Source organism: Prescottella equi (genome assembly GCF_020171745.1).
In the GTDB taxonomy this organism is placed as follows: Bacteria; Actinomycetota; Actinomycetes; order Mycobacteriales; family Mycobacteriaceae; genus Prescottella; species Prescottella equi_A.
The window spans coordinates 57672-114117 of sequence record NZ_JAIVAH010000007.1; the positions used below are offsets into that span (position 1 = coordinate 57672).

Below are 56446 nucleotides of genomic sequence, written 5' to 3' on the forward strand. Positions count from 1 at the left end.
CGCCGACGGTCAGGCGTTCCGTGAGCCGTTGGAGGACATCGCAGCAGCCGGCGTGCCGGTGCAGGTCCTCGGGTTCCGCGAGCACGCCAGCTGGGCGGTCTCGTCGGACATCCTGGACTTCGTCGATCTCGAGGACATCCCCGGCGTCTTCCGTGAGCCGCTGCCACGGGTGAGCCTCGAGTCCCTGCCCGACGAGGGTGCTTGGCTGCAGCCGTTCCGTCCACTGTCCGCCCTGCTCGTCGGGCGCTGAGGAGTCCATACGTGTTCGCTCGCTGGGGAGATCTGGTCTACCGAGCCCGTTTCACCGTCATCGCGGTGATGGTGGCCGGGCTGTTGGCGCTGGGCGCCTACGGTTCCGGTCTCGGTGCCCACCTCAGTCAGAGCGGCTGGGACGACCCCGGGTCGGAGTCGGTGGCCGCCGCGAAGCTCGCGGACGGCACGTTCGGCCGCGACACCAACGGCGACGTCGTGGCGATGTACACCGCGCCCGAAGGCAAGACGGTCGACGACCCGGCGTTCGCCGCGCAGGTCTCGGACAGCCTGCAGCAACTGCTGCAGGAACACCCGGATCAGGTCGCGAAGGTGAACGGCAGCTATTTCCAGCTGCCGAACACCCCGCGGCTGCCGGCGATGGCCACCGCGGACAAATCGCACGCGATCGCGAGCATCGCACTGAAGGGCGACAACGACACCGCGATCACGAACAACTTCCGCGAGATCCGGGACGCGTTCGCGATCGACGGCGTCGAGGTCCAGCTCGCCGGCATGCAGCCGGTGGCGAGCGCGATCAACGACACGATGGCCAACGACCTCCACCGGATGGAGATCATCGCGATCCCGGCGGTCGCGGTGCTGTTGTTCTTCGTGTTCGGCGGCGTCATCGCCGCCGCGCTGCCGCTGATCGTCGGCGGCCTGACGATCCTCAGCGCCAACGGCATCGTCCGGGTGATCACGCACTTCACCGAGGTCAACGCGTTCGTCGCGTCGGTGGTGTCGCTGATCGGCCTGGGCCTGGCGATCGACTACGGCCTGTTCATCGTCAGCCGGTTCCGAGAAGAACTCGGCGACGGGTACGACACCCGGACGGCGGTGCGGCGCACCGTCATGACCGCGGGCCGGACGGTGTTGTTCTCCTCGACGATGATCGCGGTGAGCATCGGTGGATTGATCCTCTTCCCGCAGGGCTTCCTCAAATCGGTCGCGTACGGCGCGATCGCGACGGTGCTGCTGGCGGCGTTCACCTCGGTCACGGTGCTGCCCGCGATCCTGAGCATCCTCGGCAGACGCATCGACAAGTTCGGCCTCAAGCGGTTCGGCCAGATCAAGTCGACCGAGGAGATCGAGAACAGCGTCTGGGGCCGGCTCACCCGCTGGGTGATGCGCAACCCGCTCAAGGTGACGATCCCGATCGTCGTCAGCCTGCTGCTGCTCATCATCCCGATGACGGGCATCAAGTTCGGCGGCATCAACGAGGACTACCTGCCGCCGGACAACGCGACCCGCGTCGCGCAGGAGCAGTTCGACGAACTGTTCCCCGGCAACCGCACCGAGCCGGTGAAACTGGTCATCGCCGGCGCCGAGGGCGCCCAGGTCGGCCAGATCATGAAGTCCGCCAGCGAGGCACCCGGACTGGTCGAGAAGTTCTCGATCACCGGCCCCGCGAAGGACGGCGTCCAGGTCCTCAAGGCCGGCCTGGTCGACCGCAACAACTCCGCCGAGACCATCGACTACCTGCGCTCGATGCCCGTTCCGGACGGCGTCCAGGTCCTCGTCGGCGGCACACCCGCGATCGAGCAGGACAGCATCAGCGCGCTGCTCGACAACCTGCCGCTCATGGTCGCGTCGGTCCTGATCATCACGACGCTGCTGATGTTCCTGGCATTCGGCTCGATCGTGCTGCCCATCAAGGCCGTGCTGATGAGCGCCCTGGGCCTGGGCTCGACGCTCGGCATCCTGACCTGGATCTTCATCGACGGCCACGGGTCGAGCGCGCTCGGGTTCACGCCCGGACCGATCACCTCACCGGTCCTCGTGCTGATCGTCGCGATCATCTACGGCCTGTCGATCGACTACGAGGTGTTCCTCCTCTCCCGCATGGTCGAGGCCAGATCGCAGGGAGCCAGCACCACCGAGGCCATCCGGATCGGCACCGCGCACACCGGTCGGATCATCACCGCGGCCGCACTGATCCTCATCGTCGTCACCGGCGCGTTCGGATTCTCCGAACTGGTGATGATGAAGTACATCGCCTACGGCATGATCGCCGCGCTCATCATCGACGCGACGCTGATCCGCATGTTCCTGGTGCCGGCCGTCATGAAGCTCCTCGGCGACGACTGCTGGTGGGCACCGGCCTGGATGAAGCGCATCCAGCAGAAGATCGGGCTGGGCGAGCCGATCCTCGACAGCGAACTCGTCCCCGCCGACGTCCCCGACCTGACCGCCACCGACGCGCCGGTCCCGGCCCCCGCCGAGCCTGCGGGTGCACCGGCCCAGGCGGCCGCACCGCGCGGCGCAGCCACCGCCGTCCTCGATCGCGCGCCGGAGCCGGAGCCGCTGACGATGCCGCTCCCCCGCGTGACCGCGGCGCTGCGTGCCCGCTCGGCGACCCAGCGTCCTGCCACCGAACGCCCGGAACCGGTTTCGCCGCCGAAGCCCGACGTCCGTCCGCGCCCGGAGGCACCCGTCTCCCGTGCCGACGGCGAAGAGGTGGCGTGGCTCGCGGCGCTCAAGGCCCCGAACACGGGAGTGATGCCTGCCGTGCAGGTGACGCCCGAACCGGTGGAGAACCCGGCCGAGCCCGGCCCGGGTGAGAATCCGGCCGATCCGGAGAATCCCGGTCGGCACCGCAGCGGGGACAAGGCCGTGAGCGTCAGCGAGCTCCTGGCCCGCCACCGCGACGACGACTGATCAGCCCAGCATCCTGCGCAGCGTGGTGCCGAACGGGTAGCGCGCTGTGATCGAGCCGAATCGCACCCGTCCGCGAACGACGAGGTGTAGCGGACCGTACGGGGGGCCGGTGCGGACCTTGTTGGACACCGAACCTCCGACGGAGTCGATGTCGTTGAGGTCCGCGGTCGCCTGCTCCGGCAGGACGAGCGTGACGGATCCGCAGAAGTCCTCGACGGTCAGGTGCACCACCTGGGTCTGCATGACGGCCTCGGTGAAGTCGAGTGTCGTGCTGCCCATTCGTGAGTCCAGGACCAGCGCGGGCGGCACCTGCCAGCGGCCCTTGCGGGTGACGGTCGACATGCGACCGCGGATGACGAGCGGCTGCGACGCCGGGTAGCCACCGACGCTCGGCTGCGGCGCGGGTTGCGGCGGCGCAGGGGGTGCGTATGAAACCGACGGAATCTGCGCGGGAGGCGCCGGGTATGCCCCGTTCACATATTCCGGGTTGATCTGCATGCCCGGCAGATCCGCGAGGACGGCGTTGAGTTCACCGCGAGTCTTCGCGGCGAGGGCCGTGTCCATGCGTTCGGTGAACTCGCCGAGCGAGAGCATGCCCTGCCCCACCGCGCGCTGGAGCAGTTCGCCGACGTGTTCACGCTCGGCATCGGACACCCGCAGATCTCTCGCCTCCATGCGGACAACGATAAATCAGTCCGGCGACCGCGCATCTCCAGCGCTCGGCGGCGGCCCGTCCGGCTCGTCGGGTGTCGCGGGGAACATCGGGATCGACGGGTCGGCGCCGGCGAGGGATTCGTAGACCTCCTCGGCCTCGTCCGTGCTCTCGGCGCACAGCGACCGGATCGCCGTGTTGAGGAAGGCAACGATCGGCACCGCGAGCAGGCCGCCGACGATTCCCGCGAGGACGATGCCGGTGGTGATCGCGAGCACCACCGCGAGCGGGTGCAGGCGGACGGCGCGGCCCAACAGCAGCGGCTGCAGGACGTGGCCCTCGAGCTGCATGATGCCGATGATGATGCCGAGCACGATCAGCGCGGTCAGCAAGCCCTTGGTGACCAGGGCGACGAGCACCGCGAGGAAGCCGGTCACGAACGCGCCGACGATCGGGATGAACGCGCCGACGAAAACGAGCGACGCCAGCGGCAGGGCGAGCGGGACGCCGAGAATCGCGAGGCCGGCGCCGATGCCGATCGCGTCGACGGCAGCGACCGCGACCGTCGCGCGGGTGTAGCCGACGAGCGAGTTGAAGCCCTGCCGGCCGGCCAACCGGACGCGACTGCGGGTGTTCTTCGGAACGATGCGGGTGACGAACTCCCACACCTGGTCGCCGCCGTAGAGGAAGAACACGAGGGTGAACAGGGCGAGGAAGGCTCCCGCGAAGATCTCCCCGATCACCGTCGCCGTGGTCAGCGCGCCGCTGGTGAGGGCTTCCTGGTTGGACTGGATCGCCTTGACGACGTTGTCGCCGGCGTGCCGGATCTGGTCCTCGCTGAAGTGCAGCGGCCCGTCGGTCAGCCACTCCTGGGCCTTGGTGACGCTGGTCGTGAACTGGTCGCTGAGGTCGGGCAGACCCTCGACGAACTGCTGCACGACGAACGACAGGATCGCGCCGACGATGCCGATCGTGCCGACGACGGCGACCAGCACCGCGGCGGACCGGGGAACCCCGCGCCGGTGCATGTGGTCGACGGCGGGCATGAGGAAGGCGGCCAGCAGCAGCGCGAGCGCGACGGGAATGACGACGGCCTCGAGTTTGGAGACGACGTATCCGAGCGCGAGCAGCCCGGCGAACAGGACGAGCAGTCGCCACGTCCAGGCCGCACCGAGACGGACGAGCGGATGTACGGACTCCACCGAGTCCCGCTGTGCTCCGGCCTCCCCCGACTGGCTCTCGTTCACCGCGCGAGCCTATCCGGACCTGCGCCGTCCACGGCGGAGAAACGACCGCCGACCGCGGCAACCGTGTGCGCTGCCCGGCCGCGAACTATGTCCCGCTAAGTTATGAGATCGTGTGGGCCTCGTACCGAGCAGTGACGCTGACGATTCGTAGTCGTTGGCCTCTCTACATGCTCTCGATGGCCGGGGCGAACCTGATCGGCGCCGTGCTGGTCTTCGCCTTCGTCCGCTACGGCATCCCGATCCCGGAATCCGCGGACATCATCAACGACCACGTCCGCAACTTCGCCGTCTTCAGCGTCTATCTCGTGTTCGCCGGCCTGGTCAGCCTCACCGCGGCGGCGATGATGCTGCGGTCGGTGATCCGTTGGCAGCTGCGCGGCGGTCCGCCGACACGGGCCGAGCAGATGGCGGCGCTGCACGCACCGCTGCGCCAGGCGATCGTGCATCTGGTGCTGTGGTTCCTCGGCGGCGTGATCTTCGTGCTGCTCACGGTCGAGGAGATGCCCGAGCTCGCGGTCGCCGTCATCGTCACGGTGGGCATGGCCGCGACCACCACGTTCGGTTTCACGTACATGCTCGGCGAGCGAATCCTGCGTCCTGTCGCGGCGCAGGCCCTCAGCGAGGGCCAGTTCGACCGGACGATGGCGCCGGGTGTCGGCACCCGCATGGCGATGACGTGGGGCCTGGGCACGCTGATGCCGGTGATCGGCATCATCCTGCTGTGCGTCACGCAGCTGACGACCGACCTGGAGTTCGCGCCGAGCGCGCTCGCGTGGGCAATCCTGCTGCTGTCGATCATGGCGATCGGGCAGGCCTTCGCGCTGTCGATGCTGACGGCGAGTCAGATCTCGGATCCGATCCGGCAGCTGCGGCGCGCGATCGAGCGGGCCCAGAAGGGCGAGACGGACGTCCGCGTCGAGGTGTTCGACGGCTCCGAGATCGGCCGCCTGCAGGTCGGCTTCAACCGGATGATGCGCGAGGCCGACGAGCGACGCCTGCTGCGCGAGCTGTTCGGTCAGCACGTCGGCGAGGACGTCGCTCGTCGTGCGCTGCAGTTCGGCACCGAACTCGGCGGTGAGACGCGCTTCGTCGCGGTCCTGTTCGTCGACATGGTCGGCTCGACGGGCGCCGCCGCGGAGCGGCCCCCGGGCGAGGTCGTCGAGTTGCTCAACGAATTCTTCCGGGTGGTCGTCGACGTCGTCGACCGGCACCACGGCTTCGTCAACAAGTTCATGGGCGACGCGGCGCTCGCGATCTTCGGCGCCCCGCTGGACCGCCCCGACGCCCCCACCGCGGCGCTCGCGGCCGCCCGCGAGCTGCGGTTCGCGCTCAACGAGATCACCGGCCTCGACATCGGCATCGGCGTGTCCGCGGGCCTGGCCGTCGCGGGCAACATCGGTGCCGCCGAGCGTTTCGAGTACACGGTGATCGGTGATCCGGTGAACGAGGCGTCGCGCCTGACCGAGCTCGCGAAGCTGCGGCCCAGCCGCGTCCTCGCGTCGACCAGCGCGCTGTACTTCGCGGACGACGAGGAGCAGGCGCACTGGGAACTGGGCGACCAGGTGCAGCTGCGGGGCCGCCGCCGCAACACACACCTGGCGTGGCCGGTGTTGTATCCGGAGTGACGTGAGGGATTTTCGTTACCCTGAGTTCGTGACACAGCCGGAGTCCGCCCCTCGAGGCGGTCACACAGATCGGCCGCGTGGTCGATTCTGGTGGCTCAAGTGGGTCGCCGGCGCCCTCCTCGTGGCGCTGCTCGTGGGCGAGGGTCTGTACCTGTGGCCGCGGCTGCACGAGTCGTGGCAGGCGCTGGCCGAGATCCACTGGGGCTGGGTCGCGCTGTGTGTGGTCGCGCAGGCCGTCTCGCTGAGCGGCTACGGCCGGGTGCAGAAGCAGTTGCTGCATGCCGGCGGCGTGCCGGTGAGCCAGCGCAAGTCGGTCGCGGTGATCTACGGATCGACGGCGATGGCGCTGACGCTGCCCGCCGGCCAGGTGTTCTCCACGGCGTTCACGTACAAGGAGACCCGACGCTGGGGCGCGAGCCCGGTCGTCGCGTCGTGGCAGCTGGCGATCTCCGGCGTGATCGCGGCCGCCGGGCTCGCGCTGGTCGGGGTGACCGGCGCGCTGCTGGTCGGCGGCTCGGTGAGCCCGTTCACGCTGCTGTTCTCGGTCGCGGGTCTCGCGGCACTGCTGTACGCGGGCCGGTACGTCTCGTCGCATCCGGAGTCCATCGAAAAGGTCGCCGGGTGGGTGCTCGCGCGCGCGAACGGCGCACTGGGCAAGCCGTCGGACACCGGGATGGACGCGGTCCGGACCACGATCGAGCAGCTCGACTCGGTACAACTCGGCAAGCGCGACGCCGCTCTCACCCTGGGCTGGTCGGCGGTGCATCGTCTCGCCGACATCGTGTGCCTGGGCGCGGCGTGTTTCGCGATCGGCGCCGAACCCGTGCTCGCGGGCGTGCTGATCGCGTTCGCGGCCGGTAAGGCCGTCGCGACGATTCCGGGTGCGCCGGGCGGCCTGGTGTACGTCGACGCGACGCTCATCGCGGCGCTCACGACGGCCGCCAGCATCAGCGCGTCCCAGGCGGTGGCGGCGGCGTTCGTCTACCGCGGGGTCAGCTTCATCCTCGTCGCGATCGTCGGCTGGATCGTCATCGCCTTCCTGTTCCGCGGGCACGGCCAGGCTTCGGACGCGCCGATCGAGGCCGAGGAGACCCCGGAGTTGGAGCAGCGTCGGACCGTGGCGGACCCGACGACCGTGCGGTCCGACGTCGAGGACCGGATCCCGCGCACCGACTGAGCCCGTCATCCACCCAGGTCGGCGGCCATCGCTTCGAGATGTGTGCGGGCGATGCGGGCGGCTTCGTCGACGTTCCCCTCCGCGATCGCGTCCACGAGCGCGCCGTGTTCGTCGGCGTTCGGTTCGGTGTCCCGATCCCGCAGCCCGAGCAGACCGATCATGTCGATCATCGCGTCGGCGACGCGCGGCACGAACGTCTCGAACAGTTCGGACAGCACCGGGTTGTGCGCGGCGGTGACGATCGCCCGGTGCACCGCGGTGTCGGCCTCGACGAACTCCCGGTCGGGGGCGTCGGCCGCGGCCGCCCGCAGCTCGAGGGCGCGGCGCATTGCGGCGACGTCGTCGGCGGTGGCGCGGACCGCGGCTAGGCGCGCGGCCTCGATCTCGATCGCGGCCCGGACCTCGACGACGGCCACGATCGCGCCGCGCTGCAGCACGGCCTCCCAGCCGTCGGCCTCGGGTTCGGTGCGTTCGACGAACACGCCGGCACCCTGGCGCGGCCGCAGCATGCCCTGGCCGGCGAGCATCCGCAGCGCCTCGCGGATCGTCGAGCGCCCGACCCCGAGTTCCGCGGCGAGCGTGGTCTCGCCCGGAAGCTTCGCCCCGACCTCCCACTCCCCCGCTTGCAGGCGGCGTCGTAGCTGGTCGGCGGCCTGATCGGCCAGGAGATTCCGGTTGAGCGCGGCGGGCAAGCAAACTCCTCAGGTTGTCAGACAAGTTGTTTTCCTCTAGCTTAGCCGACATGACGTATCGCGGACTGCTCCTCGGCAGCCGCGGCGGGGTCTGACCGGACCGGCACCCCGTCGCGGGGTTCCGCCGTGCCGGTCGCCCCTCTCGATCGGCTCAGGAGCCACCGTCATGAACTGGAATCGTCAACGCCCGTCGTCCATGCCCAGCCACCGCTACCGCCCGTACACGGAGCGCGTCCCGGTGCCGCTGACCGAACGCTCGTGGCCCACCGCCCACACCACCGTCGCGCCGCTGTGGGTGCCGGTCGATCTACGCGACGGCAACCAGGCCCTCGCCGAGCCGATGGACCCGGCCCGCAAGCGCACGTTCTTCGAACTGATGATCCGCATGGGGTACAAGGAGATCGAGGTCGGCTACCCGTCGGCCAGTCGGACCGACTTCGATTTCGTCCGCGACCTGGCCGAGCAGGACCTGGTGCCCGACGACGTCACGATCGTCGTGTTCACCGCCGCCCGAACCGATCTGATCGAGCGCACCTTCGAGTCGGTGCGCGGACTGCCGAACGTCGTGGTGCACATGTACACCGCAACGGCACCGACGTGGCGCGACGTCGTGCTCGGTCACGACCGGGAGGCGCTGCACCGCTTGATCTTCGACGCTGCGCAGGACGTCGCGCGCTGCGGCGACCGGCAGCCGGGCGTGCGCTTCGAGTTCTCCCCCGAGGTGTTCAACCTGACCGAGCCCGACTACGTGCTGCAGGTGTGCGACAGCCTCACCGAGCTGTGGGACGCGTCGCCGGATCGTCCGGTGATCCACAACCTGCCTGCGACGGTGGAGATCTCGACACCCAACGTGTACGCCGACCAGATCGAGTACATGCACCACAATCTGGCGCGTCGCGAGTCGGTGATCCTGTCGGTGCACCCGCACAACGACCGCGGCACGGGTGTCGCGTGCGCCGAACTGGCGGTGCTGGCCGGCGCGCAGCGCGTCGAGGGCTGCCTGTTCGGCAACGGCGAGCGGACCGGCAACGTCGACCTGGTGACGCTCGCCCTGAACCTGCACGCGCAGGGCGTCGACCCGATGATCGACTTCTCCGACATCGACGGGGTGCGTCGAACGGTGGAGCACTGCAACAGGATCGATGTGCACGCCCGGCACCCGTACGGCGGCGACCTGGTGTACACGGCGTTCTCCGGCACCCACCAGGACGCGATCAAGAAGGGCTTCGCGCACCACCGCGCGCGGGCCGAGGCTGTGGGCGTGGATCCGGCGCAGGCGCCGTGGGACGTGCCGTACCTGCCGATCGATCCACGCGACGTCGGCCGCGACTACGAGGCCGTGATCCGGGTGAACAGCCAGTCCGGCAAGGGTGGCATCGCCTACCTGCTGCAGACCGGATACGGCATCGACCTTCCCCGGCCGCTGCAGATCGACTTCGCGGGCCGCGTGCAGCGGGCCACCGACGACAGCGGCGCCGAGATCACCGCAGAACAGTTGTGGGAGTTGCTGTTCGCGGAGTACGGGTTCGACGGCAGGCTGGGCCAGTGGTCGATCGAGCACCGCGAGGACGGCGACCACCTGCGCGTGCGGGCAGAGTTCGACGGCACCACGATCGACGGCCAGGCATTCGCCGGCGGACCCGTCGAGGCGCTCACCAAGATCCTGGCCGACCACGGACTCCCGGTCGAGGTGCTCTCGTTCGTGCAGCAGTCCGTGGGTGCCGGCAGTGCGGGACGAGCCGTGACGTTCGCGCTGTGCCGCAGCGGCGGGGTCGAGCGCTGGGGAATCGGCTTCGATCAGTCGGTGACGGCGTCGGCGTTGCATGCCGTCCTGGCCGGCGTCGCCGGGACACCGGTCTCCGACTGACGGACCGGCGGCCGGCCGGAACACCCCCCACCCGAGCGTGTTCCGGCCGGCCTCCGCGTCAGCTCAGGTTCGCGGACAGCATGCTGCTGCCGGCACCGCTCTTCAGCAGGTCGGCGATGATGGCGCTGCCGCCGTCCATGTTGATGGTGGCGCTGCCGAGGTTGAGCGCCTGACCGAGGCTGCCGAAGCCGCCCGGGGAGAAGACGATCTGGTAGCTGTAGGACAGGATTGCATCCTGGGCTGTGGCATCGATGCATGCGCCGACGACGGCGTACGCGCCCGGTTCGATCGGCTTGAGCAGCCCGGTGTTGATCCCGCCCTCGGGGGTGGCGGTCGTGCTCTCCGCCGTCGGCGCCGCGTCCGACGTCGGGTTGCCGATGTAGTAGACCTTGCCGAGGAGGTCGGCGAATCCGGGCCACTGATCGGTCGGCAGCGCGGCGAGGGGCAGCGCGTCGGTGGCGTTCAGGACGATCGGCAGGCAGATGGCATTCTGACCCGTGCTCGTCTGCGTGACGGTCATGTCGATGACGTCGCCGTCGACACTGGCGGAGATCTTCGGAGCCGGTACGGCGGCGGCGGGACCTGCGGAGGCGATACCCGGCACGGCCAGGGCGAGCGTTCCGGCAACGGCTACGGCGGCACCCGCACAGCGGGCGATGGTCGACTTCTTGGACAACTGCTTCTCCTTGCTTCAAAGGTGGCGCACTGTTCATGACAGTCCTGCCGGACCCGAGATCACGGTTGGCAGAACCGGATTCGAAACACCCCGCCGTATCCGGAGGGGCAAAGCAGACAAGCAGGGCGAACGTATCACGGAAACTTACTGAACGGTAGTAAGAATTTCGATCACCGAGACTGCCCAGCTCGGAGTGACGGACGTCACTACCGGTTGCGGAATGGCTGCACCGGTGGGACCGTTGTAACCACAGTCTTTGAAGTTTCAACTACTTTCCTCTGGGAGTTCACATGACCACCGCCACCGCCCTGCCCAACCTGTCCGCCGGCACCTGGGCCATCGACCCCACGCACTCGACCGTCGGATTCATGGTCCGGCACCTCGTGGTGAGCAAGGTCCGCGGCACGTTCAACGACTTCACCGGCTCCATCACGGTCGCCGAGGACGGCACCCCCTCCGTGCAGGCCGAGATCCAGGTCGCGTCGATCGACACCAACAACGAGCAGCGTGACGGCCACATCAAGTCGGCCGACTTCTTCGACGTCGAGCAGTTCCCGACCGCCACGTTCGTCTCCACCGGCGTCCGCGCGGCCGGCTCGAACTTCGTCGTCGAGGGCGAGTTCACGCTGCACGGTGTGACCAAGCCGGTCGAGCTGGCGCTCGAGTTCCTGGGCGTCAACCCGGGCATGGGCAACGGCCCCGTCGCCGGTTTCGAGGCGTCGACCACCATCAACCGCAAGGACTTCGGCATCAGCATCGAGATGCCGCTCGAGGGTGGCGGCGCCGTCGTCGGCGACAAGATCACCATCAACCTCGAGATCGAGGCCGGCCTCCAGGCCTGATCCACCACGAACGACGCACCCGCTGCGGCCACCTCCCCCGATCGCAGCGGGTGCGTTTCTCCATGTCTGCCTGGGCCCGACGCGGACTACCGGCCGACGGCTCCTCCGAACCAACGAGACAGATGGTCGACGAGATCGCCCTGATCGTCACCGACCCACGCCACGTACCCGTCCGGACGCAGCAGGACGGCGGGCACGTCGAGTTCGGCATCGACGTCGACGTCGACGTCGACGACATGGTCGACGCGATCCGCCCAGCCCGTCGACGACAGTCGTCCCGCGCGGTCGAGCAGGAGGCCTCTGCCTGCGTGCATCCGTTCGTACAGGCGGCCCCGCCCCAGCCGCACGTCGCGCATCCTGCGGCCCACGAGTTCGTGTGCGCCGCCGAGGTCGTAGCGAACACCGATCGCGGTGATCTTCTCGATCAGGTACCGGTTCACGTCGTCGAACTCGATCAGTTCCTCGACCAGCCGTCGCACCGCCTGCGCGCCGGGCTCGACGGACATCAGTTCCATCTGCGCCCGGGTGTTGTCCAGCACCGCCGCGGCCACCGGGTGTCGCTCGTCGTGGTAGCTGTCGAGGAGACCCTCCGGGGCCCAGCCGCCTACCTCCGCCGCGAGTTTCCAGCCCAGGTTGAACGCGTCCTGGATGCCGAGGTTCAGTCCCTGCCCGCCGGTCGGCGGGTGGATGTGGGCCGCGTCGCCCGCGAGAAACACCCGGCCACTGCGGTAGTGCTCGGCGAGCCGGGTGGCGTCGCCGAAGCGGGACAGCCAGCGCGGTGAATGCACGCCGAAGTCGCTGCCGGCGATGGCCCGCAGTTGCGTTTCGAAGTCGGCGAGCGTGGGCCGGACATCGCGATCCCCCGTCACCCCGGCCGCCGGAACGATGACGCGGTACATCCCGTCCCCGAGCGGCATGAAGCCGAATCGCTTGTGGGTCTTGCGAACCTCGGCCGTGACAGCCGTCAGCGTCTCCGGCGGCGCGGACACCGCCATCTCCCCCAGCAGCGTCTCCACCTTGCTCGGCTCACCGGGGAATCCGATGCCGAGCAGTCGGCGCACCGTGCTGCGGCCGCCGTCGCAGCCGACGACGTACCGCGAACGCAGGTGGGTCCCGTCGGCCAGTTCGACGGTCGCGCCGTCGTCGTCCTGAGTGATCCCGACCAGTTCGTGGCCGCGCCGGATCTCGGTCCCGAGTTCGAGCGCCCGGTCGGCCAGGATGCGGTCGGTGACCGGCTGCGGAATACCGAGAACGTAGGAGTGGGCGGTGTCCAGGTCGTCCGGCCACCTGCTGCTCAGCCCCGCGAAGAACCCACCGACCGCGAACCGCTTTCCCTGCTCGAGAAACCGCTCCAGCAGGCCCCGCTGGTCCATGATCTCGATGCTGCGCACGTGCAGTCCGAGCGCGCGGACGAACGCGGGCGGTTCCGCCTGCTGCTCCACCACGAGTGTGCGCACACCGTGCAGGCGCAACTCCGCGGCAAGCATCAGACCGGTCGGCCCGGCCCCGGCAATGATCACGTCGAACATGTTTTCCCTCCGCCGTTTTCGTTCCGGCGGACGATTCTGCGTCACCACCGGGGCCTTGCCGCAAGGCCCCCACTGCGCTATATGTTGAAAGTGGAAGGGATCCGATCTCGATCCCGCATTCCGTTTCCCCGTCAGCTACGACCCGAGACTCGACGTCGGCAGCGCCGCCGAACCGCTCGCGGGTGGCTGCGGCAGCAGGGTCAGATCGCCGGTGGCGGCCACCTCGACGGGGGGCTGGCTGACACTCTCCGCCCCCGTCTCGACGTGCCCCACCCATCGGCGTCGGTACGACGGATCCTCGGCGATCGTCATCGTGGCGTCGTACCACCCCTGTTGCGAGTCGACGATCCAGAAGTGTTCCGCGCCCGCCGCCACCTGGGCAGAGCTTCCCGCCACGGTGACCGTCACAGCGCTCGGGCCCGCGTTCGACACGGTCAGCCGCACCGTTCGACCGATCGGCTCGATCGTCGTCCGCGTCTGCACCGCCGCACCCGGACCGTTCACCGATCCGGCGAACTCGCGCCGGAATCCGTTGGGGCCGATCATCGTCAGGTCGTAGTGATCACCGGGCACGGCGACCGTGTCCGCGCGGTCGACGAGTACGTCGTAGTGCCGGGGCAGGTCGAACTCGCCCGCGTACGGGTACAACGCCAGATGCGCACTGGCGGTCCCGGTATTCCGCATCCGCACCGACAGCTGCCGCGCACCGGCGTCGAACACGACGTCCGCGTCGGGCTGATACGGCAGCGCCCGGGCAGGTCGGGTTCCGCTCTCCTGCACCGGCATCCGCTGCTGCTCGGGTGGTGCAGGCTTCCAGCGCGGGGTCAGCGGCGGCGCGGGCGGCGGCGGGGTGAGCGGCGGTCGGGCGCGCGGCGTGTCGAAGTCGAACGCCGACGTGAGATCGCCCGCGACGGTCCGACGCCACGCGCTGATCTCGGGCTGCGCGAACCCGAATCGCTTCTCCAGGAACTGGGTGATCGAGGTGTGGTCGAACACCTGCGAGCACACGTATCCGCCGACGGTCCACGGTGAGATCACCGTCATCGGCACCCGCGGCCCCAGTCCGAGTGGCTTGTCGCCCACGTACTCGTCGGCGACGTCCCGCGGCGGCAGCGGCGGCGGCACGTGATCGTAGTAGCCGTCGTTCTCGTCGAAGTTCAGCAGGACCGCTGTCTTCGACCAGGTTTCGGGATCGGACGCGATCGCGTCGAGCACCTTGTAGACCAGCGTCGCGCTCGACGCCGGCGACGACGTCATCGGATGCTCGCAATCCACGGCCGACGGCACCAGATACGACACCTGCGGCAGTGTGCCCGCCTCGACGTCCGCGCGGAAGACGTCCGCGAGGGTGCCGGGCCGCTCGCGGCGCAGTGCCCGGTCGTACAGTCGCCGGTCGGGGCCGTCGAGTCGCGACACCCCGTCGTCGAGGCACCCGAGCAACAGGGTCTGCACGTCGGACGGCAGCAGCGGCAGCGCCGCGTACAGCGCTGCGAGCGTGGGGAACTGGTACGGCACCAGCGCGGGATGCCCGAGCAGCGCGTGCACCACCTGCTTGAACCGCACGAAGTATTCGAGGTTGTTGTCGGTGAAGTTGTCCCACTCCTGGTAGGTCCGCCAGCTGATCCCGGCCGTCTCGAGCCGCTCCGGGACCGTCGTCCAGGTGTACCCGTCGTGCCAGGGCATGTACGAGTCGTTGGTGACCGCCCGGGACCCGTTCGCCTCGAACCCGGTGTACCCGCTGATCCAGTAGTTGCGGTTGGGCGCGGTCGACGTCGGTACCGAACAGAAGTAGGCGTCGCACACCGTGAACGACTCGGCGAGCTCGAACTGGAACGGGATGTCCTGCCGGTCGTAGTGGGCCATCGTCGCCGCGGTCTTCGCGGGAATCCAGCCGTCGTGCCAGCCGCCGGCGACGGCGGCCTGCCCACCGGCCCACTCGTGGTCGAGGGCGTCGACGTTCTGGGTATCCATCCGCTGTGCGCCCGCCGCCTCCCGGATCGGGTACGGCACCACCACGGATTCCCGATCCGGCTGCTCGTACACGGTGCGGCCGGTGCGCAGGCGCAGCGCGTTGGGGTCGCCGAACCCGCGCACGCCGCGGAGGGTGCCGAAGTAGTGGTCGAAGGCGCGGTTCTCCTGCATGAGCAGTACGACGTGCTCGATCGAGTCCAGGCCGCCCGGTGGCACCGGCGACGCGAGCGCGGCCTGCAGCGACGGTGGCAGCAGTGATCCGGCCGCGGCGGCGCCGACGGCACCGGCACCCAGGGCCATGAATCGCCGTCGGGACATCTCGAACGTCACGTCTTGACCTCCTGAAAGAGCCGAAATGCGACACGGTTGGCCGGAGGCTATCGGAGCGGCGGGCGCGCGGAGGCGGATTCGGCCGTAGCACTGCGATGAATATCGCGAGCAGGCGCGGTCTGTATGGCTGAGGCTCCACGCATCGGGCGTGGGGCAGCCACAGAACGGGAGCTCGCCATGACCGCCTCCTTCCCCGCCACCCGCACCACGCCGGGCGCCGCCACCGTGTCGCCGCGGGCCCGAATCGCCGGCCTCGTCGTCACCGCGCTGGTGGTGGCCTTCCTGTTGTTCGACGCCGTCATCCACCTCGCGAACATCCAGCCGGTGAAGGACTCGATGGCCGAGTACGGCTTCCCCGACTACGCGCCGTACGTCATGGGCGTGGTGATGCTGGTGTGCCTGGCGCTGTACCTGACGCCGGTCACGGCGATCCTCGGGGCGGTGCTGCTCACCGGCTACCTCGGCGGGGCGGTCGCGTGCAACATCCTCACCGAGCAGCCGCTGCTGTCGACGATCCTGTCGCCGGTGTACGTCGGGATCTTCGTGTGGGGCGGGCTGTACCTGCGGGACGCCCGGGTCCGCGCGATCATGCCGCTCGTCCGCGGCTGACGGAGTCAGTGGGCGACTCCACAGTTTCCGGGACCGGCCACCGCCTAGGCTTGTCGTCGTGAAGAAGTTCGTGCCCGCCGCCGTCGCCGACATCCTGTTCGTGGTCATCTTCGCCCTACTCGGCCGGAGAAGCCACGAGGAGGGCCTCGACGTCGGAGGCCTGCTCACCACGGCATGGCCGTTCCTCGCCGGCCTGGCAGCGGGCTGGGCGATCACGTTCGGGCTCTACCGTGACAAGTTCGACGCACTGCTGCCGGTCCCCACCGGCGTGATCGTGTGGCTCTCGACCCTGGTACTCGGCATGCTGCTCCGGGTGGTCAGCGATCAGGGCACCGCGTTCTCGTTCATTCTCGTCGCGGCGTCGTTCCTCGCCCTGTTTCTGATCGGATGGCGGGCGATCTATCAGGCAGTGCGAAAGCGCCGAGTCGCGCGCCTGAAGTAGGCGACGGCCGACGCCTCCGCACAGGATTTCTCGGAGGCCGCGATGAGCTCGACAGTCGAACAGCAGCCCGAGCGGTCCCGTTCGGATCACGGCTTCTTCGGACAGCCGTTCGCGCTCGCGAACCTGTTCGGCGTCGAGATGTGGGAACGCTTCTCGTTCTACGGCATGCAGGGCATCCTGCTGTACTACCTGTACTACTCGGTGGCCGACGGCGGACTGGGGCTCGACAAGACCGCGGCCACCAGCATCGTCGGCGCGTACGGCGGCACGGTGTACCTGTCGACGATCGTCGGGGCGTGGATCGCGGACCGGCTCCTCGGCTCCGAGCGCACCCTCTTCTACAGCGCGTGCCTGATCATGCTGGGGCACATCAGCCTGGCGATCATCCCCGGCCTGGCGGGTGTCGGGGTGGGGCTGGTGCTGATCGCGTTCGGCAGCGGCGGACTGAAGGCGAACGCGACGTCGCTCGTCGGTGACCTGTACGCGCCCGACGACGAGCGCCGCGACGCCGGCTTCTCGATCTTCTACATGGGGATCAACGTGGGTGGCCTGGTCGGTCCGCTGCTCACCGGGTGGGCACAGAAGAACTGGGGCTTCCACGTCGGATTCGCGCTCGCCGCAATCGGAATGGCGCTCGGCCTCATCCAGTACACGCTCGGCCGCAAGCACCTGCACGGTATCGGTTCCGCCGCCCCCAACCCACTGCCGGAGGCCGCGCGGCCGCGGGTCGCCGTGATCGCGATCGTCGCGGTCGCGGTCGTGTTCGCCTTCTCCTTCGCCGGGGTGATCACCACCGCCAACCTCTCCGAGATCGTGGTGGCGCTGACGATCGTCGCCGCGGTGGCGTACTTCGCGGTGATCCTGACGAGCCGGCGGATCACCCCCACCGAACGCAGTCGGGTGTTCGCGTTCATCCCGATGTTCGTGGCGAGCGCCGCGTTCTGGTCGCTGTTCCAGCAGCAGTTCACCACCGTCGCGATATATGCCGACGCCCGCCTGGACCGCAATCTGTTCGGCTGGGAGTTCCCGCCCACGTGGGTGCAATCGATCAACCCGGTGTTCATCATCATCTTCGCGGGCGTCTTCGCGGCGCTGTGGACCAAACTCGGCTCGCGGCAGCCGTCGTCGCCGATCAAGTTCGCGCTCGGCACCGGCATCATGGGCATCGCGTTCCTGTGCTTCATCCCGATGTCCGGTGGTGGCCCCAACAGCGCGCCCCTGCTCGGTCTCGCCGGGATCCTGCTGCTGTTCACGTTCGCCGAACTGCTGCTCTCCCCGGTCGGGCTGTCACTGTCCACCAAACTCGCCCCGGCCGCGTTCCACACCCAGATGGTGGCGCTGTTCTTCCTGTCGGTGGCGCTCGGCTCGAGCCTGGCCGGCACGCTGTCGCGGTTCTACGACGAGCACAACGAGGTGCCGTACTTCGCGACCGTCGGCCTCGCATCGATCGCCATCGGCGTCGTGCTCGCCGTGCTGTCCCCCTGGATCCGCCGTCTCATGCGCGGGGTCCACTAACCCCCCCTCGCGTTTTGCGCACTTATCGCGCCGAATCGCACCCCGAAACCGCGATAAGTGCGCAAAACGCGGGGGGTCAGCGGACGAGAAGGTCCCGGACATGGGCGGTCTCGTTCACCGACGCCACCCGTCGGGCCCCGTTGCGCGAGATCAGCACCCGGCTGATCGACACGTAATCGATCGGGAAGGTCAGCGGTCGCGGCAGTTCGAGGAGATCCTGCAGCACGACGTTGATCACCCCGCCGTGGGCTACGACCACCACAGTGTCCTCGTGATTCGACTGCGCGACAACCGCCGTCATCGCCTCTCGCACGCGACTCCGGAACGCGTCCTCGTCGACGAAGTCCGGCAGCAGCCCGGCCCGGATGCGTTCGAACGCCTCGGGCATCCGTTCGCGGGCCTCGTGGATCGGGATGTAGTAGCCCTGATCGGCGTCGTACTCGGCGAACCGGTCGTCGATCACCGGGCTCACACCCAGTGATTCGACGAGCGGCCCGGCGGTCTCGATCGCCCGCCGCTGCGGGCTGGTCACCACCCGCGCGACCGTGACGTCGGTCAACGGGGACGGCAGCCGCCGGGCCTGACGACGCCCCAGTTCGGTCAGGCCCGGATCCGCCCGCCCCTCGGCGACGGCGACGTGCTCCGGCAGCGCGTGCCGGACGAGGATCAACTGCACGGTCAGGCCCCGTAGCCGGACGCGCCTGCCCGGGTGAGCACCATCTTCGACAGCACCGCCCGGTTCGACAGCCGCAGCACCGCGTCCACGAGTTCGACGACGTCGTTCACGGTGAGCATCGTGTCGGCCGGGATGCGGTCCTTGGTCCACTCGGACATGTCGGTGTCGACGTAGGCCGGCGCGATCGCGGTTCCGGCGACGCCGTTGCCGGATTCCTCGGCGTTGAGCGTGTCGACGAGCGAGAGCAGCGCCGCCTTCGTCGCCCCGTACACCGCCAGGTTCGCCTCGGCGTACACGCCGGTGATCGACGACACCGCAAGCACTTTCGCACCGCGCTCCGGGTTCTCCGCGGCCCCCTTGCGGAGCAGCGGGAGCGCGCGTTGCAGCAACGTGAACGGCGCCGTGAGATTGACCGCGACGGTCTTCTCGAACCGCTTCATCGGGTACTCCGCGATCGGTCCGGCGGTGCCCACCCCGGCGTTCAGGACGAGCGCACGCATCGACCCGAAGCGCTCCACGTGCGCGCCGACGAGCGCCGACGACGCATCGGGATCGGCCATATCGGCTGCGATCGCGACGACGTCGGACGCCCCGGCCGCCCGCAGGTCCGCGGCGACCGCCTCGAGCCGGGACGCGTCCCGCGCGGTGATGGTGAGCCCGTACCCCTGCGCCGCAAGCCGTTCCGCGATGCCGAGCCCGATGCCGCGCGAGGCTCCGGTGATCAGTGCACTGTGCGTCATCGATGTTCCTCCATCGCGGCGAGTCCGGCAGCGACGAGCGGGGGCACGGCCTCGCACGCGTGCGCGAACCCGTCGCCCGTGGTGGCGCCGGCGAGATGCCGGTGCGTGATGCCCTCGGCGATCACCGCGAGCTTGAAGTTGGCCAGACCCAGATAGAAGCCCCAGTGGTCGAGCGGCGTTCCGGTCGTCTCGGAGTACATCTGCGCGATCGCATCGGCCGACGGCAACCGCGGACTCGTCCACGCCGCCGGCTCACCGAGGATCACGTCCAACGCCGGATGCCGGTAGACGCACATCTGCGCCAGGTCGGCGAGCGGGTCCCCGAGCGTCGAGAGCTCCCAATCCACTACCGCAACAACGCGACCCGGATCGTCGACCGCGACGAGAGTGTTGTCGATCCGGTAGTCGCCGTGCACGATCGCCGCCCGCGACGTAGCCGGCACCGCATCCTGCAACAGCCCGTGCAGGCGCTCGAGGTCCGGGAGATCCCGGGTCTTGACGCGTTCCCACTGCCGCGCCCACAGCGCCACCTGCCGGGACAGGTAGCCGTCCGGCCGGCCGAACGCCTCGAGCCCCACCGCACGATGGTCCACGGCGTGCAGCGCTGCCAGCACTCGCACCAACTCCCGCACACACGAGTCGATCTCGGCGCCGCCGAGCCGGTCGAGGTCGTCGACGGTGCGGATCACCTGTCCGTCGACGAACCCGGTGACGGCGAACGGTGCGCCCATCACCGCGTCGTCCTCGCACAGCGCGACGGTCGGCGCGACCGGGACAGCGGAGTCCTGCAGCGCCGCGCACACCCGATACTCGCGCGCTACATCGTGCGCCGACGGCGTCAGTCCCGCGGTCGGCGGCCGTCGCAGCACCCAGCGGGAGGCGCCGTCGGACACCTCGAAGGTGAGGTTCGACTTGCCGCCCGAGATCAGCCGTGCCCGCAGCTCGCCCGCGACGGCGACACCGCTGTCACCGAGGAATCGCTGCAGCGCTGCCAGATCCAAACCGTCCAACTGCGTCGCGGTCACGACAGCCCCTCCTCACGTGCGGCCCGCTTCGCCTTGCCGACGACGCGCTTCGCGAGCGCCCAGCGGTGCACCTCGGACGGGCCGTCGTACACCCGGAACGGCCGCACCTCGCGGGACAGCCGGGCGAGCGGCAGGTCGCCGGACACGCCCATGCCGCCGCACATCTGGATCGACCGGTCCACGATCCGGAAGATCGCCTCGGACCCGAAGGCCTTCGCGATCGACGTCGAATCCGACGCGGACCCACCCTGATCGAGTTCCCAGCACGCGCGGGTCAGCAGCGCCCGGGTGGCCGCGATATCGATCTCGTTGTCGGCCACCATCTGCTGGACCATGCCGAGATCGCCGATCCGGGAACCGAACCCGTCCCGGCGCGCGACGTAGTCGACCGCGACGTCGTGACCCCGGCGGGCCGCACCGAGCCACCGCATCACGTGGGTCATCCGGGCCGGACCGAGGCGCACCTGCGCGTAGGCGAAGCCCTCGTCGACCGCACCGAGGACGGCGTCGTCGGGCACGAACAGGTCGTCGAAGAACACCTCGCAGTGGCCGCCGATCATCGCCCGATCCAGCGTCTCCACATGCCGGCCCACCCGAATCCCCGCCGACGTGGCCGATGCGAGGAACATCGTCGCGCCGCCGCGATCCCCCGGCGCCCCGGACGTGCGGGCCATGATGATGAAGAAACCCGCTCCGTCGGCGCCGGTGATGAACCACTTGTGGCCGTTGATCTTCCATCCCCCGGGCGCCTTCTCGGCGCGGGTGGTCAGCGCCGACGGGTCGGACCCGGCACCCGGCGCCGGCTCGGTCATCGCAAAGGCCGAGCGCACCTCGCCGCGGGCGAGCGGGCCGAGGAACTCCTCCTTCTGCGCCGGACTCGCGACGTGCGCGAGCAGGTGCACGTTGCCTTCGTCCGGTGCCGCGATGTTGAGCGCGGTCGGCCCGAACAGCGAGTAGCCGGCGGCCTCGAACACCGGGGACCGGTCGCTCATGTCCAGGCCCAGCCCGCCGAACTCGACGGGCGCGTGCGGCGCGAGCAACCCCCGCCCCTTCGCCTCCGCCTGCATCTCGACGCGGATCGCGTCACCGCCTGCCGCGGCGATGTCGCCACCGTGCGCATCCTCGATCGGCAGGACCACGTCCCGCACGAATTCCCGCGTTCGTTCGACGAGGCTCTCCACCTCGGGCGAGTACGACAGGTCCACCGGCATGTCACATCCTCCGTCCCACACGACCGACCGATCGATCGCTCGGTAGGGCCGAGCGTGCCACGACCAGCACGATCGGTCAAGGCTCGGGCCCTGCGGCGGTCAGTCGGAGCCGACCGCGCCCCGGGCGATCAGGAGGTATCGGTCGACCAGCGCATCGGGGCTCAGCGGGCCGTTCGGTCGGTACCAACTCGCGACGGCGACGCACATCGTGGTGACGGCCCGACTGGCGTCGTCCGGGTAGGGCGTGGAGAAGTCGCCCGACCGCACCCCGTCCCGCACGATCTCGTCGAGCATGCGCTGCTGCTCGTCCCGCAGGGCCACGTACTCGTCCCGGGCGTCGGGTTCCATGCTGCGCATCTCGGTGGACGCGACGAACGCCTGGTCGCGCCGGAACATGTGGAACCGGAGCAGCGATTCGACTACGGCGTCGAACCGTTCGCGCGGCGTCGGCCCGGCCTCGGCGAGCGCGAGTCGACTGCGCTCGAGCAGATCTGCCATCACCGCGCGGGTCAGCCCGATCAGCAGCGCCTGCTTGGACGGGTAGTGGTGGTAGAGCCCGGGCACCGACAGTCCTGCGCGCCCGGCGATCTCGCGGATCGACGCACCCTCGTAGCCGCGCTCGGCGAACAGGGCGAGCGCCGCGGCCAACGGCCCGGACATCGTTGCGTCGTCGTAATGCCGCCACGAGCCGGGGACTTGGTCGGTTGTCATTCCCCCACCGTAAGCCAGACGGGGTCACTCGCCCGCCGCACCGCTCACTTCGCCGCCGGCTTGGCCATTTCCCGCATCAGCAGGTCTGTCATCTTGACGGCACGGTCGCCGCCGTCGGCGTCCGCGACGAAGACCGCGAAGGCGAGGTCGCCGCGCGATCCGAAGAACCAGCGATCCGTGTCGTTCCCGGAGGCCACACCCATCAGGTCCGGGTACCCCTTGAGGAACGAGGCATTCCCCTTCTGGACGTTGTCGCGCATGGTGTTGCGCAGCTGATCGGTGACGGCAGTGGGCAGCGCGTTCTCGGCATTCTTCACGGTGGCCTGCTGGCCCTCGACGATCATCGGCAGCGGGGCGCTGCCGCGCGCGACCGAGGCCGCGACCATCGCGAGCCCGAACGGACTCACCTTCTGCTCGGATCCGTTCTTCGACTTCATCACCTGGTCGACGTTGGATTGCGACGCCGTCAGCACGGCCGTCTCGGGATCCAGTCCGGGCATCTCGTAGTCGAGACCGATGCCGAGTTGCCGGCCCGCCTTCTCGAGGTCGTCGTCGCTCACGTCTTTCGGGGCGACGCCGGCCTGCGCGGCCGCCGCGGCGCGAACGAGGTCCAGCGAGTTGCCGGCCGGGTACAGCCCACTGAACGTGATGGGACCCTGCTCGATCGCCTGATTGTTCTGTGCGGCAGCGACAACGGCTCCCGTGGACGGACGGACCGCGACGATCACCGAGGGGGTGCCGACGCTCACCACCGCGTTCTCTGCCGCCAGCTGCAACTGCGAGTCGAGGGTGGCCTTGATGTCGGGTCCGGGCGGCCCCTGGTAGCCCACCTGCTGCTGCACCGCGCCGTCGGGATCGACGACGTTGACGGCCCAGCCGGCGGTGGCGTCCCGGTTCGCCTGCCACACCTTGCGCAGCGGGTCGAGCAGGGGGGTGACGATCCGGCGGTCCGTCGTGATCAGTTTGGGCTGCTTGTCCACGATGACACCGGGAATCCCGGTGAGGTCCTTCTCCAGGTACTGGAAGTCCTGATCACGCAACAGCACTGCAACGATCCGTTGCCCGGGCTTGGCGGCCATGTCCTGCCGCATCGAGTCCCCGGTAACGAGTGGGGCAACGGGCTCGAGCGCCTTCGCGAGCCGGTCGGTGGTGGCCACCGGGTCGGGCATCGACGCCGGATCCAGGGTGATCGCGTTGATCGTCTGTTCCGCCATCAGGGGGTTACCGGCACCGTCGAACACCTTGGGCGGCGCGGCGTCGGTGCGGTCGTAGTACACCGTGCGCCCGTGCCCGAGCGCCGGCGCGAGCAGCGTGGGATCCCACGAGATGCGCCACCCCACGGCCAGCTTCTTGACGCCCCCGTCGACGAAGTAGCTCCAGTCCTTGCCCTCACCGAAGTTCCACGCCGCGTCGACGGTGAAGAAGCCGGAATCGCCGTTGAGCTCCATGAACTGGGCCAGGGTCCACGTCGATTCCTTCGCATCGAGCCCGTCGAACATCTGCTGGATGGACTCTTCGGCAGCATTGGGATACGAGGTCAGCTCGGCGGCGGCCTCCGCGTCGCGGTCGTTGAGGGCACGGACGAACCCTGTGACGACCGACTGCGCGCTCGCGTCGGACTTGTCTCCCACACAGGACACGAGCGCGACGGCCAGGACGGCTACGAGACCGAGCGGCAGGGCAATGGCACAGCTACGCCGGACGCGGGGCGACGCTCGGAAACCCATGGCCACAATCCTCCCGATTGTCACATCAGCAACAAGCACGGATCGCGTACGAAGGGGTCACGATTGCGCTACCGAGGCGCCTCGTCGATACCTTCTCGTTATTCCGCGCCGGGTCCGGGGATGCGGCGGAACTACCGGAGGAATCGACCGGCGGCTTCCAGCGCTGGACCCGAACTATCCGCTCCCGCAACGAAAACCGCGAAAGCGAGATCCCCGTTCATGCCCACGAACCAACCGTGTGGGCGCGTGCCCTCACCGTACTCCGCGGTTCCGGTCTTGCCCTCGAGGTTCGGTAGATCGGCGAGGGTCCTCGCGGTCCCGTCCGTGACCGTCTCCCGCATCATCGACCGGAGCGCGGCGTCGACGTCGGCGGGCGTCGGGGTGACGGTGCGGTCGGCAACGCCCGGCTTCCCCACGATCATCGTCGGGGCCGGCGTGGAGCCGTTCGCGATGGACGCCGCGACGAGCGCCATGCCGAACGGCGACGCGGTCACCGCGCCCTGCCCGATCGCGGACTCGACCCGTTCGGCGGGGGTCTCGGCGGCGGGCACCGACCCGGTGACGGTCGTCAGGCCCGGCGTCACGTAGTCGACGCCGAGGCCGAACTGCAGCGCCGCCTGCTGCAGCGCGTCCGGCGGCAGCGACACCGCGAGGCGCCCCATCGTCGTGTTGCACGAGTGCGCGAACGCCGAGTGCAACGGCACCGACCCGAGATCGAAGTTGTCGTCGTTCGGGATCTGCCGGCCCTCGATGTTCTCGGTGCCGGGGCACGGGAGCACGGTGTCCGGGGTGACCTTCCCGGCCTGCAGCGCCGCCGACGTCGTGACCGTCTTGAACGTCGACCCGGGCGGGTAGAGACCGGTCAGCGCGACCGCACCCTGCGCGTCGGCGGGGGCGTTCTGCGCGACGGCCAGCACCGCGCCCGTCGACGGCCGCAACGCGACGATCGCGGCGGGCTGCGGCACGCTCACGAGCGCGTCCTCGGCCTTGGTCTGCAGCCGCAGGTCCAACGTGGTGCCGATGTCCGGGACCGGTGCCGCGTCCTGTCCGGCCAGGCGCCGCGTCGTGCCGTCCGCGTTCACCATCTGCACGGCCCACCCGGCGGACGCGTCCTGCTGTTCCTGCCACACGGTCGTGAGGTCGGCCAGCACCGGCGACGACAGCGCCCGGTCCACCGTGAGCAGGCGGGTCTGCTGCACCAGTTCGACACCGGGAATCGCCGCGAGCCGGTCCCGTATGGGCTCGATGTCCTGTTCGCGCAGTGTGATTGCGGTGACCGGCTTGCCGTCGGACTTCCCGAACTCCGCGCCCAGCGACTCGGCGGTGACGGTGGGGGCGATCGGATTCAGCAGCCGGGCCAGCGCGGCGGCGTCGGCGGGCGGTTGCACGTTCACCAGGGTGACCACCTGCTGCGTCATGATCGGTTGCCCGTCACTCGCGACGATCTTCGCGGGCGTCCCCGACGTCGGGGTGAAGCGCACGGTCGAGTCGGCGCCCAGGCCCGGCGCGAGCAGTGCGGGATCCCACGCGATCACGTCGCCGTCGACGCGGCCCTCGGTGGAGTACTGCCACTGCTTGCCGTCGCCGAAACTCCAGTCCGCGGCAAGGGTGAAGGCGTCGCCGTTCTCGGACACCGTGAACGTGCGCCCCTGTGCGTTCAGCCCGTCGAGCATCGCGGTGATGGCCGTCGACGCAGCCGCCGGATCGCTCGTCAGGTCGGCTGCCGCCGGGACGTCGCCACTCGCGAGCGCGTCGGCGAACCGCTGCTCGGGTGAGGGGTCGTCACCCCCGCAGCCGGACAGGACGAGGGCGGAGGCCACGGCCAGGACGGTCGCGGTGGTGCGGGGGCCGGGTCGCGAGAGGGACATGGTCCCGATGATGCCCGAGAAACAGACCTCGCGGACGGTGGCGCCTCCGCGTCAACGGAGTAATCATGTAATCAGAGCAGTGAGTGTTACCCGATCGACCGAGGAGGACGATCATGGGAAGGACACATGGCCACGGCGGATTCGGAACCGGTGGCCGCAGATTCGGACGACCCGGCGGCTGGCAGCAGGCCGACGCCCCGGACGCCTCGGACGCCTCGGAGTGGTTCGCGGGACGACTCCCCGACGACTGGTTCACCGGCCCCGCGACGGTGGAGGTGGACCGCGAGGAGATCGTCGTGTTCGGCGAACTCCCCGGCGAGGAGACGGAGAATTCCGCGGCCGCGGAGGAGGGCCGCGTCGCCCGGTTCCGGGAATCGACCCGGCCCGCGCGGATGCAGATCGCGGACGAGGCCGAGGCCCGGTACGGGCGCAAGGTCGCGTGGGGCGTCACGATCGGCGAGCGGCGAATCCTGTTCACCCATCTGGCCGTTCCGGTGATGACGCGGCTGCGTCAGCCTGAACGCAAGGTGCTCGACACGCTCGTCGACGCCGGCGTCGCGCGGTCGCGGGCGGACGCCCTGGCGTGGACGGTCAAGCTGGCCGGGCAGCACGCCGAGGAGTGGCTCGCGGAACTGCGTGAGGCGATGCGCAAGGTCGACGATCTCAGGTCGGAGGGCCCGCAGGTCTGATCGCGGCGCTCTCGCTCCCCTCGGTGCCGGAATCGTCGATGTTAGTGTGGCGATCGATTCGAATCCGGGGGGATTATGAGCGAGCCTTTACACGTCGACGTCGATGCGCTGCGGGGACTGGCGAAGTCCCTGCGCGACATCTCCGCCGACATCGGTGCCATCGACGTGCCCGCGACCACCGCGATGCCGGGTTTCCGGATCGCGTCCGTGGCGCGCGATGCGGAGGCCGCCGTCCTCGACGCCTACCGGGGCCTCGGCGAGAGCATCGGTTCCATGGCCGCGGCCGCCGACGCGAACGCGACCGGGTACGAGGCCGCCGAGCACGCCTTCCGTGAGCAGCTCACCCGCTACGACGCGGGCCGCTGATGCTGATCAGCGAGGTCCGAGCGGCCCGGCCGGAATCCATGGTCGCGTTCGCGGACGTGCTCGGGCGGGCCAACATGGCCTTCGTCGACGCGCTGACGGCATTCGACCGTTCGGTCGACGACGTCGAATCCCGCTGGAAGGGCGACGCGGCCACCGCCGCGGCGCTGCGCGCGCTGTCCGAGCGGATGTCCGGCACCCACGTCGAGACGGCGGTCGCGGATTTGGCGGGCCCGTTCGCCGACTACGGTCTCCGGCTCGAGGACACCAAGGCCTCCCTGCTCGCGATCGTCGACCAGGAGGCTCCGGCGGCCGGGATGACCGTCGCCGACGACGGGACCGTCACTGCGCCGACGATGTACGGACCGGACGCCGTCGCGGTCGGTATCGCGCAGGGTGCGCTCGACGACGCCGCCGGGTGGTTTCGCACCCGCATCCGCGAACTCCTCACCCAATTGGCGACGCTCGACGGCGAGGCCACGGCCGCGATCGGCGACGCAGTCGCCCAGCTCGCTCAGCTCCGCCGGTCACCGGACGGCGGCCCGATCGGCGCCGCCGTCACCGACATCGTCTCCGGCGCCGCCTCGCTGCCGACGGATCCCCATCGGCTGCAGGACTTCTGGGAACAACTCACGCCGGCGGAGAAGGATGCGCTCTACGATCACGACCGGTTCATCGGCAACCGGGACGGCCTCCCCCACGTCGATCGCGATCACTACAACCGCCAGAACCTCGGCGAGATGCGGACCGCCGCGCAGCGCGAACTCGACCGGATCCTGACCGTGCCGGACGCGTTGTATCCCGACCGGGAGGACTGGAATCGGGCCGTCGACGACGCCCGCTCGACGCTGGCCGACCTCGACACCGTCGCCGGACAGGTCGACGCCGAGTCCCATCCCCCGCGGTATCTCACGCTCATCGACGACCACGGCCGCGTGGCCGTGGCGATCGACAACCCGGACACCGCGGACAACGTGGCGACGTTCGTTCCCGGGACCGGCGCCAACCTGGGCGATCTGCCGAACGGCGTCGATCGCTCGCGCGCGATGTACGACGCCGCGACCATCGCGGATCCCACGAAACGCACCGCTGTGATCAGCTGGTACGGCTACGACGCGCCACAGAACGCGTTCACCCAGTCGCCGTTCGAGCGGTACGCGGACGCCGCGGCGGAACCGCTGGACCGCTTCCAGGACGGGCTGCGCGCCACACACACGGGTGCCACCGCCTCGTCCAACACCGTGATCGGACACAGCTACGGCACGACGGTGATCGGTCACGCGGCGAGCGACGGCCACGTTCTCGACGCCGATCGGGTCGTCCTCGTCGCGAGCCCGGGGGTAGGCGTCTTCGAGGCGAGCGAACTGTCTCTCACCGGCGTCGATCCGGGCGCGACCGGAGACCGCGTGTTCGCGACGACCAACGCGCACGATCCGATCCGGCTCACACCCGACCAGGTGCATCTCACGAAGCCGATCGACGAGAGTTTCGGGGCCCGCGTGTTCACCGCGGACGAGGAGTCGAGAGGGCCGTGGTGGATGGCGGGGAACGATCTGAGCCTGCACAGCACGTACTGGGACCGTGACAACCCCGCACTGTCCAAGATGGGGCGGATCATCGTGGGGCAGGGGGAGGAGGTCTCGTGAGACTGTGCACCGGAATCACCGCCGCCGTCGTGGCGGCAGCCGCGCTGACCGGCGTCCTCACGGCCTGCTCGAGCGAACCGGGAGATACCGCCACCCCGACCATCCAGGAGGAAACCATGAGTTCACCGCTCACCGAGGCCGACGCGCGGGCGGCGGTCGAGAAGTACCTCTCGGGGACGCTGGCGGTCCTGCCCCCACAGATCTCCTTCTCGCTGCAGCACCCCTCGGCCGCACACGCGAGACTGTCGGGCGGCGGCAGCGTTCCGTGCAACGACGCGGACTACGGCCCCGACGCCGATCTGACGTTCGGCGTCCAGTACTGGGTGATCGGGGTCCCGGAATCCGAGACGGCACGGTATCTGGGCGTCTTCGAGGACGCGTGGCAGCGCCAGGGCTGGTCCACGGACACGAGCACCGACGACGGACCCGGACGTCACGTTCGGGCCCTTGCACCGGACGATTACAGGTTCATCGTCACCGACAACGGTCAGGGCATCCTGACGGTCGGCGCGAGCTCACCGTGTTTCCCCGGTGGAACCCGCGACGGTGGATCCATGCCGACCGACATCACCCACCCGTGACGCCGTGATCGACAAGGGATTCGAGCAGTTCGGCGCCACGGTTCGCCGCACCCAGGACACGGTCGAACGACTGCGTGGCCAGGCCCGGAGCGGCGGGGTGTCCATCGAGGTCGATGCCGGAAACCGGATCACTGCAATCGAACTCGACCCGCAGACGGTGCGGGCCGATGCCGATCGCCTCGCGGAGCTGATCCGCAGCACCTACGCGGCAGCCGTCGCCGACCTGCAACCACGCCTGCGCCACGCGCTCGCCGAGGTCACCGGCGATCCGCGAGTCGCCGGTCTGAACCGGTGGATCGCGGCGCAGGGACAGGGGACCGGAGGGCCACCGCCGGCGCCGTCCCACGCCGACAGTGACGAGCCCAGCTACCTCGAGCAGCGCGGCGGAACCATCTTCGAACGATGACAACGCCGACCGCTCAGCGCGCGACCTCGGTGAGCCGACCCGTGGCGACGTCGAACACGAAGCCACGCAACGACTCCGTGAGAGTCACGAAGGGGCTGGACTCGATCCGGCGCAGCGACTGGCGGACGTCCTCGCCGAGGTCGGGGAAGGCCTCGGCGGACCAGTTCGGCTTGATGCCTGTCTCGTCCTGGATGTCGCGTTTGAAGGCGTCGTCGGTGAACGTGAGCATGCCGCAGTCGGTGTGGTGGATGAGGATGATCTCCCGCGTCCCGAGGAGGCGCTGGCTGATCGCGAGCGAACGGATCTCGTCGTCCGTGACGACGCCGCCCGCGTTGCGGATCACGTGCGCCTCACCGGCGCCGAGTCCGAGAATCCGGTACACGTCCAAGCGCGCGTCCATGCACGCGAGCACCGCGACGTGCTTGCTCGGCGGCAGCGGCAGTGGGCCTGTGAACGTCTCGGCGTAGCGCTTGTTGTTCTCGAGGTATTCGTCGGTGACCGTCATCGGCGTCTCCCGGGTTCCGGAGGTCGAGCGGGGGTCGAATGCCCGCGCACGCCTTCCATGATCGTCGCGAGCGCTCGCCCGCGAAACCCTTCCGCTCCCCGCGAGCGGAATAAACGGGTTGCGCGGCGGTTGAACCGGTCATACCGTGGTCGACGTTCGTGTTTCCGATCGATAGGACAGGCCCTTGCTCCTGTAGAGGTGATCCCGCGCCCTGCGCGTCGTGTGCCCCGGCACACGTCTGCGCGTCGTACGCATACCTCTCGGAGCACTCATGGCACAGCCGTCCACGTCCGTCACCCTGTCCGATCTCGCCTTCGCCTGGCCCGACGGCTCCCCCGTCGTCGACGGCCTCGATGCCGCCTTCGGTTCCGGACGAACCGGGCTCGTCGGCCTCAACGGCTGCGGCAAGTCCACCCTGCTGAAGCTGATCGCGGGCCGTCTGCGGCCGGCGCGTGGCTCGATCACCACCCACGGCGCCGTGGGCTACCTTCCGCAGGACCTGACGCTCGATCCCGGCGTGCGGGTCGACGCGATCCTCGGGATCGCCGACGTCCGGCAGGCGTTGGGGCGCATCGAATCCGGCGCCGGGACCGACGACGACTTCGACACCGTCGGCGCGGCGTGGGACATCGAGGAGCGTGCGGTGTCGATCCTGCACCGGCTGGGTCTGCACCGCATCGTCGCCGACGTCGCCGACCTGGATCGCACGGTGGGCGAGTTGTCCGGCGGCGAGACGACGCTGCTCGGCCTCACCGCGCAACTGCTGCGTGAGCCGGACATCCTGCTGCTCGACGAACCGACCAACAACCTCGACGCGGTCAGCCGCGACCTGCTCGACGCCGCCGTGCGGCAGTTCCCGGGCACCGTCCTGCTCGTCAGTCACGACCGCGACCTACTCGACGCCGTCGACACGATCGCCGAACTTCGTGACGGCCGAATTCGACTGTTCGGCGGTAACTTCGGCGACTACCAACAGGCGATCGAGGCGGAGCAGCAGGCCGCGAACGCCGCGGTGCGCGACGCCCGCAGCGACGTCCGCAAGCAGGGTCGCGAACTCGTCGAGGCCCGGATCAAGCTGGATCGTCGTGCGCGCTACGGGAAGAAGATGTTCGAGAACAAGCGCGAACCCAAGATCGTGATGGGCATGCGGAAACGAGCCGCCCAGGAATCGGCGGGCAAGCTGCGCGGCAACCACATCGAGAAACTCGACGATGCCAAGCGCGCCCTGACCGAGGCGCAGGACCGGGTCCGCGACGATCGGGAGATCCGCATCGATCTCCCGGACACGACGGTGCATCCGGGACAGCAGGTGATCGAACTCGACGGCGCCCGGCTGCGGAGCGGGCAGAGTCTGAACCTGACGGTGACCGGACCCGAGCGGATCGCGCTCACCGGCCGCAACGGCATCGGCAAGACGACGGCGCTGCAGGAGATCGTGCGCGCCGGCACCCGGGTTCCGTTCGGCCTCCTGCCGCAGCGCCTCGACATCTTCGACGAGCAGATGTCGGTGGCGGCGAACGTCGCGACTGCGGCGCCGCACGCGTCCGGCGAACGGATCCGGGGCAGCCTGGCCCGGTTCCTGTTCCGCGGCACCGAGGCCGATGCCCCCGTCGCGACGCTGTCCGGCGGCGAACGACTGCGCGCCGCGCTCGCGCTGCTGCTGACGGCGGAGCCCCCGCCGCGGCTGTTGCTGCTCGACGAGCCGACGAACAACCTCGATCTACCGTCGCTGGCCCATCTCGTGCAGGCGTTGAACGAGTTTCGTGGCGCACTGATCGTCGTGAGTCACGATCGGCAGTTCCTGCGGGACATCGGCATCACGCGTCGACTCGAGCTGAACGAGGAGGGGCTGACGGAACCCGAGTTCGCCCCCGAGGCCGAGAACCGTCCGAACCGGTCATGACCGACCACCCGCGCTGTTATCGTCTGTCCGACCGACAGCGATCTCGTGGGGGCTTTGTGCAGGAAGAACTTTCGACGAACAACGATGTCCCCGGACCGCCGCGGCGGATCGGCGTCGTCGAGGACCACGCCTCGGTGGTCATGGGCCTCGAGGCGATGCTGGCCGGCGAGCCGGATCTGATGATCGCCGCGACGGGCGAGACCGTCGACGAGCTGCTCGGCCGGGGCGTCGATCTGGATCTGGCGATCCTCGATCTACGGCTGGCCGACGGCTCGTCGCCCATGGCCAACGTCGAGCAGTTGCGGGCTGCCGGGGTCGAGACGCTGGTATTCACCGGCGCGGAGAATCCGTACCTGATGCGGCTGGCGGCACGGGCGGGTGTGCTCGGCATCGTGCGCAAGTCGGAGCCTCCGGCGGCGGTCGTCGCGGCGGTCCACGCGGCGGCGCGGGGCGAGCAGGTGGTCACGACCGAGTGGGCGGCGGCCATCGACGGCGACCCCGATCTGCTCGACGCCGGGCTCAGTCCACGGCAACGCGAGGTCCTCGAGCTGTACGCGTCCGGGTTCAAGGTCAACAGTGTGGCCACCCGGACCGGGCTCGCCCCGCACACGGTCGTCGACTACCTGGGACGCATTCGCGCCAAGTACGCCGAGGCGGGACGCCCGGCGCGGACCAAGACCGACCTGTACATGCGCGCGCTCGAGGACGGCTACCTGCCGCTGCCCCAGCACCCCGATCACCGATGACCGCACCCGCGATCCCGGGCGTCGACCTTCGGCCGCACCACGAGGCGTCCGACCGCATCCGGGTGATGTTCGCACGCTTCGTGAGCGCCGGATTCCTCTTCTATCTCCTGCTGTTGGCTCCGACGATCGTCACCGAATCCTCCCGGATGGAGGGCTGGTGGACCCCGCTGGCGCTCGTCGCGACGTTCGGGACCGCCGTCGCGATGGGGGTGACGTCGTTTCTCGGCAATCCCCGGATTCTTCGATTCGCGTGCGGGGCGACGGCCATCGGCTATCTCGTCGCGGTGGCGACGTGGCCGCTCGCCTGGATCGGTCCCGTGTACGAGGACGGGACCGGGATCTGGCTGTCGTCGTTTCCCGGCGTCGCCAGCATGGCCGCAGCGGCCGCGTGGCGTCCGGTGTACACCTTCGCCCACCTCGTGATCTCGTGCGTCGCGGTGCAGACGCTCAACCAGGTCGTGCGTGCCGAATCGTTCCGCAGCCCACTGATTCCCGACATCCTGTTCGCCGTCATGTTCTGCACGATCTTCGTGGCGGCGGCCGTCATGGCCCTGCGGACGGGACGGGTCCTCGACGAGACCATCACATCGACCCACCGGGCCGCGGCGGTGGCCGCGGCCAACCACGCCCGGACCGTCGAACGCGAACGGTTCGATGCACTGATCCACGACGGCGTCATGGCGACGCTGCTGTCCGCAGCCCGTCAGGGGGCCACTTCCGGTGTCGCGGCGCAGTCCGCGGCCACCCTGCGGCAACTCGATCAGCTCGCCTCCGACGGTGGGGCGGCAACCGACTTCGGCATCGCGACGGCGCTCGCTCACATCAGGTCGGCGGTCACCGACGTGGACGAGAGCCTCACGATCGAAACCGACGTCCGGACCGACGGCGCACTGCCGTCGGACGTGGCGCGCGCGATCGCCGCGGCGGCCGCGGAAGCCGTGCGCAACAGCGTGCGTCACGCCGGGGACGGTGCCGTCCGAACGGTCGCGGTCGAGGTCACCACGGACTCCGTCGACGTGCGCGTCAGCGACGACGGTGCGGGATTCGTTCCCGGGGCCGTTCCGCCGCACCGCCTCGGGCTGGCGGTGAGCATCCACGGCCGCATGCGCCAGTTGGACGGAGGGTCGGCGCACGTGACCTCGCGCCCCGGCGAAGGCACCGAGGTCCGACTCGAGTGGAGGCGACCGTGACCGCACACGAGCCCGAATCCCAGGATGTGCGTGCACTTCTGGGGATGCACACCGCGGCGGCGCGGTTCATCGTCGCGTTCTATGCGCTCACCTACACGGTCCTGGCGGTCACTTCGACCGAGGGCGTCCGATCGATGTGGCCGATCGCCGCCACCGTCGTACTGATGACGGTGGGCGCGCTCCTGTTGATCGTGGTTCCCGGCGATCCGTTGCCGGTTCCGGCCGCGATCGCGCTCGCCGCCACCGGCCCGATAGCCGTCGCGCTCGTCTTCCCGGTGCTTCCGGTGCCCGTCGCCAGTCCGCTCCAGACGTGGCCGTTGGGCGCCGCGACCGCGCTCTACACCTTCATGTGCGTGCGCGGCGGTACGGCGTGGGCGTGGGCGGGATCGATCGGCATGATCGGCGCGTGCGTCGTGTGGGCGGCCGCGACCGGGCAGGGCGCGGTGCACGGCATCGCAATCTCGATCATCAATCTCGCACCGCTGTTGATGTCGACGTTCTTCGCCTACACGATCCGGCCGGCCGCGACCGCGATCTTCCAGCTGCGCCGACAGTCCACGACGCGCACCGAGGCCACGTCGGCGGCGTCCGCGGTCCTCGCCGAACGGGACGCGCAGTTGCGTCGGCTCGATGCACTGGCCCGTCCGCTGCTCGAACGGATCGCCTCGGGTGAGTCGCTCACCGCCGAGCAGCGCCTGGCCTGCCAACTCCTGGAGGCCCATCTGCGCGACACGCTGCGGGCTCCCGCACTGGCCCGACCGGCGGTCGCGGCGGCGGCACGTGCGGCGCGCGGCCGCGGCGTGGACGTCGTACTGCTCGACGACCGCGGGATGGACGGGACCGATGCCGGCGTGCAGGAGCTGCTCGTCGCGTCGGTGGCGGATCGACTGGACGCGGTCGCCGCGGGGTCGGTCACCGCACGGATCCTTCCGCCGGGTCGGAATGCCCTCGCGACGGTGCTGGTCAACTCGGGCGGGGAACTGCAGCAGGTGGAGTTCGGCCACGACGGGCGCCCGATGTCGCCGGAGCCCACCGCAGCCACGGTGCACTGATCCGTCAGCCGCGCTAACGGTGCCCCCATTTCAGGGGTCCACCAACATCCGTCTCGGCGCGAGCGAGACTTCCCAATAGCGTCGCTTCCGACGATCCGCTGGAGGGGGAAAGCATGACATCGACGCTCGACGACGACACTCTTCGCAGGCCGACCCTGTCGCCACGCGAGGTCGAGGTCCTGCGGTGCTGGATCCGGCACGACAGCAAGGCGGCCGTCGCCACCGAAATGTTCATCACTGTCGCCACCGTCAACACCCACCTCATGCGTATTCGCGGCAAGTACAGTGCGCTGCACCGGCCGGCGAACACGAAGGCCGCCCTGTTCGCGCGGGCGCTCCAGGACGGGTTGATCGGCATCGACGAGGTCTGACGCCGCCGGCCGGAGTGAGTTCGCCCACAGCGCTCCCGGATCCGGCGTCGAACTAGCACGGCATGCATCGACGGCACTAGCGACCAAGGTCCCGGATCGTCGCCCCACCGGCCACACGCGCCCCAAACAAACTGATTGCGCTACTTCACTTTCCGGGCCCCGAACGACGGCGTCCGGGAATGCCGGAATTGCCCGTAGCCTGGGGGCGACGAGCCGAGAGGTAGACGCCGTGAATGCCACCGAGACAACCCCGCCCGACCGCGCGAGCATCGACACCACGGATCACATCCGCGCGGCACGGGAGGCACGTTCGATCGCCGAGGAGGCTCGCACGAAGCGGCGGCGCAACCGGCGGATCCTGCTGATCGTCTGCTCCGTGCTCGCTGCACTCGGCCCGGCGACCCTGGCACTGTTCATCGGTGTGCCGGCCAACGAGACCCTCCGCATCCTCCTCTTGACCGTCGTTCCGGTCGCCGTCGCATATGTCCTGCTGCGACCGCGCTGACACCCGAACCGGACTATTCAGGAAAGCCTGTTCAGGTGTTCACATGACTCGATAAACTCGACATCACCGATCCCCTCGCCCCCAGGAGGGCAGTGTGGCTGTCGAAGTGGCTGTCCAATACACGGGCGGGCAAAGCCAGATCGTCGCGATGCACATGAGCGACGGCATCATCAATGCGCCGACGTCGGCGCTGTTCTGGGCCGTCGCGATCGCCGGCGTGAGTATTGCGATCTGGCGCGCCCGAACCGAACTGACCGAACGCACCGCGCCGATGGCCGGGCTGGTCGCGGCCTTCATCTTCGCAGTCCAGATGATCAACTTCCCGATCCTGCCGGGCGTGAGCGGCCATCTGCTCGGCGGCGGGCTCGCCGCGATCCTGGTGGGCCCGTACACGGGCGCGCTGTGTATCGCGATCGTGCTCACCGTGCAGTCCCTGCTGTTCGCCGACGGCGGCCTCACCGCCCTCGGCGCCAACATCACCAACATGGCGTTGGTCGGCACGGCCGTCGGCTACGCGGTGGCCGTGGCTCTGCGGCCACTGCTCGCTCGACGCGGCGACGCCGGCATGGGTGTTCTGGCGTTCGTGTCGGCCTGGTGTGCAACGGTTCTCGCTGCCTCGATGTTCGTCGTCGAGTACGCGATCGGCGGTGACGCGGTGACTTCGCTGCACACCGTCGCGGCGTACATGTTCGGTACCCACGCACTGATCGGAATCGGCGAGGGCATCATCACCGCATTCACGGTGGTCGCGGTCGCGCGGGCCCGCCCCGACCTGGTGTACCTGTTGCGATCCCAACCCGACCGCACGAACGCGAAGGGGGCGATGTCGGCATGACGACGTCCACCCGCGCCCGGTCCCGGTTCCTGATCGGCTTCGCGATCGCGGCGCTGCTGATCGCCGGCATCCTTTCGTACTTCGCCAGTTCCAGCCCGGACGGCCTGGATTCGGCCACCCAGCGCGGCTGCGAGGTGGTCGAGGTCGACGGCGGGGAGCAGTTGGTCGGCGACTGCATCGCGCAGGGCGCCACCGATCATCACCTCTCGTCGTCCCCGCTGGCCGACTACTCGATCCGCGGCGACTCTGCGCTCACCGGCGTGGCCGGGGTGCTGGGGGTCATCGCGGTGTTCGTGGTGGCCGGGCTGCTGTTCCGGGCCCTCGCGCGCCGCCGTCAGGGGCCGTGACGTGTCGGGTTCGCACACCCATCCGCTCTATCTCGAAGGGGCGTCCCCGGTCCACCGACTGCCCCCCGAGGTGAAGATCCTGGCGGCCTTCGTCGGGGTGTTCGCCGTGGTGGCGACACCCCGGGAGGCGTTCTGGGCATTCGGGCTATACCTCGTGATCCTCGTGGTGGTGTGGCAGATCGCGGGGATCACGTTGCGCTGGTTGGCTCCCCGCATGCTCATCGAACTCCCCTTCGTCGTGCTCGCGGTGCTGCTGCCGTTCGCGGAGGCCGGCGACCGGGTGACGGTGCTCGGGCTCTCGCTGTCCGAGCCCGGCCTGCTGGCGGCGTGGAACATCCTCGTGAAGGGCACCATCGGTGTGCTGGTGTCGCTGACGCTCGCCGCGACCACCCCGGTGCGCTCGCTGCCTGCCGGGCTGTCGCGCCTGCATCTGCCGGGCATCGTGGTCACCGTCGCGACGCTGATGCTCCGGTACGTCAATCTGCTTGCGGGCGAGATCGACCGGATGCGGATCGCGCGCGTCTCCCGCGGCGATGATCCTCGGACCCTGCACCAGGCGGGTGCCACCGCGCGCGGCGTCGGTGGGGTATTCCTCCGCTCGTACGAGCGGGGCGAACGCGTCCACCTCGCAATGCTATCGCGCGGTTTCACCGGCACAGTGCCGCTGCACGCGCCGCCGGCCCGGCGCCGGGACTGGTGTGTCGCGCTCACCCCGGCTGTGTGCGCGGTCGCGGTCGCCGTCACGGCCTGGGCGGTGTGAGATGCCCACTCCCGCAATCCGAACCGACGGTCTCGTCTTCGACTACCCGGACGGCCGCCGGGCCCTCGACGGCGTCGACCTCGAGATCGCCGCCGGTGAGCGCGTCGCGATCCTGGGGCCCAACGGCGCCGGCAAGACCACGCTGATCCTGCAGCTCAATGCGGTGCTGACCGCGACCTCCGGTGCCGTGCAGATCGGGGATCTCCCGGTGGCCCGCGAGAACCTGCGCGAGATCCGACGGCGCGTCGGGGTGGTGTTCCAGGACCCGGACGACCAATTGTTCATGCCGACGGTCGCCGAGGACGTCGCGTTCGGCCCCGCCAACTTCGGGGTGCGCGGCGGCGAGCTCGAACGTCGCGTCGCCGAGGCCCTCGCGCAGGTCGACATGACCGACCACGCGCAGCGCAGCGCCGGGCACCTCTCCGGCGGTCAGCGCCGACGCGTCGCGCTCGCAACGGTTCTCGCTTGCCGACCGGATGTGCTGGTGCTCGACGAGCCGTCGAGCAACCTCGATCCCGTCGCCCGGCGCGAACTTGCCGACGTGCTCATGGGCCTCGACACCACCCTGCTGCTGGTCACCCACGACCTGCCCTATGCCGCCCAGTTGTGCCGCCGTGCGGTGATTCTCGACGAGGGACGCGTGGTCGCGGACGACCGGATCGAACGCGTGCTCGGCGACGCCGAACTGCTGGCGGCGCACCGGCTGGAACTGCCGTGGGGCTTCTCGCTGCCGGCCTCGGCTCCGGAGTGTTGAGGAACGTCGGACCGGGCGGACACGCCATCAGCGCAAACTCACGCCGCTTCGGCAAGAGTGACGTCGGCACCCGCGGCATGACTTGGGTCTTTGCACGCGAGAGGACCGGGCCTTCTTCACCCAAGTCGGGTGAAGAAGACAGCACGCGGAAGGCACGACAATGGCCGACGAGACGGAATCGACGGTGCACGGAATCCACACGTCGCCTGGGCCCGGGGCCCTGGGCGGCAGGCTTCCGATTGCTCATCTGCGAGAGGCAACCAATGTCCCAGATCATGAACGACGACACACCGGAACTCACGGGTACGCTCCCGCCGCTGGTCTCACAGATCAACAACGGCAACTGGCTGCCGCAAGCGGAGGCCGAGTCGCTGCGGGCGGAACTCTTCTATCAACGAGCGGTACACGCCTACATGACGATGCAACCGGCGTTGAACGTCATCGGCATGCGTGACGGCTCCGAGAAGGCCTTCGGCCGCGGCTACCACATCCTGCCGATCTGGAAGAACCGCATGGACAGCCGGACCTGGGTACCGACTCCCAATGCGGACGTCATCTACTCGATGAACTACCTCGACCTGAAGGAATCCGGCCCACTGGTCGTCGACGCACCATCGAACGTCATCGGAATGTTCACCGACTTCTTCCAGCGCACCCTCACGGACGTCGGTGCGATCGGTCCCGACCGCGCACGCGGCGGCCTCTATCTGCTCCTGCCGCCGAACTACGACGGCCACATCCCTGGCGGCTACTACACGGTCACGTCGTCGACGTACAACGTGTTCCTGTTCTTCCGTACCGTGATGGGCCGAGGCGACGGCGAACCTGACCCTGCCTCGGCGGTCGCGGTCGCGGAACGTACACGAATCTTCCCCCTGTGGACGCCGGAGAAGGACGTCCCGGCCATGCAGTTCCCCAATGCCAGTGGCCGGCGTCTGAACATGATGTACCCGAACGACTTCGAGTACTGGATGAAGCTGAAGGCATTCGTCGACTACGAGCCGGTTTCTGCTATCGATCTCGAGTTGCGTGGTGTGCTCGCCTCTATCGGGATCATCAAGGGCAAGCCCTTCGAACCGCAGGACTGGGAGCGCGCCGCACTCGAACGAGCCGTATCCGACGCACCGAGAATGATCCTCGCGCTGGCCCAGCTCGGCCGTCAAGACAACCGCAATTACTACTACGACGATCGTCGATGGCAGGTCGCTTGGGCCGGTGGCACGGCCGAGTGGATGCAGGACAGCTACCTCGACATCAACACCCGTGCCCGGTTCTTCCAGTACGCCTACTCCTCCGCCCCCGCGATGAACATTCATTCCACCGGCGCCGGATCGAAGTATCCGTTCACCTATCACGACCGGGATGGCGAGTACCTCCACGGTAGCCACACCTACAAGTTGCACCTTCCGCCGAACGTGCCCGCCAGCTTGTTCTGGGCGACAACCGCCTACAACATCACCGACGGCACGATGCCGGAAACCGATCAGCTACTGCCCTCGACCAACAGCTACTACGACATCCCCCACAACGACGACGACTCGCTCGACATCTGGTTCGGCCCAGAACAACCCGACGGTGTCGCCGATGCCGCATTCGTGAAGACGGTCCCCGGTCGCAATTTCATCGTCGCGCTACGTCTCTACGGCACCGAGGTCGCCTTCTACGACCAGATCTGGCGACCAGACGATCTCGTCAAGATGGACTGATCGCTGCGATCTGCTCCCCGCCCTGCCAACCTCTACACACCGTCGAACATCCCGATCTCCCATGGCTGCTCATCCGACAGTCGACGTTTGCTCCAGCCGCGGATTGGTCTGCTGCAGTTGCCAATCGGTCCAGTACTCGAGGCTGCCCGCCTGGTCGGCGTCGAGTCGGTCGCACACCAGGTCCCAGTGCACCGCCACCCGGTCCCCGATCCGCAGATCCGGGACGAAAGCCCCCGCGCCGACGCTGCGCCGGGCGGGCCGGTCCTCGAGCGGGCCGAGGGCCAGTCGCCGGCCGTCGAACTGCAGTCCCCGCGACCGCACGGTGGCGGTGTGCGGGGTCAGGCTGACGACGACGCCGTTGCGGATCCGACAAGAGTCCAGCACCTGCATCGGCTGCGGCATGCCGGTGCCGAGCAGTCGCGTCCACGGATAAACCCCGAACACGTGGAACGCATGCGTCGGCGCGGCCTCGGGCAGCAGATCGTCGGTGAGGTACTTCCAATAGTGGCCGGCCCGAGCCCCCAACCGGGACAGCAACTCCCGGCCGAACCGTTCCCGGTCCACCGCGGCGGTCAGCTCGTTGCCGGTCCAGTAGCCGCGGACCACCCGCTCGTCGAGGGGGTCGTCGATGCCGGCGAGTTCGGCGACCAGTTCCTGGTACGGCCACGCCCCGCTGAACTGCCGGGCGGCGGCGTCCACCGCGTCCAGGGCGGACGCCGCGGCGCCGCCCCCGCACGCCACCGCCTCCAGGCTCGCCGCCCCGGCCGGACCGCAGTAGCCGAGGGCGTTGGGCGCGTACGCGTACCGCGCGAACAGCAGCCGTCCGGCGTCGATCCCGGTGGTCACTCGGGTCTCCGTCCCACCAGCAGCGCCGTCTCCCGGTGCAGTCGCCCGAAGTTGTAGTACGCCGCGCACGCCCCCTCGGGCGACACCATGCACGTACCGATCGGGGTCTCCGGGGTGCAGGCGGTGCCGAACACCTTGCACTCCCACGGCTTGATCACGCCCTTGAGCACCTCACCGCACTGGCAGGCCTTGGGATCGGCGACCCGCACACCGGGCATCGAGAAGCGCTCCTCGGCGTCGAACTCGGCGTAGTCGGGATGGATCTTGAGTGCGCTCTGCGAGATGAACCCCAGCCCGCGCCATTCGAAATGCGGCCGCAGCGCGAATGTTTCGCTCATCAGCTTCAGCGCCTGCGTGTTGCCCTCGGGCCGGACCACGCGGATGTACTGGTTCTCCACCTCGCACCGGCCGTCACGGATCTGCTGCAGCAGCATGTGCACCGACGCGAGGATGTCGAGCGGTTCGAACCCGGCCACCACCATCGGCTTCCCGTACACCTCCGGCACGAACCGGTACGGCCGCAGCCCCACCACCGTCGACACGTGACCCGGCCCGAGGAACCCCGACAGTCGCAGGTCGGGCGACTCGAGGATCGCCTTGATCGGCGGCACGATCGTCACGTGGTTGCAGAAGATGCTGAAGTTGGTGACGCCCAACTGCCGCGCCCGCACCAGCGTCACGGCGGTGGACGGCGCGGTGGTCTCGAACCCGACCGCGAAGAACACCACCTGCTTGTCGGGGTTGTCGAGCGCGATCTTGAGAGCGTCGAGCGGTGAATACACGAACCGCACATCGGCGCCACGGGCTTTCGCCTCGATGAGGTTCCCGCGCGAACCGGGCACCCGCATCATGTCGCCGAACGTCGTGAAGATGACGTCGGGCTGTTCCGCGAGATGCATCGCGTCGTCGACACGGCCCATCGGGATGACGCACACCGGGCAGCCGGGCCCGTGCACCAGTTCCACCGACTGCGGCAGCAGATGCTCGATGCCGTGCCGGTAGATGGTGTGCGTGTGGCCGCCGCACACCTCCATGAACTTGAACTCGTCGTCGCCGGCGAGTTCGGTGATGGACCGGACCAGGGCCCGCGCCGCCGCCGGATCGCGGAATTCGTCCACGAACTTCATGGTGCAACCTCCTCGGTGACCCGCTCGGTCAGTTGATGCTCGACGAGTTGAACGCGTCGATCTCGTTGACGTAGTCGGCGCCCATCTTCTGCACCTGGTCGAGCGTCAGCGCCGCCTCGGCCTCGTCGATCTTCGCCATCGCGAACCCGACGTGGACGAGGACCCAGTCGCCGACCACCAGCCCGTCGTCGGCCAGCAGGCGCACGCTGATGGTGCGCTGGACGCCGTTCACGTCGACCTTCGCCAGGTGCTGCTCGGTGTCCACCATCTGCACCACCTGACCCGGAATGCCCAGACACATGGTCGTATCCCTCCTCGTTCAACAGATCCGCGGCAGCGGGTCACCGACGAGCATGTCGACGATCCGGCTGCCGCCGAACGCGGTTCGCAGGGCCACGATGCCCTCGGGTTCGGCGAGCACCTCGCCGACGATCGCGGCGTTCTCGCCGCCCGGACTGGCCCGCAGCGCCGCCAGTCCGGCCTCGGCCTCGCGTTCGGGCACGATTGCGACGAACTTGCCCTCGTTCGCGACGTACAGCGGATCGATGCCGAGCAGGTCGCACGCCCCCGCCACCTGGGGCAGCACCGGCAGCGACGCCTCGTCGAGGATCACCGCGAGCCCCGTGGACTGCGCCAGTTCGTTGCACACGGTCCCGACGCCGCCGCGGGTCGCGTCGCGCATCCACCGCGTCGACGGTGCCGCGTCCAGCAGCGCGTGCACCAGGCCGTTGAGCGGCGCGGTGTCCGAACGGATGTCGGCCTCGATCGCGAGTTCGCCACGCGCCAGCATCACCGCCATGCCGTGCTCACCCATCGTCCCGGACAACAGCACCCGGTCCCCCGCCTGCACGTACTCGGGGCCCAGGCGCATCGTCACCGGCAGCGCCCCGACGCCGGCGGTGCAGATGTAGACACCGTCCGCCGCGCCCTTGCCCACCACCTTGGTGTCGCCGGTGACCACGTGGACGCCGGCCTGCGCGGCCGAGTCGGCGATGTCCGCGACGATCTCCCGCAGCAGCGCGATCTCGAAGCCCTCCTCGATGACGAAGGCCGCCGACAACCACAGGGGCCGCGCCCCGGTGACCGAGAGGTCGTTGACGGTGCCGTGCACCGCGAGGTTGCCGATCGACCCGCCCGGAAACTTCAACGGCTGCACCACGAACGAGTCGGTGGAGAACGCGATGCGCTCACCCGACGGCAGGGTCAGTGCCGCGGCGTCGCCGAGCTGCTCGAGTTGCGGGTTGCGCAGTGCCTCCACGAACACCGCGTCGACCAGTGCGGCAGAGGACTTTCCGCCCGCCCCGTGTGCGAGGGTCACCACCTCGTCGAGCAGGCGCGGCCGTCGCTTCCGGAACGACGCGATGCGTTCGAGGACTCGATCCTCACGGTCGGCAGCAGTCTCCGGATCCGTCATCATGGGCTAGCCCTCCTGTCCTGTGGTCGCTTTCGGTGCCGCGGATCCCCGCGACAGGTGCTCCTGGGCGGCCTCCCACAGCCGGTAGCCGACCAGCGCGTGACTCTCCTGGATGCGGTGGATGCTCTGCGAGCGGATCGTGAAGCAGTAGTCGAGGTCCTCGCTCACGGCCATCCGGCCGCCGTCGTGCCCCGCGAACCCGATCGTGAGCAGCCCGCGTCGGCGGGCCTCCGCGAGCGCGATCATCAGGTCGTCCGAGTTGCCCGACGTGGACAGCGCGATCGCGATGTCGCGGCCGTGGGCGTGCGCGATGATCTGCCGGGAGAAGATGAGGTCGAAGCCGACGTCGTTGCCGAGTGCGGTCACCACCGCCTGGTCCGCGGCGAGCGACCAGGCGGCGACCGGACGGCCACGCGCCGGACGGCTGAACAGCGACGCGAGCGTGGCCGCATCCGTGGAACTTCCACCGTTTCCGAACGTGTAGAGCCGTCCGCCCTGTGCGAAGCGTTCCGCCATCCGTGCCCCGGCCTCGCGGATCCCACCGCCCCATTCGTCGATCGAGTCGCGCTGCAGCCGGGCGCTTTCCGCGGCTTTCGAGCGGGCCGACGACGCCAGGTCGTCGAGCAGCGCCTCGGCGCCCTCCTCGTGGGCGTCGATGAACGGGTACAGGAAGTCCGTCTGCTCCGACTGCGGTCCGGGTGTGGTCACGACCGTCCCTCCTCGTTCGGCTCGATGCGGGTTATCGCGGCACCGCCGTGCACCAGCAGCAGGTCGCCCTCCGCGACGTCGACGATCAGTGTGGTGTCGACCCGTTCCTCCCCCGTCGCGGTGCGGACGAGCACCCCGTCGATCGGGTCGCCTTGCACCAGTACCACTTCCGCGAGGCGCCCCTCGTCGCTGCAGGTGACGCACACGTCGTCGGTGCAGTCCTCCGCCGGGGCGTCGAGCAGACCCGGGTGTTCGAAGCAGACGTGCGTGAGTTCCCACAGCAGGTGGTACATCAGCACGAACCGCCCGGTGGCCGGGACCATCGGATCGTCCGAGTCGACCCACAGGATGTGGGTGGCGGCACCCGCCTCCGGCCGCGGCCCCGAGCCGATCCAGATCGTGTCGGCGCCCCACGCCGGGGCGCGCCGCATGATGTCCCGCACCTGCGGCTGATCCGCCGACGCCACCGCGAGGATCACGTCACCGGGGCGCGTCGCCACCCGGCACTGCGCGACCGGGTCCGGTTCGACGAGCGACACCGACGGCAGCGCCCGTTTGCCCATGATCACCGGGTGCACGAACTCGACCGCCACGTGGTGCGCGTGCGGTTCCCACTGCGGCGAGACCACCCACAGCGTCGCGCCGTGCTGGAAGCGCCGCGCCAATCCCAGTGCCGCGGAGGACAGGTCCGCGGACAGCGCCCGGTCGATCAGTTCCACGGTGGTATCGCTCGTCGTCATGGTTGCACCTCGTCGATCGCTTCCGTCCGGCGCCGGGAACCGAGCAGCGCCGCTCCCAGCGCCGCCTGCCCCAGCGAGAGTCCCCCATCGTTGGGCGGCACCACGTGGTGGGTGAGCACCCGAATCCCCTCCGCCTGCAGTCCCGCCCGGACCAACGCGGTCAGCAGCCGGTTCTGGAACACCCCGCCGGTCAGTCCCACCGTCTCCACCCCCGACGCCCCGGCGACCTCGAGCGCGAGCGCCACCGTCGCCGACGCCAGCGCCCGGTGGAAGCCGAACGCCAACTCCGGCAGCGGAGTTCCCGCCCGCACGCCGGACACCAGCCCGGCGAACAGTTCGGCCAGCCGCAGCTGCCCGTCCGCGACCCGCATCTCGATCGGCGCAGGACGATCGGCGGTGCGCGCGAGCGCCTCGAGTTCCACAGCCGCCTGCGCCTCGTAGCTGACGCGGTGCCGCACCCCGAGGATCGACGCGACGCCGTCGAACAGTCGGCCGACGCTCGTGGTGCGCACACAGCCCAGACCGGAGCCCAATTGTGCCGCCACCAGGCTGCGTTCGTCCGCCGCGAGCGCACGGGTGCACGGCAGGTCCTCGGCCTCCTCGAGCAGGCCCGCCTCCCGGAGCAGCGCCGCCGCGACCCGGGCCGGATTGCGCACCGCGGCATCACCGCCCGGCAGCGAGAACGACTGCAGATGACCCGCCCGCGTGGCGTCGTGCAGGTCGGTTCCCACGAGCAGCAGCTCGCCGCCCCAGACGGTGCGATCGCAGCCGTAGCCGGTGCCGTCGAACGCGATGCCCAGCAGCGGCGTGCCGATCACGTGGTGCTCCGCGGCCAGGGCCGCGACGTGCGCGTGGTGGTGCTGCACGGTGACGAGGTCGATCCCGGTGCGGGCGCTGTAATCCTCCGCCCAGTTCCGGGTGGAGTACCCCGGATGCTCGTCGGCCACCACCAGGTCGGGGCGCACGGCGTGCAGCGCGGACAACTGTGCGACCGCGGTCTCGAACGCCCGTCGGCTCTCGAGGGTGCCCATGTCGCCCAGATGCCCGGAGCAGAAGGCGAATTCCTGTCGGGTGAGGCAGAAGGTGTTCTTCACCTCGGCGCCCACCGCGAGCACGGTCGGGCCCGGAGCGTCGAGCAGGACCGGCAGCGGCGCGTGGCCGCGGGAGCGCCGGATCGGCTGAACGGCGCCGTCGACGACGGTGAGCACCGAGTCCTCGCACGGCACCGCGATGTCCCGGTCGTGCATCAGGAAGACGTCCGCGATGCCCGCCAACCGCTGCCGCGCCTGCTCGTTGGTGAAGCAGAGCGGTTCGCCGCCCCGGTTCCCCGACGTCATCACCAGCAGCCGCGGGGGCGGCACCCGGCCGCCGGGTGTCGGGGCGAACAACAGGTGGTGCAACGGCGCGTACGGGAGCAGGATGCCGATCTCGTCCAGACCCGGCGCCACCTGCCCGGCGACGGTGTTGCCGGGTTGCCTGCGGAGCAGCACGATCGGGCGGGCCGGGCCGGACAGCAGGTCCGCCTCGGTCTCGTCGATCGCGCAGACCGCCCGTGCGGTCGGCAGATCCGCCGCCATCACCGCGAACGGCTTCGCCGGTCGATCCTTGCGGTCGCGAAGCGACTGGACCGCATCGGGATTCGTGGCGTCGCACACCAGGTGGAAGCCGCCGATGCCCTTGACCGCGACGATGCCGCCGTCTGCGATCGTCTGCTGGACGAGCCCGAGGACGGTGTCGTCGCCGTCGATCCGGGCGCCGCTGCGTTCGGCGAAGATGCGGGGCCCGCAGTCCGGGCAGCAGGTCGGCTGCGCGTGGAAGCGGCGGTCGGCGGGGTCCTCGTACTCGCGTGCGCACCGCGCGCACATCGGGAACGCCGCCATCGTGGTGGCGGGCCGGTCGTACGGGAGATCGGTGATCACCGTGTAGCGAGGCCCGCAGTTGGTGCAGTTGACGAACGGATGTCGGTAGCGGCGGTCGGCGGGATCGGCCATCTCCCGGGCGCAGTCCGCGCAGATCCCGACGTCGGGCGGCACGAGAGTGCGGGCCCCCGGGGTGTGCACACTCGGCACGATCCGGAACCCGGGCGGTCCGTCGACCGGGCCGGACAGCTGCTCGACAATCACGTCCAACACCACCGCGAGCGGGGGCGCGTCCCGCCGCACCCGCTCCGCGAACTCGGCGAGCACCCGCGACCGGCCCTGCACCTCGACGAAGACACTCACCTCGTCGTTGCCGCAGTGCCCGGTCAGACCGAGTTCGCCGGCGAGTCGTGCCACGAACGGGCGGAACCCCACGCCCTGCACCACCCCGCGCACGGTCAGCCGGTGCCGCTCTTCCGCGACCCGGCCGACCCGTGTCTCGTCGAGGGCCGTCACGGCGACGCGCCCCCGTCGATCCGGGGCTCACGCGGCCGGCCCATCATCTCCAGGCCCGCCATCGCCCGTGCCGCCCCGTCCGCGTCGACCCGTTCCACCGCGAAACCCATGTGGATCACCACCCAGTCACCGGGCTCGAGCGCGGCGTCCTCGAGCATGCCGACGTTGACCTTGCGCTCCACGCCCTCCACGTCGACCAGCGCCAACTGGCCGCCGTAGCCCTCGAGCATCCGAACCACCCGTCCCGGGATCCCCAGACACATCACTCAGCCCTCCGCCCCGACGCCGGCACCCAGCTCGGCCAGCGCAGTCCGGACCGCGAGTGCCGCCTCCGGCACCGCGCGAGACACCGGTTCCGACAGCCCGATCCGCTCCTCGACGTCGCGCACCTGACAACCCACCACGACGGTGCGCGGCAGCGTGCCGCCCAGTGCGGCGAGGCTCGCGAACACCGAAACCGGATCCATCGCGTGCGCGTCGAGTCTCGGTGCGGTGTCCGGGTTCTCGCGGTCCACCTCGAACGCCCGCACCGCACCGGGCGCGCCCCGATCGGGCACCGCGTCCACCAGGACCAGGCCGTCCCAGCCGTCCAGCAGGTCGTAGGCCAGGTGCATGCCGCGGATCCCGTAGTCGACCGCGCGCACCCCGTCCGGCAGCGGTTCGGCCGTCACCGCCCGCAGCGTCTCCGGTCCGAACCCGTCGTCGCCGAGGAAGATGTTGCCGATGCCCGCGACCAGCACGCGGGGCGGTGACCCGGCCGTCATCCGGTCACATCCTTCGCATCCGCAGGTATCGCTGCATGTCCGGGATCGACCGGATCGCGATCCACGCGCCGGCCGCGGCCACCGCGGCGAACAACACGGTCGATACCATTCCCACTGCCCTCATGACTGACTCTCCTCTCGGTCGTCCGCCTCGCCGCCGACCGCGTCGAGCGGTTCCACCTCGTCTGGGGCGAAGTACAGGTAGCGGCCGTACCACTCGTGCAGTTCGGCAGCCGGGTCGTCGACCAGCACCACGCCGACGTGCGTGCCGCCGTCCACGTCGGCATGCACGGTGGCGACCCGTGCGACCTGTCCGGCGAAGAACAGGTCCTGCGCGTCGGCGCGCCGCGACGGCTTCAGGCGGACCAGGCTGCCCTTCGCCACCCGCACCCCGTCGACCAGCACCCCGTCCGCCGCGGGCCGAACGCTGTTGTCGGCGGCCGGATCCCACCACGGGACGTCGTCGGGCACCTCGGGGACCAGCCCGCCCGGTGTCACGAACGTCGGCGGCTCGAACGCCCGCGGATCGCGCAGGGCGCCGTGCAGGCGCTGCATCTCGTCGGGCGACATGTTGTCGCAGCGGTCGATGATCTCGGCGGCCCTCGGATCGGTGGCCCGGGCCTGCGCCTTCTCGTCATCGGTGAGCGTCATGATCCGCAGCGTGAGGATCTCGTCGATCTCGGTGGCGTCGAACAGGTCTCCGCCGCTCTCCTCCGCCACCTCGGGGTGGTCGTACAGGATGATCGGAGACGCCAGGATCACGTCGCTCGTACCGGGCGCGGACGGGTCCGGGTCGCCCGCGAGCACCGGATGGCACCGGTACTGGCGGCACCCGTCGACAGCGGCCGCGAACTCGGCGGGCGGATCGACGAGCGAGACGAAGCGTGCACCGGAGGCCGACACGATCAGGTGCGCGCCGATGAGCGAGTGCCGGATCGCGGTGTCCTTCACCGCGACGTCCGGCCGGTCCAGGTCGTCGAGCATCGCGGCGTTGCGGACCTCGAGCCCCACCCGGAGCGCACCGCGGTCCGTCGTCGCAGCCAGCTCCACCACCGCCCGCACCGGAAAGCGTTGCCGCATCAGCCGCGCCGTCGGCCCCAACTGCTCGACGTCGACACCGCCCGGCGCGGCGACGTCCACGGTGACGCCCGACAGCAGTTCCGCGACCGTGACCGCGCCGAGCGGGATCTCGACCTCGACGGCCTCGTCCCAGCTGACCCATCTGCGGCCGTCGAGGGTGAGTTCCGGGACCGATTCGTAGCCGGCCGGCCCGAGTGATTCGGCGGTGCGCACCTGCAACTGCAGGAACCGCAACACCGGCTCGACCACCGCGTCGTCCACGCCGCGGTCGAGCACGCACTCGACGCGCATCGCCGCGTCCTCGCCCACACTCCGGTCCGCGGCTCCGACCGGACCGAGAACGCCGAACTGCCAGCGCGACTGATTCTTTCCCGACGTGGAGCGGTACGGGTACAGCAGGTAGCCCTCGTACAGCACCGCGTCCGCGACGGAGCGGACCCGCGTCAGGTCGTCGATCCCGGTCACGTCGCCACCTCCCCCGCCCCGTCGAGCAGTTCGGTGACGGCCTCGTCGAGGCCGAGCAGGCCCCGCGCCGCCTTGAACCGGGCCAACGCCGCGATGGTGTTGTGGTCGAGTCGCACCCAGCCGCTGGACGGGAAGTTTCGGCGCACCACGTCCCGCCACACCTCGACCGGCATGTCGAACTGTGCCTCCCGGTCCCACGGGATCTGTTCGACGCCGAATCCGTTGGTGCCCTTCGTGAAGATCGTCCCACTGAACAGGAAGCCCAGCGGGACGGTGCCGTCGTCCAGCGCGTGCAGGTACTTCGACGCCGCGACCTCGAAGTCGTACGTGCAAGGCATCACCAGCTCGGTGACGCACTCACCGGCGAACCCGGGCACCACCGCCGACGTGTGCAGCCACGGGAACGTCGACAGTGTCGTCCCCCAACGGTCCCGCGGCCCGAACAGGTCGAGCAGCCCGGACTCCTCCCGATCCGTGTAGCGTCGGCGCCTCGGTTCGATCCGGATCTGACATCGCACCGCCAGCGCGTGGACGGCGGTGCCGGAGGTCTCGGCGATCCGCAGCCGCGCGATCAGGTTGGGGGTCACCGCAAACGGCTCCGCGGCAACCGACAGCACCGAGAAGTCGAGGGCGGTCACGACGCACCACCCTCGGGCATCGGCGCGCTGCGTTGCTCGATCCGGGCGAAGAAGTCGTCGAGTTCTGCGCGGGCATCCTGGCCACCGTCGAAACCGCGCCAGCGTCTTCGCAGCCGGCCCACCAGTTCGTAGCATGCGTCGATCGGCAGCAGGTGACACTCGGCCCCGGCCGGACCGCTCTGCGGAATGCGGATCAGCAATGCCTCCACGTCCGGAACGACCGTCGCGAGCACCGGATTGTCCTCGAGCACCGCGGCCCACGCGTCGATCGGCAGTTCGGATTCGGTGGCACCGGCCGGTCCCGGATAGAACGCGACGGTGCGATCCTGGTCGGAGTTCCGGAAGAAGAAGGCGAGCCCCACCGGTATCTCGAGGGCATCCCAGCGCCCCGGACCCAGCGAGAAGTCGGGGAACGACAGGTACCGGTCGGGCACGGCTCGATACTTCAGCTCGGCACCGGGCTCGGCGAACAGCAGGTAGCAGGGCCGGCACACGCACATCAGTTGGCGGCCGGCCATGTTCACGACGTGCGAGTGCTCGTCGGCGATGGGCACCGCGCACATCTCGCACCGCTCCCCCGCCACCTGGGCGGGACGATCGGCGGCGATCCGACGAAGCACCCCCAACGCCGATCCGCTGGGGGTGCGGCCACCGGACGGGCCGGTCATCCGGTCACCGCCGCGGGCACGGCGACCGACAGGACGCCGTCCCGGGTGAGCACCGGCAGCGGGTCGAGGTGCCCGTCGGGATCCTCCACCCCGACACCCGCCCGTCGGACGTCGTAGTGGGCGCGGCACGTCGGGCAGCGGAGCACCGCGTCGTTCACGGCGCCGCCGGCTCGGCGCTGCAGCGAGGTGCCGGCCATCGAGTTGCCGCACGCGGGGCACCGGTCCCGGTAGGCGAACAGTTCGTCCCCGAGCCGGCACACCAGCATCGGCAGGCCCCCGACCGTGTACCCGCCCACCTCGCCCGGCGCGAGTTCGGTGAATTCCTCGGCCGCCAACCACGTCCCGGTCTGCGGCGCCTCCTCGCGCACGTGCGACATCAGCGAATCCACCGTGAACACCCCGGGGGTGGGCGCGTTGTCCCGATCCTCGGTCTCCACTTCGATCGCGGTCGTCTCGGGGGCCGCGGCCTGCACGGCGCCCTCGACGGCGAGTTGCAGCGTCACCGCGGACGACGGACAGCCGTGACAGCTGCCGAGCAGCCGCAACCGCACGACGCCGTCGTCGGTCACGTCCACCAGTTCGACGTCCCCACCGTGCGATCCGAGGTACGGGCGGACGCCGTCGAGCGCCGTCCGGACACGAGTCTCGACGTCGTGCGGGTGCAACCCGCTCACCAGCAGCACGCTCGACACCAGTTCGTCGCGCGCGAGTTCGTCGACCAGGCCCGGGGTGCGCGCGGTCATCGTCAGCACGCGCCCGAGTGCCTCGCCGTACAGGTCCACCACCTCACGGACGAGTTGCTCGGCCCGCTCGCGGGCCACCGGTCCGCCCGCCGAGGCGGCGTCCAGCAATGCCTCGATCCGATCGCCGGCCTGTCGCCAGCGATCGGATTCGGGCGTCTCGTCCAGGGTTTCGTCGTGTAACGACGCCATCCGTCACCTACTCCCCGGTCATCGACTGTGTCGGCGAATGAAGCTTCTCGAGCGTCTTCCCGTCGCCGAGGTACATGTGGACACCGCAGGGCAGGCACGGATCGAAGCTACGCACGGTCCGCATGATGTCGATGCCCTTGAAGTTGTCGCGGTCGTTCTCCTCGTAGATGTTCAGGTTCGTCACCGCGTCCTCGTACGGTCCCGGAATACCTTCGGCATCACGCGGACTCGCGTTCCACGGGGTCGGCGGGTACGGGTGGTAGTTGGCGATCTTGCCGTCCCGGATCACCATGTGGTGCGAGAGCACACCGCGGACCGCCTCGGTGAAACCGCAGCCGATGCCCTCGTCGGGCACCTCGAACGTCTCCCACGTCTTGGTCCGGCCCGCGTTGATCTCGACGAGCGCCTTGCGGGCGAAGTGCAGCGCCATCGCCGCCGCGTACGCCTGGAAGTACGTGCGCGCACGGTTGCGTTCGATGGTGTTGCTCCACTGCGGGATCTTCCACTCGAAGCTCGCCGGCCCCTTGAGCGCCGTCTTCGGGAAGTCGATCTTGACGCTGTGCCCGGTGGCCATCACCTCGTCGGTCTCGACCATCCCCGCGAGCGCGGTGGACCACATCCGGGCGAGCGCCCCGCCGCCGGTGTCCAGCGCCAGGTTGTCCTTGCCGTCGAACCAGCGCGGCGACATCACCCAGCTGTACTTGTCCTCGAGGTCGCGCTTCTGCGGCTTGGGATTGGTGTGCTGGTTCCACGGGTGCCGCCGGTCCACCGGGTTGCCCAGCGGGTCGGTGGTCACGAACATCTCCTGGTCGGACCAGTCGTCGTAGTACGACGAGCCGAGCATGATCCGGATACCCAGGTTGATGTCGACGAGGTCGGTGGTCACCAGCTTCCCGTCCACCACGACGCCCGGGGTGACGAACATCTTCCGGCCCCAGTCGGTCATGTCCTTGTATGCGAAGTTGCACACCTCGGGGTCCTGGAACGCGCCCCAGCAGCCGAGGAGGGTGCGCCGCTCACCGACGTGCTCGTAGCCCGGCAGCGCCTCGTAGAAGAAGTCGAACAGGTCGTCGTGCATCGGCACGACCTTCTTCATGAACTCGATGTAGCGCATCAGCCGCGTCGTGTAGTCGGTGATCAACTGCACCGTCGCGACGGTGCCGACACCGCCCGGGTACAGCGTCGACGGGTGGACGTGCCGACCCTCCATGAGACAGAACATCTCTCGGGTGAGCCGGCTGATGAGCAGCGCCTCCCGGTAGAACTCGCCGGTGAACGGGTTGAGCGCCCGCATGATGTCGGCGATGGTCCGGTAGCCGTGCGCGTCCGAATGCGCCGCGGCGGTCTTCTCGGCCATCGCGAGCACGCCCGGGTTGGTCTCGGAGACCATCTTCTCGCAGTAGTCCACCGCGACCAGGTTCTCCTGGAAGATGTTGTGGTCGAACATGTACTCGGCCGCCTCGCCGAGGTTCGCGATCCACTCACCGAGGTGCGGCGGCTGGACGCCGTACGCCATGTTCTGGGCGTAACACGAGCACGTCGCGTGGTTGTCACCGCAGATGCCGCAGATGCGGCTGGTGATGAAGTGCGCGTCGCGCGGATCCTTGCCCTTCATGAACAGCGAGTAGCCCCGGAAGATCGACGACGTGCTGTGACATTCGGCCACCGTCTTGTTCTTGAAATCGACCTTCGTGTAGATCCCGAGGCTGCCGACGATCCTGGTGATCGGATCCCAGGCCATCTCGACGAGACCCTTGTCGTCGGTCGACCCCTGTTTCGGCTCGGGCACTGTGGAAGTCATCGAGAAGCCTTCTTTCCCTCGGCGATCACACTCGCGTTCGCGCTACCAGGTACGGACGGCCCCCGTCCTCAACAGGCGCCCTGGTGCACGCCAGTGGGGTTCCTTCTCCAGCGTGCGTCCGGTGACGCTCCGCAACGTCCGGATCACCGACCCGTACACCTCGGACACCGAGCTGGAGAGGATGCCGCCGGGCGGTTCGTCCATGAACGGCATGAACTTGTCCGGGAACCCCGGCATCGTGCAGCCGATGCAGATACCACCGACGTTGGGGCAACCGCCGATACCGGCCATCCAACCCCGCTTGGGCACATTGCATTTCACGACCGGACCCCAGCACCCGAGTTTGACGATGCACTTGGGCGAGCCGTACTCGGTCGCGAAGTCGCCCTGCTCGTAGTAGCCGGCGCGGTCACAGCCCTGGTGCACCGTCTGACCGAACAGCCACTGCGGCCGGTGCTGCTCGTCGAGCGGAATCATCGGCGCCTGCTCGGTCACCTGGTACAGCAGGTAGGTGAGGGTCTCGGACAGGTTGTCCGGCTGGATCGGGCACCCGGGCACGCACACCACCGGCAGCCCTGCCTTGGACTTCCAGTCCCAGCCCAGATAGTCGGGCACGCCCATCGCGCCGGTGGGATTGCCCGCCATCGCGTGGATGCCGCCGTAGGACGAACACGTACCGGCGGTGACGATCGCGGTGGCCTTGGGCGCCAGCCGGTCGAGCCACTCGCTCGTCGTGACCGGCTGACCGGTGGCCGGGTTGTTACCGAACCCGCACCAGTAGCCCTCGTCGTGCAGCTTCTCGTTGGGGATCGACCCCTCGACAACCAGGACGAACGGTTCGAGTTCGCCGCGGTCGGCCTTCCAGAACCACTCGAGGAAGTCGTCGGCGCCGCCCTCCGGCCCGCACTCGAAGTCGATCAGCGGCCAGTGCACGGCGATCTTCGGCAGTCCGGGCAGTGCCCCGAAGACGATCTCCTCGACGCTGGGTTGACTCGCGGCGGTGAGTGCCACCGAGTCCCCGTCGCAACTGAGTCCCGCATTGATCCACAGGACGTGGATGACGCCCTCGTCGGTTTCGGCGTCCGGCGACTTGCCGGCTTTCTTCGCAGCTTTGGTCGGTGTCGACATGTCGGCCACTCCCCGGGGCTCACCGCCCCTGCGTCACCGGAGTCGACCCTCGGCCCACTTGCGTGACGCCCACCACAATTAAGGCGCGACAGCGGTCGGTCTGTCAACGCCGGATGATCATTCCTTGCGCCGCTCGGAAATCCACTCGTACCACCGCTCCAGCCCCTCGCCGCTGGTCGCGGACAGATTGATCACGCGCACATCGGGATTCACCGAGCGCGCATTCCGTTCGCACACGTCCGGATCGAAGTCGACATAAGGGAGCAGGTCGATCTTGTTGACGATCACCAGGTCTGCCACCGCGAAGATGTGCGGGTACTTGAGCGGCTTGTCGTCGCCCTCCGTCACAGATATAAGGACAACCTTGCCTTGCTCACCGAGGTCGAACAGTGCGGGGCACACGAGGTTTCCGACGTTCTCCACGAACACGAGCGAATCGTCTGCAGGGCCCAGGGCATCGAGCGCGCCGCGCATCATCTCTGCGTCGAGGTGACATCCCGAGCCCGTATTGACCTGAACCACAGCACATCCGGTCGCACCGATCCGGTCGGCGTCGAGCAGCGTCTCCTGGTCGCCCTCGATCACCGACACCGGGCCGGACGCCTGTAACTCCCGCACCGTGCGCTCGAGGAGCGTCGTCTTGCCCGATCCGGGCGAACTCATCAGGTTGAACGCCGCAATGCCCCGGGCGGTCAGCCACGCGCGGTTGTCCTCGGCGAACAGATCGTTCTTGGCCAGGATCTTCTGTTCGAGCGTGACGGTCTCGGTAGTGCCGGTCCCGGTCGAGGCGTGTTCGTGATCGTGGGGATGGGCGTGATCATGATCGTGATCGTGGCCGTGCGCATGCCCGTGGCCGTGGCCGTGCTCGTGTTCGTGCGGATGTGTGTGTTCACGGGGCGCCGTTCCCGCGGGCGCGCTGATCCGCGTCCCGGCCGGTTCGTCGAGTTTGCCGCATCCGCACGTCGCACACATGGTTCAACCCACTTCCATCGACATGATTCGTAGTTCGCGACCCGAGAGGACCTCGACGTCGGCGCTCCCGCAGGGACACAACAAGATCAAGTCCTGCAGGGGGAAGTCCGTGTCGCAGCCCCGGCAGTGTGCGAGGCCCGGCGGTTCCTCGATGTCGAGCCGGGCACCCTGCGCGACCGTGCCCTCGGTGACCAGTTCGAAGCAGAACTGCATCGCGTCGGGCACCACCGCGCACAGCCGGCCCACCTGCAGCCGGATGCTGTGCACGGTGCGACCGTCGGCACGCTCGCACACCGCGTCGACGACGCTCTGGGTGATCGCCATTTCGTGCATCGCTGGTCCGTTCGGACAAGGATCCGGTCCGTTCGGACCGAGGCTGTCGGATCA

Annotated in this window: 57 protein-coding genes (1 of these 57 running past the window's edge); 25 read left to right on the forward strand and 32 right to left on the reverse strand. The window is 69.3% G+C overall.

The genetic code is table 11. The features are described from left to right. Both LCL87_RS05395 and LCL87_RS05400 read left to right on the forward strand, forming a co-directional pair. Window positions 1-250, forward strand: partial view of an NYN domain-containing protein gene (locus tag LCL87_RS05395; RefSeq protein WP_225017435.1) — the end only. Its footprint begins 434 nt before the window's first position; only the last 250 of its 684 coding nucleotides appear in the window; its start codon lies beyond the left edge, outside the window; it ends in the stop codon at window positions 248-250. Window positions 251-261: 11 nt separating this feature from the next. Further along, window positions 262-2910 carry an MMPL family transporter gene (locus LCL87_RS05400; protein ID WP_225017437.1) on the forward strand — a complete coding sequence of 883 codons (2649 nt, stop codon included), beginning with the start codon at window positions 262-264 and terminating at the stop codon, window positions 2908-2910. Here the strand turns inward: LCL87_RS05400 and LCL87_RS05405 are convergent, their stop codons facing one another. Together LCL87_RS05405 and LCL87_RS05410 are read right to left on the reverse strand one after the other, a co-directional pair. Continuing rightward, complete coding sequence (locus tag LCL87_RS05405; protein WP_225017439.1) at window positions 2911-3585, reverse strand: DUF1707 SHOCT-like domain-containing protein; 675 nt, start codon at window positions 3583-3585, stop codon at window positions 2911-2913. 15 nt (window positions 3586-3600) lie between these two features. Next, window positions 3601-4809, reverse strand: coding sequence for an AI-2E family transporter (locus LCL87_RS05410; protein WP_225017441.1), 1209 nt, complete (start codon window positions 4807-4809; stop codon window positions 3601-3603). Window positions 4810-4976: 167 nt separating this feature from the next. Here LCL87_RS05410 and LCL87_RS05415 point away from each other — a divergent pair, with 167 nt between their 5' ends. Together LCL87_RS05415 and LCL87_RS05420 are read left to right on the forward strand one after the other, a co-directional pair. Beyond that, window positions 4977-6434, forward strand: a complete 1458-nt coding sequence (locus tag LCL87_RS05415; RefSeq protein WP_225017443.1) for an adenylate/guanylate cyclase domain-containing protein — start codon at window positions 4977-4979, stop codon at window positions 6432-6434. Between the two features lie 28 nt (window positions 6435-6462). Continuing rightward, a complete protein-coding gene (locus LCL87_RS05420) occupies window positions 6463-7611 on the forward strand; it encodes a lysylphosphatidylglycerol synthase transmembrane domain-containing protein (RefSeq protein WP_225017445.1) in 1149 nt (382 codons plus the stop codon). 5 nt (window positions 7612-7616) lie between these two features. Here LCL87_RS05420 and LCL87_RS05425 read toward each other — a convergent pair whose 3' ends face one another. Next, window positions 7617-8303 (reverse strand): FadR/GntR family transcriptional regulator, encoded by a 687-nt coding sequence (locus LCL87_RS05425; protein WP_225017446.1) that lies wholly within the window; start codon window positions 8301-8303, stop codon window positions 7617-7619. A 166-nt stretch (window positions 8304-8469) separates the two neighbouring features. Here LCL87_RS05425 and LCL87_RS05430 point away from each other — a divergent pair, with 166 nt between their 5' ends. Continuing rightward, window positions 8470-10170 (forward strand): 2-isopropylmalate synthase, encoded by a 1701-nt coding sequence (locus LCL87_RS05430; RefSeq protein WP_225017449.1) that lies wholly within the window; start codon window positions 8470-8472, stop codon window positions 10168-10170. A gap of 58 nt (window positions 10171-10228) precedes the next feature. Here LCL87_RS05430 and LCL87_RS05435 read toward each other — a convergent pair whose 3' ends face one another. Continuing rightward, the gene (locus tag LCL87_RS05435) at window positions 10229-10846 is read right to left on the reverse strand and encodes a hypothetical protein (RefSeq protein ID WP_225017451.1); all 618 of its coding nucleotides are present in this window, start codon (window positions 10844-10846) and stop codon (window positions 10229-10231) included. Between the two features lie 290 nt (window positions 10847-11136). Here LCL87_RS05435 and LCL87_RS05440 point away from each other — a divergent pair, with 290 nt between their 5' ends. Next, window positions 11137-11688, forward strand: coding sequence for a YceI family protein (locus LCL87_RS05440; protein WP_225017453.1), 552 nt, complete (start codon window positions 11137-11139; stop codon window positions 11686-11688). Window positions 11689-11774: 86 nt separating this feature from the next. Here the strand turns inward: LCL87_RS05440 and rox are convergent, their stop codons facing one another. Together rox and LCL87_RS05450 are read right to left on the reverse strand one after the other, a co-directional pair. After that, on the reverse strand, window positions 11775-13217 hold the full coding sequence (rox, locus tag LCL87_RS05445) for a rifampin monooxygenase (RefSeq protein ID WP_225017455.1): 1443 nt from the start codon (window positions 13215-13217) through the stop codon (window positions 11775-11777). 135 nt (window positions 13218-13352) lie between these two features. Next, a complete protein-coding gene (locus LCL87_RS05450; RefSeq protein WP_225017457.1) occupies window positions 13353-15518 on the reverse strand; it encodes a phosphocholine-specific phospholipase C in 2166 nt (721 codons plus the stop codon). A gap of 177 nt (window positions 15519-15695) precedes the next feature. Between LCL87_RS05450 and LCL87_RS05455 the strand changes: the two genes are divergently transcribed. Genes LCL87_RS05455 through LCL87_RS05465 form a run of 3 tightly spaced genes read left to right on the forward strand, consistent with a single transcriptional unit; the run spans window position 15696 to window position 18084 of the window. Further along, on the forward strand, window positions 15696-16127 hold the full coding sequence (locus LCL87_RS05455) for a DoxX family protein (protein WP_225017459.1): 432 nt from the start codon (window positions 15696-15698) through the stop codon (window positions 16125-16127). A gap of 58 nt (window positions 16128-16185) precedes the next feature. After that, a complete protein-coding gene (locus tag LCL87_RS05460; protein ID WP_225017461.1) occupies window positions 16186-16569 on the forward strand; it encodes a DUF3054 domain-containing protein in 384 nt (127 codons plus the stop codon). A gap of 42 nt (window positions 16570-16611) precedes the next feature. Then, window positions 16612-18084 carry a peptide MFS transporter gene (locus LCL87_RS05465; protein ID WP_225017463.1) on the forward strand — a complete coding sequence of 491 codons (1473 nt, stop codon included), beginning with the start codon at window positions 16612-16614 and terminating at the stop codon, window positions 18082-18084. A 76-nt stretch (window positions 18085-18160) separates the two neighbouring features. Here the strand turns inward: LCL87_RS05465 and LCL87_RS05470 are convergent, their stop codons facing one another. From LCL87_RS05470 to LCL87_RS05500, 7 genes are all read right to left on the reverse strand, one after another. Beyond that, entirely contained in the window at window positions 18161-18760 is a 600-nt protein-coding gene (locus LCL87_RS05470) for a histidine phosphatase family protein (RefSeq protein WP_225017465.1), read from the reverse strand. A 2-nt stretch (window positions 18761-18762) separates the two neighbouring features. Further along, window positions 18763-19500: an SDR family oxidoreductase gene (locus LCL87_RS05475; protein WP_225017467.1), complete on the reverse strand. Its 738-nt coding sequence runs from the start codon at window positions 19498-19500 to the stop codon at window positions 18763-18765. Next, window positions 19497-20525 carry a phosphotransferase family protein gene (locus tag LCL87_RS05480; protein WP_225017469.1) on the reverse strand — a complete coding sequence of 343 codons (1029 nt, stop codon included), beginning with the start codon at window positions 20523-20525 and terminating at the stop codon, window positions 19497-19499. The genes LCL87_RS05475 and LCL87_RS05480 overlap by 4 nt, the downstream gene beginning before the upstream one ends. Beyond that, the gene (locus LCL87_RS05485) at window positions 20522-21736 is read right to left on the reverse strand and encodes an acyl-CoA dehydrogenase family protein (RefSeq protein ID WP_225017471.1); all 1215 of its coding nucleotides are present in this window, start codon (window positions 21734-21736) and stop codon (window positions 20522-20524) included. The genes LCL87_RS05480 and LCL87_RS05485 overlap by 4 nt, the downstream gene beginning before the upstream one ends. A 99-nt stretch (window positions 21737-21835) precedes the next feature. Next, entirely contained in the window at window positions 21836-22447 is a 612-nt protein-coding gene (locus LCL87_RS05490) for a TetR-type transcription factor C-terminal domain-containing protein (RefSeq protein WP_225017473.1), read from the reverse strand. 44 nt (window positions 22448-22491) lie between these two features. Next, window positions 22492-24174, reverse strand: coding sequence for an NTF2-like N-terminal transpeptidase domain-containing protein (locus LCL87_RS05495; protein ID WP_225017475.1), 1683 nt, complete (start codon window positions 24172-24174; stop codon window positions 22492-22494). Window positions 24175-24305: 131 nt separating this feature from the next. Next, entirely contained in the window at window positions 24306-26042 is a 1737-nt protein-coding gene (locus LCL87_RS05500) for a penicillin-binding transpeptidase domain-containing protein (protein WP_225017477.1), read from the reverse strand. Window positions 26043-26155: 113 nt separating this feature from the next. Here LCL87_RS05500 and abmR point away from each other — a divergent pair, with 113 nt between their 5' ends. The 5 genes from abmR to LCL87_RS05525 all read left to right on the forward strand — a co-directional run bounded on the left by abmR (window position 26156) and on the right by LCL87_RS05525 (window position 29727). Then, a complete protein-coding gene (gene abmR / locus LCL87_RS05505) occupies window positions 26156-26731 on the forward strand; it encodes an ATP-binding transcription factor AbmR (RefSeq protein ID WP_225017479.1) in 576 nt (191 codons plus the stop codon). A 75-nt stretch (window positions 26732-26806) separates the two neighbouring features. After that, on the forward strand, window positions 26807-27097 hold the full coding sequence (locus LCL87_RS05510; RefSeq protein WP_225017481.1) for a hypothetical protein: 291 nt from the start codon (window positions 26807-26809) through the stop codon (window positions 27095-27097). Further along, window positions 27097-28740: an alpha/beta hydrolase gene (locus LCL87_RS05515; RefSeq protein ID WP_225017483.1), complete on the forward strand. Its 1644-nt coding sequence runs from the start codon at window positions 27097-27099 to the stop codon at window positions 28738-28740. Before LCL87_RS05510 ends, LCL87_RS05515 begins: the two co-directional genes overlap by 1 nt. Next, window positions 28737-29321 (forward strand): hypothetical protein, encoded by a 585-nt coding sequence (locus LCL87_RS05520; protein WP_225017485.1) that lies wholly within the window; start codon window positions 28737-28739, stop codon window positions 29319-29321. Before LCL87_RS05515 ends, LCL87_RS05520 begins: the two co-directional genes overlap by 4 nt. Window positions 29322-29325: 4 nt before the next feature. Further along, on the forward strand, window positions 29326-29727 hold the full coding sequence (locus LCL87_RS05525) for a YbaB/EbfC family nucleoid-associated protein (protein WP_225017487.1): 402 nt from the start codon (window positions 29326-29328) through the stop codon (window positions 29725-29727). A gap of 13 nt (window positions 29728-29740) precedes the next feature. On the opposite strand, the gene LCL87_RS05530 is transcribed toward LCL87_RS05525, so the two are convergent. Beyond that, window positions 29741-30232 carry a beta-class carbonic anhydrase gene (locus tag LCL87_RS05530; RefSeq protein ID WP_225017490.1) on the reverse strand — a complete coding sequence of 164 codons (492 nt, stop codon included), beginning with the start codon at window positions 30230-30232 and terminating at the stop codon, window positions 29741-29743. A 271-nt stretch (window positions 30233-30503) separates the two neighbouring features. Here LCL87_RS05530 and LCL87_RS05535 point away from each other — a divergent pair, with 271 nt between their 5' ends. The 11 genes from LCL87_RS05535 (at window position 30504) to LCL87_RS05585 (ending at window position 40401) form a co-directional block, all read left to right on the forward strand. Beyond that, window positions 30504-32135, forward strand: coding sequence for an ABC-F family ATP-binding cassette domain-containing protein (locus tag LCL87_RS05535; RefSeq protein ID WP_225017491.1), 1632 nt, complete (start codon window positions 30504-30506; stop codon window positions 32133-32135). Window positions 32136-32275: 140 nt separating this feature from the next. Next, window positions 32276-32881, forward strand: a complete 606-nt coding sequence (locus LCL87_RS05540; protein WP_225017887.1) for a LuxR C-terminal-related transcriptional regulator — start codon at window positions 32276-32278, stop codon at window positions 32879-32881. After that, a complete protein-coding gene (locus LCL87_RS05545; protein ID WP_225017493.1) occupies window positions 32878-34071 on the forward strand; it encodes an ATP-binding protein in 1194 nt (397 codons plus the stop codon). Before LCL87_RS05540 ends, LCL87_RS05545 begins: the two co-directional genes overlap by 4 nt. Further along, a complete protein-coding gene (locus tag LCL87_RS05550) occupies window positions 34068-35123 on the forward strand; it encodes a DUF8320 family protein (protein ID WP_225017496.1) in 1056 nt (351 codons plus the stop codon). The genes LCL87_RS05545 and LCL87_RS05550 overlap by 4 nt, the downstream gene beginning before the upstream one ends. 113 nt (window positions 35124-35236) lie before the next feature. Next, window positions 35237-35494 (forward strand): LuxR C-terminal-related transcriptional regulator, encoded by a 258-nt coding sequence (locus tag LCL87_RS05555; RefSeq protein WP_225017498.1) that lies wholly within the window; start codon window positions 35237-35239, stop codon window positions 35492-35494. 229 nt (window positions 35495-35723) lie between these two features. Next, entirely contained in the window at window positions 35724-35999 is a 276-nt protein-coding gene (locus LCL87_RS05560) for an ABC transporter permease (RefSeq protein ID WP_225017500.1), read from the forward strand. A gap of 148 nt (window positions 36000-36147) precedes the next feature. Further along, complete coding sequence (locus LCL87_RS05565) at window positions 36148-36834, forward strand: energy-coupling factor ABC transporter permease (RefSeq protein WP_225017889.1); 687 nt, start codon at window positions 36148-36150, stop codon at window positions 36832-36834. Beyond that, window positions 36831-37181, forward strand: coding sequence for a PDGLE domain-containing protein (locus LCL87_RS05570; protein WP_225017502.1), 351 nt, complete (start codon window positions 36831-36833; stop codon window positions 37179-37181). The genes LCL87_RS05565 and LCL87_RS05570 overlap by 4 nt, the downstream gene beginning before the upstream one ends. 1 nt (window position 37182) lies before the next feature. Continuing rightward, the gene (gene cbiQ, locus LCL87_RS05575; RefSeq protein ID WP_225017504.1) at window positions 37183-37941 is read left to right on the forward strand and encodes a cobalt ECF transporter T component CbiQ; all 759 of its coding nucleotides are present in this window, start codon (window positions 37183-37185) and stop codon (window positions 37939-37941) included. Window position 37942: 1 nt separating this feature from the next. Next, window positions 37943-38695: an ABC transporter ATP-binding protein gene (locus LCL87_RS05580; RefSeq protein WP_225017506.1), complete on the forward strand. Its 753-nt coding sequence runs from the start codon at window positions 37943-37945 to the stop codon at window positions 38693-38695. Between the two features lie 275 nt (window positions 38696-38970). Next, window positions 38971-40401 (forward strand): DUF1254 domain-containing protein, encoded by a 1431-nt coding sequence (locus tag LCL87_RS05585; RefSeq protein WP_225017507.1) that lies wholly within the window; start codon window positions 38971-38973, stop codon window positions 40399-40401. 69 nt (window positions 40402-40470) lie between these two features. Here LCL87_RS05585 and LCL87_RS05590 read toward each other — a convergent pair whose 3' ends face one another. The 18 genes from LCL87_RS05590 to LCL87_RS05670 form a co-directional block, all read right to left on the reverse strand. After that, the gene (locus LCL87_RS05590) at window positions 40471-41247 is read right to left on the reverse strand and encodes a DUF6390 family protein (RefSeq protein ID WP_225017509.1); all 777 of its coding nucleotides are present in this window, start codon (window positions 41245-41247) and stop codon (window positions 40471-40473) included. Next, a complete protein-coding gene (hypD, locus tag LCL87_RS05595) occupies window positions 41244-42374 on the reverse strand; it encodes a hydrogenase formation protein HypD (protein WP_225017511.1) in 1131 nt (376 codons plus the stop codon). The genes LCL87_RS05590 and hypD overlap by 4 nt, the downstream gene beginning before the upstream one ends. A 28-nt stretch (window positions 42375-42402) precedes the next feature. Further along, complete coding sequence (locus LCL87_RS05600) at window positions 42403-42675, reverse strand: HypC/HybG/HupF family hydrogenase formation chaperone (protein ID WP_225017513.1); 273 nt, start codon at window positions 42673-42675, stop codon at window positions 42403-42405. Window positions 42676-42693: 18 nt separating this feature from the next. Then, the gene (gene hypE / locus LCL87_RS05605; protein ID WP_225017515.1) at window positions 42694-43791 is read right to left on the reverse strand and encodes a hydrogenase expression/formation protein HypE; all 1098 of its coding nucleotides are present in this window, start codon (window positions 43789-43791) and stop codon (window positions 42694-42696) included. Between the two features lie 3 nt (window positions 43792-43794). Further along, complete coding sequence (locus tag LCL87_RS05610) at window positions 43795-44496, reverse strand: D-sedoheptulose-7-phosphate isomerase (protein WP_225017517.1); 702 nt, start codon at window positions 44494-44496, stop codon at window positions 43795-43797. Next, a complete protein-coding gene (locus tag LCL87_RS05615) occupies window positions 44493-45236 on the reverse strand; it encodes a hydrogenase assembly protein HupF (RefSeq protein ID WP_225017519.1) in 744 nt (247 codons plus the stop codon). The genes LCL87_RS05610 and LCL87_RS05615 overlap by 4 nt, the downstream gene beginning before the upstream one ends. After that, the gene (hypF, locus tag LCL87_RS05620; RefSeq protein ID WP_225017521.1) at window positions 45233-47611 is read right to left on the reverse strand and encodes a carbamoyltransferase HypF; all 2379 of its coding nucleotides are present in this window, start codon (window positions 47609-47611) and stop codon (window positions 45233-45235) included. The genes LCL87_RS05615 and hypF overlap by 4 nt, the downstream gene beginning before the upstream one ends. Further along, window positions 47608-47874, reverse strand: coding sequence for a HypC/HybG/HupF family hydrogenase formation chaperone (locus tag LCL87_RS05625; protein WP_225017523.1), 267 nt, complete (start codon window positions 47872-47874; stop codon window positions 47608-47610). The genes hypF and LCL87_RS05625 overlap by 4 nt, the downstream gene beginning before the upstream one ends. Window positions 47875-47877: 3 nt before the next feature. Then, complete coding sequence (locus tag LCL87_RS05630) at window positions 47878-48375, reverse strand: hydrogenase maturation protease (protein WP_225017525.1); 498 nt, start codon at window positions 48373-48375, stop codon at window positions 47878-47880. A gap of 4 nt (window positions 48376-48379) precedes the next feature. Beyond that, window positions 48380-48499, reverse strand: coding sequence for a DUF6893 family small protein (locus tag LCL87_RS25760; protein WP_013417282.1), 120 nt, complete (start codon window positions 48497-48499; stop codon window positions 48380-48382). Then, window positions 48496-49920 (reverse strand): hypothetical protein, encoded by a 1425-nt coding sequence (locus LCL87_RS05635; protein WP_225017526.1) that lies wholly within the window; start codon window positions 49918-49920, stop codon window positions 48496-48498. The genes LCL87_RS25760 and LCL87_RS05635 overlap by 4 nt, the downstream gene beginning before the upstream one ends. Then, on the reverse strand, window positions 49917-50558 hold the full coding sequence (locus LCL87_RS05640) for a DUF6084 family protein (protein WP_225017527.1): 642 nt from the start codon (window positions 50556-50558) through the stop codon (window positions 49917-49919). The genes LCL87_RS05635 and LCL87_RS05640 overlap by 4 nt, the downstream gene beginning before the upstream one ends. Further along, on the reverse strand, window positions 50555-51226 hold the full coding sequence (locus tag LCL87_RS05645) for a DUF5947 family protein (RefSeq protein WP_225017528.1): 672 nt from the start codon (window positions 51224-51226) through the stop codon (window positions 50555-50557). Before LCL87_RS05645 ends, LCL87_RS05640 begins: the two co-directional genes overlap by 4 nt. Next, window positions 51223-52158 (reverse strand): NifU family protein, encoded by a 936-nt coding sequence (locus LCL87_RS05650; protein WP_225017529.1) that lies wholly within the window; start codon window positions 52156-52158, stop codon window positions 51223-51225. The genes LCL87_RS05645 and LCL87_RS05650 overlap by 4 nt, the downstream gene beginning before the upstream one ends. Window positions 52159-52165: 7 nt before the next feature. Next, the gene (locus LCL87_RS05655; protein WP_225017530.1) at window positions 52166-53959 is read right to left on the reverse strand and encodes a nickel-dependent hydrogenase large subunit; all 1794 of its coding nucleotides are present in this window, start codon (window positions 53957-53959) and stop codon (window positions 52166-52168) included. 42 nt (window positions 53960-54001) lie between these two features. Beyond that, window positions 54002-55087: an NADH-quinone oxidoreductase subunit B family protein gene (locus tag LCL87_RS05660; RefSeq protein WP_225017531.1), complete on the reverse strand. Its 1086-nt coding sequence runs from the start codon at window positions 55085-55087 to the stop codon at window positions 54002-54004. 117 nt (window positions 55088-55204) lie between these two features. Beyond that, a complete protein-coding gene (gene hypB / locus LCL87_RS05665; protein ID WP_225017532.1) occupies window positions 55205-56059 on the reverse strand; it encodes a hydrogenase nickel incorporation protein HypB in 855 nt (284 codons plus the stop codon). A gap of 3 nt (window positions 56060-56062) precedes the next feature. Further along, complete coding sequence (locus LCL87_RS05670) at window positions 56063-56392, reverse strand: hydrogenase maturation nickel metallochaperone HypA (RefSeq protein WP_225017533.1); 330 nt, start codon at window positions 56390-56392, stop codon at window positions 56063-56065. Between the last annotated feature and the right edge of the window lie 54 nt (window positions 56393-56446).

What these genes read in the sequence shown, in the direction of transcription:
- LCL87_RS05440 (WP_225017453.1), top strand. Translation starts at nt 11,137, where the DNA reads ATGACCACCGCCACCGCCCTGCCCAACCTGTCCGCCGGCACCTGGGCC.
- LCL87_RS05515 (WP_225017483.1), top strand. Translation starts at nt 27,097, where the DNA reads ATGCTGATCAGCGAGGTCCGAGCGGCCCGGCCGGAATCCATGGTCGCG.
- LCL87_RS05530 (WP_225017490.1), bottom strand. Translation starts at nt 30,232, where the DNA reads ATGACGGTCACCGACGAATACCTCGAGAACAACAAGCGCTACGCCGAG.
- LCL87_RS05490 (WP_225017473.1), bottom strand. Translation starts at nt 22,447, where the DNA reads ATGACAACCGACCAAGTCCCCGGCTCGTGGCGGCATTACGACGACGCA.
- hypD (WP_225017511.1), bottom strand. Translation starts at nt 42,374, where the DNA reads ATGAAGTTCGTGGACGAATTCCGCGATCCGGCGGCGGCGCGGGCCCTG.
- LCL87_RS05650 (WP_225017529.1), bottom strand. Translation starts at nt 52,158, where the DNA reads ATGGCGTCGTTACACGACGAAACCCTGGACGAGACGCCCGAATCCGAT.
- LCL87_RS05625 (WP_225017523.1), bottom strand. Translation starts at nt 47,874, where the DNA reads ATGTGTCTGGGGATCCCGGGACGGGTGGTTCGGATGCTCGAGGGCTAC.
- LCL87_RS05500 (WP_225017477.1), bottom strand. Translation starts at nt 26,042, where the DNA reads ATGTCCCTCTCGCGACCCGGCCCCCGCACCACCGCGACCGTCCTGGCC.
- LCL87_RS05600 (WP_225017513.1), bottom strand. Translation starts at nt 42,675, where the DNA reads ATGTGTCTGGGCATTCCGGGTCAGGTGGTGCAGATGGTGGACACCGAG.
- LCL87_RS05660 (WP_225017531.1), bottom strand. Translation starts at nt 55,087, where the DNA reads ATGTCGACACCGACCAAAGCTGCGAAGAAAGCCGGCAAGTCGCCGGAC.
- LCL87_RS05655 (WP_225017530.1), bottom strand. Translation starts at nt 53,959, where the DNA reads ATGACTTCCACAGTGCCCGAGCCGAAACAGGGGTCGACCGACGACAAG.
- LCL87_RS05510 (WP_225017481.1), top strand. Translation starts at nt 26,807, where the DNA reads ATGAGCGAGCCTTTACACGTCGACGTCGATGCGCTGCGGGGACTGGCG.
- LCL87_RS05405 (WP_225017439.1), bottom strand. Translation starts at nt 3,585, where the DNA reads ATGGAGGCGAGAGATCTGCGGGTGTCCGATGCCGAGCGTGAACACGTC.
- LCL87_RS05565 (WP_225017889.1), top strand. Translation starts at nt 36,148, where the DNA reads ATGCACATGAGCGACGGCATCATCAATGCGCCGACGTCGGCGCTGTTC.
- LCL87_RS05415 (WP_225017443.1), top strand. Translation starts at nt 4,977, where the DNA reads ATGCTCTCGATGGCCGGGGCGAACCTGATCGGCGCCGTGCTGGTCTTC.
- LCL87_RS05645 (WP_225017528.1), bottom strand. Translation starts at nt 51,226, where the DNA reads ATGACCGGCCCGTCCGGTGGCCGCACCCCCAGCGGATCGGCGTTGGGG.
- rox (WP_225017455.1), bottom strand. Translation starts at nt 13,217, where the DNA reads ATGTTCGACGTGATCATTGCCGGGGCCGGGCCGACCGGTCTGATGCTT.
- LCL87_RS05540 (WP_225017887.1), top strand. Translation starts at nt 32,276, where the DNA reads ATGGGCCTCGAGGCGATGCTGGCCGGCGAGCCGGATCTGATGATCGCC.
- hypE (WP_225017515.1), bottom strand. Translation starts at nt 43,791, where the DNA reads ATGATGACGGATCCGGAGACTGCTGCCGACCGTGAGGATCGAGTCCTC.
- hypB (WP_225017532.1), bottom strand. Translation starts at nt 56,059, where the DNA reads ATGTGTGCGACGTGCGGATGCGGCAAACTCGACGAACCGGCCGGGACG.
- LCL87_RS05465 (WP_225017463.1), top strand. Translation starts at nt 16,612, where the DNA reads ATGAGCTCGACAGTCGAACAGCAGCCCGAGCGGTCCCGTTCGGATCAC.
- LCL87_RS05580 (WP_225017506.1), top strand. Translation starts at nt 37,943, where the DNA reads ATGCCCACTCCCGCAATCCGAACCGACGGTCTCGTCTTCGACTACCCG.
- LCL87_RS05570 (WP_225017502.1), top strand. Translation starts at nt 36,831, where the DNA reads ATGACGACGTCCACCCGCGCCCGGTCCCGGTTCCTGATCGGCTTCGCG.
- LCL87_RS05585 (WP_225017507.1), top strand. Translation starts at nt 38,971, where the DNA reads ATGAACGACGACACACCGGAACTCACGGGTACGCTCCCGCCGCTGGTC.
- LCL87_RS05630 (WP_225017525.1), bottom strand. Translation starts at nt 48,375, where the DNA reads ATGACGGCCGGGTCACCGCCCCGCGTGCTGGTCGCGGGCATCGGCAAC.
- LCL87_RS05455 (WP_225017459.1), top strand. Translation starts at nt 15,696, where the DNA reads ATGACCGCCTCCTTCCCCGCCACCCGCACCACGCCGGGCGCCGCCACC.
- LCL87_RS05495 (WP_225017475.1), bottom strand. Translation starts at nt 24,174, where the DNA reads ATGGGTTTCCGAGCGTCGCCCCGCGTCCGGCGTAGCTGTGCCATTGCC.
- LCL87_RS05485 (WP_225017471.1), bottom strand. Translation starts at nt 21,736, where the DNA reads ATGCCGGTGGACCTGTCGTACTCGCCCGAGGTGGAGAGCCTCGTCGAA.
- LCL87_RS25760 (WP_013417282.1), bottom strand. Translation starts at nt 48,499, where the DNA reads ATGAGGGCAGTGGGAATGGTATCGACCGTGTTGTTCGCCGCGGTGGCC.
- LCL87_RS05475 (WP_225017467.1), bottom strand. Translation starts at nt 19,500, where the DNA reads ATGACGCACAGTGCACTGATCACCGGAGCCTCGCGCGGCATCGGGCTC.
- LCL87_RS05430 (WP_225017449.1), top strand. Translation starts at nt 8,470, where the DNA reads ATGAACTGGAATCGTCAACGCCCGTCGTCCATGCCCAGCCACCGCTAC.
- LCL87_RS05615 (WP_225017519.1), bottom strand. Translation starts at nt 45,236, where the DNA reads ATGACGACGAGCGATACCACCGTGGAACTGATCGACCGGGCGCTGTCC.
- abmR (WP_225017479.1), top strand. Translation starts at nt 26,156, where the DNA reads ATGGGAAGGACACATGGCCACGGCGGATTCGGAACCGGTGGCCGCAGA.
- LCL87_RS05670 (WP_225017533.1), bottom strand. Translation starts at nt 56,392, where the DNA reads ATGCACGAAATGGCGATCACCCAGAGCGTCGTCGACGCGGTGTGCGAG.
- LCL87_RS05555 (WP_225017498.1), top strand. Translation starts at nt 35,237, where the DNA reads ATGACATCGACGCTCGACGACGACACTCTTCGCAGGCCGACCCTGTCG.
- LCL87_RS05535 (WP_225017491.1), top strand. Translation starts at nt 30,504, where the DNA reads ATGGCACAGCCGTCCACGTCCGTCACCCTGTCCGATCTCGCCTTCGCC.
- LCL87_RS05545 (WP_225017493.1), top strand. Translation starts at nt 32,878, where the DNA reads ATGACCGCACCCGCGATCCCGGGCGTCGACCTTCGGCCGCACCACGAG.